This window comes from Bradyrhizobium sp. USDA 4011 (assembly GCF_054063415.1).
The window spans coordinates 3,962,549-4,018,862 of sequence record NZ_JBSSGG010000001.1 but is presented as its reverse complement, the minus strand read 5'-3'; the positions used below and the strand labels follow the sequence as shown (position 1 = coordinate 4,018,862).

The following is a 56,314-nucleotide window of genomic DNA, read 5'->3' as shown; positions in this document are numbered from 1 at the left end:
CGGCGCCGTAGAACACGCCGGTGACGCCGGACACGGCGAACAGCCGTTCGGCGAGCGGCGAGCGCGCGGCGGATTCGGGCGAGGAGAATTCCATGGTGCCGCTGTCGAGCACGGCACGGCCCGGGATGAATTTCAGGGTGGCGGGATTGGGGCGTGGCTTCGGTCTGAATGAACATTTGCTGTCTCCGGCGTCGCCGGTTCAAGGCCGGCGCGTTGGGTTCCATTATAGCGTTTTCGAGCGAAACGACACCGGGTCGCGTGAAGAAAACGCGTCAAATCAAGGAGTCAGATGGCAATTAAAAAGCCCGCGATCAAGCTGCAAAACCGCGGTTCCAGGCCCCGATCCATGCTCTGGAGCGGCTTCGAGGCCGATAACGCTAGGACAGCGCGTCGATCTCGGCGTCGGTCAGGCCGCCGGGCACAATGGTTACCGGGATCGGGAATGCCCCCATGGTCTTGGCCATGGTGGTGATGATCGGTCCGGGCCCCTCGGCGCCCGGGTTGGCGGCCAGCACCAGCATCGCGATATCGACGTCCTTGTCGATCACGTCGAGGATCTGCTCGATCGGGTCACCCTCCCGAATCACCCGCTCCGGCGTAATCGCGGCGATGCCGTTGGCGCGGCCGGCGGCGCGATCGAGCGCCTCGTTGGCGGCTTCCTCGGCCTCCGCGCGCATGATGTCGGCGACCCCCAGCCATTGCTGGTTCTGGTCCTCGGTCTCGATCACCCGCAGCATCAGGACGCCGCCGCCGACCCGGATCGCCCACCGGCTGGCGTAATAGACCGCGCGGTCCCATTCCGCGGTGTCGTCAACGATGACGAGGCATTTCGGCTTGTGACCTGTCTCGTAGCTTCGTCGCTGGGCGGTCATGCATGTCCCGGTGCTGAACCAACAAGCATGATCCGGAAAAGTGCGCAGCGGTTTTCCGAAAAGATCATGCTCAAATAAGGCCCATGCTGCCACACTCCCTCCCCGTTGGGGAGAGGGCGCGCGCAGTTCTGCCGGCGATGTCAGCGCGGGCGGATGAAGCCGACGATGTCCTTGGTGAGGCGCATGGTCTCGTCGGCGATGCCGCGGGCGCGGTTGGCGCCGTCGACCAGGATCGAATCGACATGGCCGGGATCGGCGACCAGCTTCTTCATCTCGGAGGCGATCGGCGCCAGTTTTGCGACGCAAACATCGACCAGCGCGTTCTTGAAGCTCGAGAACTGCCCGCCGCCGAACTGCGTCAGCACCTCCTGCTTGGAGACGCCGGCGAGCGCCGCGTAGATGCCGACCAGATTGTCGGCCTCGGGGCGGGTCTCGAGACCCTTTTCCTCCGACGGCAGCGGCTCCGGATCGGTCTTCGCTTTGCGGATCTTCTGCGCGATGGTGTCGGCGTCGTCGGTGAGGTTGATGCGCGAATTGTCCGATGCGTCCGACTTCGACATCTTCTTGGTACCGTCGCGCAGGCTCATCACCCGCGTCGCGGGTCCCGTGATCAGCGGCTCCGGCTGCGGGAAGAACAGGCCGTCGGCAAAGCCATGGCCACGGATCGAATCGCCGAAGTCGTTGTTGAACTTCTGCGCGATGTCGCGGGACAGCTCCAGATGCTGCTTCTGGTCCTCGCCGACCGGCACATGGGTCGCGCGATACAGCAGGATGTCGGCAGCCATCAGCACTGGATAGTCGTAGAGGCCGACCGAGGCGTTCTCGCGGTCCTTGCCGGCCTTCTCCTTGAACTGCGTCATGCGGTTCAGCCAGCCGATGCGCGCGACGCAGTTGAAGATCCAGGTCAGCTCGGCATGGCCGGCGATCTGGCTCTGGTTGAACACGATGTGCTTCTTGGCATCGATGCCGGAGGCGATGAAGGCCGCGGTCACCTCGCGGGTGTTGCGCGCGAGCTCGGTCGGGCCGCCCCAGACCTCGATGCCCTGCGTGATCGCATGCATGTCGACGACGCAATAGATGCAGTTGTGGGTCTGCTGCATCTTCACGAAGTTGACGATGGCGCCGAGGTAGTTGCCGAGGTGCAGATTGCCCGTCGGCTGGACGCCTGAGAAAACCCGTTCAACGAACGCCATGGTCTAATTCCCGGAAATTGCGGCTTTGGCGGCGTCGTTTGCCACTTAAGCCCCGCGTGCGCAAGTCAGGCCGGGCGTCTTTGCCTGACGGCGTTAACCGCCTCGCGCCAGCCTGTGACGCCGAAAAGCTGCAAGAGGAGCCCGTAACCGGCGATCCCGGCCGCGATCAGCACGAGGAGGGAGGCCGCCTGCACGAAACCGTGGCTGCCGGCGGCCGGCAGCGCGCCTGCCGCGAGCCAGAGCAGGGCACCCATCGCGAGCGCCGCGGCCAGGATGCGCGGCAGCCGGCGACGCGCCTCGGCATCGATCGAAAAGCCGAAGGTCGCGGCACCCCTGCGGATCAGCGCCAGCGCATTGCTCCAGGCGCCGAGTGCGATGCCGGCGGCGATTCCGCTCGCGCCGAACATATGGCCGAGCAGGAAGGCCGCCGCGATCGCGACCACGATGGCCTTCAGCGTCGCAAACAGCGGCGTCAGAGTGTCCTCGCGCGCAAAGAACGCCGGCGACAGCGCCTTCACCAGCACATGCGCCGGCAGCGCGAGCGTCAGCCAGATCAGGGCTTGCGCGGTGGCCGCGGTATCTTGCCCGGTGAACGCGCCATGCTCGAACAGCATCCGCACGATCGGCTCACTCAGCACCATCAGGCCGAGCGTCGCCGGCAGCGCCAGCCCGGCCGCGAGTTCGAGGGCGCGCGATTCCGCATGCGCGATCGCAATAGATTCGCCGCTGCGCACCGCGCGCGTCATCTCCGGGATCAGCACGGTGCCCATGGCGACGCCGACGATGCCGAGCGGCAGCTCGAGCAGGCGGTTGGCGAAATAGAGCCAGGATACCGCCGATGGCGAGGTCGATGCGATCACCGCGCCCGCCACCATGAGCCATTGCGGCGCGCTGCTCGCGACCATGCCGGGGACCGCGCGACCGAGAAAGCTGCGCATCTCGGGATCGAAGGAGATGCGGAGCGGCGCGGCGAGCTTTGCGCCGCGCAGCGCCAGCATCGACAATTGCAGGAAGCCGGCGACGCCGATCGTCGCGGCCATGACAAGCGCGGCCTGCACCGGCTCCTGCCGCCGCGCCAGCAGCGCGGCCATCACCGCGATCAGCGCAATGTTGAACAGCAGTGGCGAGAACGCCGTCAGCGCGAAGCGTCCCTGCGCATTGAGCAGCGCCATCATCACGGTGACGGGGCCGGCGAAGGCGAGATAGGGCAACATCAGTCGTGCGTCGTCGACGGCGAATTGCAGCGTGTCGCGGCCGACGAAGCCCGGCGCGATCGCCGCGATCACCAGCGGCATCAGCACGCCGATCACGAGCGCCGCCGCGATGACCGCGGCGCTGACGGTGCCGAGCACGCGGCCGGCAAACGCGGTCGCCGCGGTCATGCCCTCCGCATCGCGCGCCTTCAGCCATGCCGGCACCAGGGCGGCATTCAGTCCGCCCTCGGCGAGCAGCCGCCGCACCACGTTCACAAGCTGGAATGCGGCCAGAAAGGCATCCGCCACCGGCCCCGCGCCGAGCAGCGCCGCGATCACGGAATCGCGCACGAAGCCGAGCAGTCGCGAGGCCAGCGTTCCCGAGGAGACGGTGAGGAAGGAGCGGAACATCGGGCCTGTATAGCAGCCGCTTCCCTTGCTGGCGCTAGGCCTAACGTGATAGGTCGCGGCTCTTGTTGGGTGGCGTTAACACAGGGCAGGTCTATGGCTGACGCAAAATACGACGTTCTCGGGATCGGCAACGCGATCTTCGACGTGCTGGTGCAGACCGACGAGGCATTTCTCGCCCGTCACGGCATGACCAAAGGCTCGATGCAGCTGATCGACGAAGCGCGCGCCACCGCGATCTACGCCGATATGGGGCAGGCGACCGAGATGTCGGGCGGTTCGGCCGCGAACACCATCGTCGGCGTCGGCAATCTCGGCGCCCGTGCCGCCTATGTCGGCAAGGTCAAGGACGACCAGATCGGCAAGCTTTATGTCCACGACATCCGCGCCGCCGGCGTCACCTTCGACACCGCGCCGGCCAAGACCGGCCCGGCCACCGGATGCTCCTACATCCTGGTGACGCCGGATGGCGAGCGCACCATGAACACCTATCTCGGCGCCGCGCAGGACCTGACGCCCGACGACATCGATCCGGCTCAGATCGCGGCCGCCGGCATCATCTATCTCGAGGGCTATCTCTGGGATCCGAAGAACGCCAAGGACGCCTTCGTGAAGGCGGCCGATATCGCGCATGGCGCGGGCCGCCAGGTCGCGCTGACGCTGTCGGATTCGTTCTGCGTCGATCGCTACCGCGACGAATTCCTCGGTCTGATGCGCAAGGGCACGGTGGACCTCGTGTTCGCCAACGAGTCCGAGCTGCACTCGCTGTACCAGACCTCGGATTTCGACACCGCGCTGAAGCAGTTCGGCAAGGATACGAAACTCGGCGTCGTCACCCGCAGCGAGAAGGGCTGCGTGGTGATCTCAGGTGATGGCGTCGTATCGGCGGCCGCCTCTTCGATCGACAGGCTCGTCGATACCACCGGTGCCGGCGATCTGTTCGCCGCAGGCTTCCTGGTCGGTCTGGTGCGCAATGTCGGCCATGGGAACGCCGGCCGCCTCGGCGCGCTCGCCGCCGCCGAAGTGATCCAGCACATCGGCGCCCGGCCGCTGGTCTCGCTGAAGGATCTGGCGAAGCAGAAGGGGTTGCTGGTTTAAGGGCGACGGCTTCTTCACCTCTCCCGCTTGCGGGGGAGGTCGGCGCGTAGCGCCGGGTGGGGGCTCTCTCCACGATGTGACTCGCGGACAGAGCCCCCACCCCGACCCTCCCCCGCAAGCGGGAGAGGGAGAAGCAAATGCCTCACGCCGTCTTCGCGGCCTTCAGCCCCAGCCGCTGCTCGACCGCGTCGCGCATCACGAATTTTTGGATCTTGCCGGTCACCGTCATCGGGAATTCCTCGACGAACTCGACATAGCGCGGGATCTTGTTGTGGGCGATCTGGCCCTGGCAGAAGGCGCGTACCTCGTCTGCCGTGAGGGTCTCGCCGGCCCTGACCCTGACCCAGGCGCAGAGCTCCTCGCCATAGCGCTCATCGGCGACGCCGAAGATCTGCACGTCCTGGATCTTGGGATGGCGATAGAGGAATTCCTCGATCTCTCTCGGATAGAGATTTTCGCCGCCGCGGATCACCAGGTCCTTGATGCGGCCGACGATGTTGCAATAGCCCTCGTCGTCGATCACGGCGAGATCGCCGGTGTGCATCCAGCCGTTGGCGTCGAGCACCTCGCCCGTCTTTTCCTTCTCGTCCCAATAGCCGAGCATCACGCTGTAGCCGCGGGTGCAGAGCTCGCCGCGTTCGCCGCGCGGCACCACGTTGCCGTCGAGATCGACGACCTTGACCTCGACATGCGGGTGGATGCGGCCGACGGTGGAGACGCGGCGCTCCAGCGGATCGTCGGTCGCGCTCTGAAAGCTCACCGGGCTGGTCTCGGTCATGCCGTAGGCGATCGTCACCTCGTGCATGTTCATCTCGGTGTTGACGCGCTTCATCACCTCGATCGGGCAGGGCGCGCCGGCCATGATGCCGGTGCGCAGCGAGGACAGATCGAAGCGCTTGAACTCGGGATGGTCGAGCTCGGCGATGAACATGGTCGGCACGCCGTACAGCGTCGTGCATTTCTCCTGCGCGACCGTCGCAAGCGTCGCCAGCGGGTCGAAGCCTTCGCCTGGATAGACCATGGTGGTGCCGAGCGTGACGGAGGCGAGATTGCCCATCACCATGCCGAAGCAGTGATAGAGCGGCACCGGAATGCAGATGCGGTCCCGCTCGGTCAGGCGCATGGCGCGGCCGGTGAAGTAGCCGTTGTTGAGGATGTTGTGATGCGTCAGCGTCACGCCCTTGGGCGAGCCGGTGGTGCCGCTGGTGAACTGGATGTTGACCGGATCATCGAATTGCAGGCTGTCGCCGAGCGCCGCAAGCTGTTCACGATGGCGCGCCCCGCCCATCTGCGCGACCGCATCGAATGGAATCGTGCCTGGTGCCGTCGGTCCGCCGATCTGGATCACGGCGCGCAGTTGCGGCAGCCGCGCCGAGCCCAAATGGCCGGGCTCGGAGCCCGCAAGCTCGGGCAGCAGCGTGTTCAGCATCTCCATGTAGGCCGAGGTCTTGAACGCGGTCGCGGTCACGATCGCGGCGCAGCCGACCTTGCCGAGTGCGAATTCGAGCTCGCTCAGCCGATAGGCGGGATTGATGGTGACGAGGATCAGGCCGGCCTTCGCGGCGGCGAATTGCGTCAGCGTCCATTCCGGCCGGTTCAGCGACCAGATGCCGATCCGCTCGCCGCGCTGCAGCCCGAGCGCGAGGAAGCCGGCCGCCAGCGCCTCGACGCGCTCGGCGAATTCGTTCCAGGTCCAGCGCACATTGTGGCTCGGCGAGACCAGCGCCTCGCGACCGCCCCAGCGCGCGCGTGCGCGGTCGAGGCTTCGGCCGATGGTTTCACCGAGCAGCGGCGTATCGGAAATGCCGCAGACATAGCTGTATGCCTTGGGTGTGGGTGCCAAGCTGGTCCTCCTTCTGGTCGTGTTTGTGTCGTCACGCTTTTTTGCGCGATCTTAGTCGTTTGGCGCCGACAGGACAGGCCCGACCTATGGCGGGTATGGGGTTTACTTCACCTCGCCCCGCTTGCGGGGAGAGGTCGGATCGCATCGCAGATGCGATCCGGGTGAGGGGGAGTCTCCGCGAGTTCAGCCGTTACAGATGTGTGCGGAAGCAGCCCCTCACCCCAACCCTCTCCCCGTAAGAAACGGGGAGAGGGAGTTGATCGTGCTCGCGTCCTTAAGCCGCCCGCTGCCCGCTGCCGGCGTCGAGGCCGGCATAAATGCCCTTCTCGAAGCCTGCGAAGGCCTCCAGGCTGTGCTTGTCCGCGAACGGCAACAGCTGGGTCAGGATCACGCCGCAGACGTCGCGCGACGGATCGATCCAGTAATAGGTGTTGGCGAGGCCCGCCCAGGCGAGGCTGCCGGCGCTGCGGCCTTCCGGCGTCTTGGCGGTGTTGATCAGGAAGCTCAGTCCCCACTTCTTGACGATGTCGGGCCAGAGATCGACGTCGTTGGTGTACATCGGCGCCGCCGTCGTCATCTTGCCGACGGTGAGCTCGCCGATGTGGTTCTGTCCCATCAAAGCGACGGTCTCGGCCTTCAGCACCTGGTTGCCGTTGCCTTTGCCCTTGTTGAGGATCATCTGGCAGAACTTGATGTAGTCGGCCGCAGTCGAATAAAGGCCGCCGCCACCCATGTGGAATTCAGGGTTCTGCTCGAGCTCGAACGGGATCGCGGCCAGCGTGCCGTCCGCGCCGCGGGCGTGCATGCCGACCAGCCGCTTGCGCATGTCGTCGGAGATCTTGAAGGCGGTGTCGCTCATGCCGAGCGGCGCGAAAATGTGGTCGCGCAAGTACGCATCGAGCTTCTTGCCGGATGCTGCCTCCACAGCCTTGCCGACGAAGTCGATATTGATACCGTATTCCCAGCGCGTGCCGGGATCGCTCGCCAGCGGCGTCTTCAGTGCGGCATTCGAGCAGGAGATGATCCCGGGCGTACCGGTCTTCTCCATATATTTCCCCATGTCGGCGTTCCACAGGTCGTAGCAGAAGCCGGCAGTGTGGGTCATGAGCTTGCGCAGTGTGATCGGCCCCTTGGCAGGCCGCAGCTTCGGCTCGCCTTTGGCATCGAAGCCGTCGAGCACCTGCACGGCGGCGAGATCGGGCAACAGCTTGCCGATCGGCTCATCGAGCGAGAGCTTGCCCTGCTCGACGAGCTGCATCGCGCCCGCGGAGGTCACCGCCTTGGTCATCGAGGCGATCCAGAACACGCTATCGGCGGTCATCGGATCGCTCTTGGAGAGGTCGCGCTTGCCGAACGCGCCTTCGTAGATCACGTCCTTGCCGGTGGCCGCGATGGCGACCACGCCGGGAATCTCCTTTGCCTCGCTCTTCTGCCGCAATAACTGGTCGATCTGAGCCTTGCTCTGCATTGGGGGCGTCCTCCGGTGGGGTTTATTGTTTTGAAGTGGCGGGATCATCCTCCCGCTTTTCCGCTCCCGCAAGGCAGGCGCGATGCGATGATGTCGCGATGTCGTGAAAGCCGGGTAGCAGGAACGGGCTCGCTTAGCGGGCGTTCACCACGCGCCCAGATTTTGCGGTGGGCTTTGGGCAAGTCCGGGTGACCGGCAGGGAGGGCCACGGTAACGTGATCGACAGACTGATTTTCGGACCTGTTTTTTTGCAATAACGCATTCAGATCGCTGCACAATCGGTGCGGCACAAACGGATGATTTGACGAAAACCATCGTCATATTTGGGGTTGCGGGGACGCAGCAATGATTTCGACATGGAGTGAATGGAAGCGCTATCCGCGGCCGGGCCGCGGCGAGAACATCGAGGCGCCGATCAGCCCGGGTCTCTACGAAGTTCGCTACGCGGGTACCGGCGCCCTGCATTCATTCGAGGCGGTCGATAACGTCGCTCAGGCGCTGGCGCTGCTGCAGACGGGCACAAAATCCTGGTTCGGCCGCCGCGATGCGCGGGCGCAAGCCGACCTCGAATACCGGACCTGCGCGACCTCGACCAAGGCGGATGCCAAGGCCGCGGCCGAGCGCATGATCGGCCGTCGCGAAACCTATATGTCGGGCGGCGCGCTCTAAGCGCCGGCTTATGTAGGAACTGCGCGCCAGCCCTCGATATTGCTTGAAGCAGGGTCGCGCCCGGCGCCGGTGCATCGCAGCGGCTTTCCGCTTATATAGGCCGCAAATACCCCAAGGAAATTCCAGGAGTAACGCCATGACCCCGCCCGTTGCCGCACGCGCCACGCAATCCGCAGCATCCTCTCTGCAAGGCCGCTTGAAGGACCCGTCGCTGCTGCGCGACCGCTGCTACATCGACGGCGCCTGGGTCGGCACGCCGGAGTTCGCCGTCAACAATCCCGCGACCGGCGTCGAGCTGATCAAGATTCCGCAACTGGGCGCTGACGATACCACCAGGGCTGTCGAGGCCGCCCAGCGCGCGTTTCCGGCCTGGGCCAAGCTGACCGCCAAGCAGCGCTCCAATACCTTACGCAAATGGTTCGACCTGATCATCGCCAACCGCGAGGACCTCGCGCTGATCCTGACCTCCGAGCAGGGCAAGCCGCTGGCGGAGGCGCTCGGCGAGGTCGATATCGGCGCGGCCTATGTCGAGTTCTTCGCGGAGGAAGCGCGCCGCGTCTATGGCGAGACGATCCCGACCCAGCGTCCGGATGCCCGCCTGCTCGCGATCCGGCAGCCGATCGGCGTCTGCGGCGCCATCACGCCGTGGAATTTCCCGAACTCGATGATCACGCGAAAAGTGTCGCCGGCGCTGGCCGCCGGCTGCACCGTCGTGCTGAAGCCCGCCAACGAGACGCCGCTGTCCGCGCTCGCGCTGGCTGTGCTGGCCGAAAAGGCTGGCGTGCCGAAGGGCGTGCTCAACATCGTCACCGGTGATGCGCCGCCGATCGGCAAGGTGCTGTGCGAGCATCCGGCGGTGCGGTTCGTCGGCTTCACGGGGTCGACCAATGTCGGCAAGATCCTGTACCGGCAAGCATCGGTCGGCGTGAAGAAGCTCGGCCTCGAGCTCGGCGGCAATGCGCCGTTCGTGGTGTTCGACGATGCCGACATCGATGCCGCGGTCGAAGGCGCTATCGTCTCCAAGTATCGCAACATGGGCCAGACCTGCGTCTGTGCCAACCGTCTCTACGCGCAGGACAAGATCTACGACCAGTTCGTCGAGAAGCTGTCGAAGAAGGTCGCCGAGATGAAGATCGGCGACGGCACGGAGGCCGGCGTGACCCAGGGACCGCTGATCAACATGAAGGCGATCGAGAAGGTCGAGCGGCACATCGCGGATGCGGTCAAGGGCGGCGCCAAGGTCGTGACCGGCGGCAAGCGCTCGGCGCTGGGCCGCAGCTTCTTCGAGCCGACCGTGCTGTCGGACGTGAGACCCGACGCGCTCGTCGCGCAGGAGGAGACCTTCGGCCCGCTGGCGCCGGTGATCCGCTTCAAGGACGAGGCCGATGTGATCGCGATGTGCAACGCCTCGCCGTTCGGTCTCGCCTCCTACTTCTATTCGCGTGACATCGGCCGCGTCTGGCGTGTCGCCGAGGCGCTGGAGTCGGGCATGGTCGGCGTCAACTCCGGCCTGATCACGACCGAGGTCGCACCGTTCGGCGGCGTCAAGGAAAGCGGCCTCGGCCGCGAAGGTTCGCGTCACGGCATGGATGAGTATGTCGAGATCAAATACGTGATGATGGCCGGCGTCTAGCGGGGCACAGCCGAACTCGCCATCAGTAAATGGTGACCTCCACCGTCATGTGATCACTGACGGTGGTCACGCCGGCCCTGTTTTCGGCTGCAACCCTGATGGCTCGCCGGGCGGTATCCGATTGGGCAAAGCCCCAGAGATCGACGACGCCGTGGCTTGCGGCCACGTTCAGCCTGTGAGCGCGCGCCTGCGATTGCCTGGATGATGTTGGCGCGGGTAACGATGCCGACCAGATCGCCGCCCTCGCTGACGATCGGGACGCGGTTGATGTGGCTCTCTTCGAATATTCCGGCGATATCATGCAAGGGCGTGTCCGGAAACGCCGCGCGTTATGATGTCTTTCACGCTGGTCGCGTGAGATTTGATGTAGTTCTCCGCAATCACGCGTTGGCCGATGGCTAAGGCTTGCCCTTCGGCTGGAACGCCTGGTTCGAAAACGGCTGCTCGGCAGGTGTGCGCAGCACGATGAAGGCGCGGTCCATCGATTGATGACAGCTGTTGCAGCCCTTGGTCAGCTCGCCGAACTCCTTCACGAACCTGTCCGGGTCCTTGCGGTCGATGGCCTCCGAGATAACGGAGATGGTCGAGGCGAGCGTTGTGATGTTGGAGACTGGTATCCCCCTGTAAAGCAGCGCTGCCTCGACGAGGCTTTCCTTGATTTGTTGCAGCTCATAAGCCGCAAGCGGCCAGTTTCGGGCCGTTCCGGCGGACCACAGCTTGAGATGCTGAAGTTGCGCGGCGGTCATGATGTTGGCGAGCTGCGGGACATATCGCTCGGAGTTGCTTGGAGCGGGGGGCGACTCAGCCCAACTGGTCGGGATCGTCGCCGCGACCGACATGGCGAGCAACAGGGCCGCAAATGGCATTGCTTTCATGCGCGTTCCAGACAAAAGGCGGGAGCGATCACGAACGCCCCCACGAACACCTAAAACAAGCATGCGTCAGCCGAGGTGGCCTCGCGTTGATCCAGCGCAAGGGAATCGATTTCGGAACGTTTCGAAATTATCATAACGGGCTCTGGCCGAGGCTGGCCCCATGAAGCTGCCGCGACCGCGGCTACCATGTCCGCGTCGGGCCGGACGCCGAGTGGCCGTCGTCGCTACGGGCCGACCCGAACCGCCGTGCCTGTCAGACGCCCTTGTCGTTCGGATTGGCGACGGCGTCCTTCAGCGGCGCCGTCATCGGGAAACTCAGGTTCACGTTCTTCGGCGGAATCGGCCGCGTGAACCATTTCGCGTAGAGCTCCTGGAATTCGTTGCTCTTCATCATGGCAGCCAGCGTCCGGTCGACCAGCGCCTTGAACTCCGGATCGCCCTTGCGGATGATCAGCCCGTAGGGCTCGGTGCGCAGGCTGTCGTCGATGATGCGCCAGTCGGATGGATTGGGGCTGCCCGCGATCAGGCTCGCGAGCAGGATGTCGTCCATCACGAAGGCGTCGCTGCGCCCGGTGGTCAGCGCGAGGAACGACGCGGCATGATCCGGGGTCAGGATGTTCTTGGTCTGAAAGTTCTTCGCCTGGGCGCGCGCGCTCAACAGGCCGATCGAAGTTGATCCCGAAGTCAGCGAGACCGGCCTGCCGCCGAGGTCCTCGAAGGTCTTGATCGGGGCGTCCTTCTGCACCACCGCGCGGATGCTCGAGACGAAGATCGTGGTGCTGAAGGCGACGACTTTCTGCCGCTCCAGCGTGTTGGTAGCGGGACCGCAGACGATGTCGATGGTGCCGTTCTCGATCAGCGGTATCTGGGTGGAGAGCTGGATCGGCTGCAGTTTGGTCTGCAGCGCCGGCAGCTTGAGCTCGCTCTTCACCGCCTCGACGATCCGGGCACAGAGGTCCATCGCGAAGCCGACCGGCTTCTGGTTGTCGTCGAGATAGGAGAACGGGACCGAGACGTCGCGGTGCCCGAGCCGGATTTCGCCGGCATCGCGGATCTTGGCCAGTGTCCCGCCGGGCGATTGGGCCTGCGCCGGGACGGATCCCATCGCCGCAAGAAAGGCCAGGTAGATCAATCGCTTGAATGTTTTGTTCATCAGGTGCTCGCGGACGCCGGCAGAACTGGATACGATAGCTCAAGATTTTATACATTGAATTGCATAATCGGCAATCTGATTTTATACAATCATGACCAGGTCGGATATCTTGGCTTGGCTCACCAGCAAGAGAGAGAAGCCGGATGGAACCTGCGACCGCCGCCAGCCATCGAGGGGCCGGACGTCACGGTTCCGCGCCGGACGCCGTGCGCGAGGCACTGCGGGCCGCGATCAGTTCCGGCGAGCTCGCGCCCGGACTGCAGCTCCGTCAGGACGAGCTCGCTGCCCGGTTCGGCACCAGCCGCATCCCGGTGCGCGAGGCGCTGCGCCAGCTCGAGGCCGAGGGTTTTGTGACCTTCCTGCCCAACCGCGGCGCTGTCGTCTCCGACCTGTCGATCGATGAGGTGATCGAGCTGCTCGAGATCCGCATCGCACTCGAATGCCACGCGTTGCGATTGGCGATCCCCGCGATGGGCGAGATCGATCTCGAGGCGGCGACGAAAATCCTTCGTGCCTACGACGCCGAGCCTGATCCGGCGCAATGGGGCGCTTTCAACTGGAAATTCCACGCCACGCTCTACGCGCCATGCAATCGTCCGCGGCTGCTCAGCATGATCGAGGCGAATTACGGCCACGTTGGCCGCTTCACGCGGGCGCTGGTGTCGCAGGCGACCGGCAAGGAGCGTCCGCAACGCGAGCACTACCGGCTGCTCGAATTCTGTCGCGACGGCGAGGTCAAGAAGGCCGTCCGCCTGCTGCGTGATCACATCGAGGAAACGCAGAAGACGCTGCGCTCGGCGCAGCGCCAGGCGTTGCGCGATGCGGACCCCGAACGCCCGGTCTGATCGCTGCGACAATTCAAATCATCGCAGGCCCCACTGCGGGCCTTTGGGAGACCACGCGTGAAGACCAATGACGTCGAAATCCTGGTGATCGGTGCGGGCATCGTCGGCATCGCCACGGCGTACTCCCTCGCCGTTCAGCACAAGCGTGCGCGTCTTTTGATCGTCGACGAAGGCCAGCCGATGGCGCTGACCTCGGCGCAGTCGGGCGAGAACTACCGCAACTGGTGGCCGCATCCGACGATGGCCGATTTCACCGATCATTCCACCGACCTGATGGAGGAGATCGCACGCCGCAGCGACAACCGCATCCACATGACGCGACGCGGATATCTGCTGGTCACGCGCGAGGAGAAACCTGAGGAATTGCTGCAGCAGCTCTACGCCGGCTATGGCGCGCAAGCCGCGAAGCTGATCCGTCTGCATGAAGGGGCAGGCCGCGGCTACGTGCCGCCGCATTCGGCGGACTGGCAAAACGCACCCGACGGCGTCGACGTTCTGCTCGGCCGCGATCTGATTGCGGCGCATTACCCGACCTTCGATAAGGCGGTCTCGACCGCGCTACATATCCGCCGGGCAGGCGACATCAGCGGCCAGCAGCTCGGCCAGTACATGCTGGAGACGATGCGGCCGCTGGGAGCGCAATTCCAGCAGGCCAAGGTGGTCGGCATCGCGAAGACCGATCGCTTCGCCGTCGACGTGCTGGCCGATGGCGCGAGGCACATCAAGGCGGACATCATCGTCAACGCCGCGGGCCCGTTCGCCGCGCATGTCGCGGCGATGCATGGCGAAGCGCTTCCGATCGTCAACGTGCTCCAGCAGAAGATCGCGTTCGCCGATCGCAACCGCGCGGTCGATCGCAAAATGCCGTTTGCGATCGATCTCGACGGCCAGACGCTGGCCTGGTCCGACGACGAGCGCGAGGCGCTGTCCGCGGCGCCGGAATTCGCGCGGCTGCTGGCGCCGATGCCGGGCAGCATCCATTGCCGGCCTGACGGCGGCGATCACGGCGAGTGGATCAAGCTCGGCTGGGCCTTCAATGCCGAGCAGACCACGGCGCCGGTGCGCGAGCCGGAGCTCAATCCATATTTCCCCGAAGTCGTGCTGCGCGCGGCGAGCCGGCTGCAGCCGCGCCTCGCGCAATATCTCGGCGCGCTACCGCGCGACCGCGTGCATTACGGCGGCTACTACCCGATGACGAAGGAGAACTGGCCGTTGATCGGCGCGGCGAAGACGCCGGGCGTCTTCCTCGCCACCGCGCTGTCGGGTTACGGCACGATGGGCGCCTGCGCCACCGGCGATCTCTGCGCCCGCGCTGTGGTCGGCGCGCCCGTGCCCGCATTCGCCCGCAGCCTCTCACTCGCGCGGTATCAGGACAAGGCGCTGATGGAGCAACTTGAGGCGACCGCCAGCGGCTTGCTCTAGCCGAGGCTCTCCATGAACGCGCGCAGCCGCGGCGCCCATTTGTGCGCGTCGCGGCCCGATGCCGAATGGCCGTAGTCGCTGTCGAGCAGAAAATAATCGGCGTCGACGCCGGCGGCCTTCAGGGCCGGCATCACCTGCGGTGCAAGCTCCGGCGGGAACAGTCTGTCGGTCCGCGACAGGACATAGAGCACCTTGGCCTTGATCTGTCCGAACTGCGCCGTCACGTCGAAGCGGCGCAGCGCCTTGGCCAGAGTCAGCAGCGAATTGGCGTCGAACCCCCCGGCCCATTCCGCCGCCTCGGCGCGGATCGCGGCCTCAATGTCAGCGGGATCGGTCATCGTGTCGCGCAGCCGCGTCTCGATGCCGTAGCTCTTCAGCGTCGCGGCGCGGATCTGGATCATGCTTTCGAGCACGCCGCCGTGATCGTAATAGTCGCCGCCGTTCCAGTTCGGATCCTGCGACAGCCCCGCCATCAGGCGCGCGACATTGCCTTCGGCGCGTTCGTGCGGCACCAGCGGCGCGGTGACGACAGCGGCGATGCCGCGCATGGCGTCGGGATAGTTCACCGCCCATTGCAGCGCCTGGAAACCGCCATAGGACGGACCGACGATCGCAACGAGCTTGTCGATGCCGAGATCATCGAGCATCGCGCGCTGGGTGGCGACGATGTCGCTGACGGTGATGTCCGGAAAGCGTGGCCCGTAACGCCGGCCGGTCCGCGGATCGATGCTTGCCGCGTTGGTCGAGCCGTAGGACGAGCCCAGCATGTTCGGACAGATCGCGAAGTAGCGGTCGGTGTCGACAGCCTTGCCGGGGCCGACGATCTCGTTCCAGCTGCCTTCGCCGGTCGATTCGCCGGGATCGATCATCTGCGGCCCGCTGGTGTTGCCGTGGGTGATCAGCACGACATTGTCGCGGTTGGGCGCCAGCGTGCCGACGGTGCGGTACGCGACGGTGACTTCGCCCAGCACGCTGCCGTTCTCCAAGCGGAAATCGGATGTCGTGAAGTTCTTCAGCTCGGTTGCGGGCATCGTCTTGCTTTCGGAATGGTGCGACAGCTCAGCACGTCGGCAGCAGGAACGCAAAGGCTGGCGCTGTTGGACTACCCATTGCCGCGCTCATTTCCGAATGCGCCGTGGCGGCCGATACCCGAGGCAAAGCGCGTCGCGCCGGACAGCGTCTCGCCTGAAGCGATGACCTCGAGCCCGCCACGCATTTCGTTCCGGATCGCCTCTTCCTCGTCGAGGTCCCATTGCCGCAACGCCGAGAGCCGGTCGGCGCGCAGGCAATTCTGCGGAAACTTCGCGATGTCCTTGGCGAGCGCAATGGCGTGCGCGCGCGTCTCGCCCTTCGGCACCAGCCGGTTGGCGAGCCCCATGCGGTGCGCCTCGGGGCCGCTGACCGGGCGCCCGGTGAGGATCAGGTCGATCGCCTGGGAATGGCCGATCAGCCGCGGCAGGCGGATGGTGCCGAGGTCGATCAGCGGCACGCCGAAGCGGCGGCAGAACACGCCGAAGGTGGCGTCCTCCGCCACCACGCGCATGTCGGCCCACAGCGCCAGTTCCATGCCGCCGGCGACCGCGAAACCTTCGATCGCGGCGATCACCGGCTTCGACAGCCGCAGCCGACTCGGGCCCATCGGCGCGATCGTGTTGTGTCCGCGAACCTCGCGCCGCTTCTCGGGATCGCCTGATGCCACCGCCTTGAGGTCGGCGCCGGCGCAGAAATAGCCGCCGGTGCCGGTGAACACGGCGACCGATGCACTCGCATCCGCATCGAACGCCAGGAATGCGTCATACAGCTTGCGCGCGGTCGCGCCGTTGACGGCGTTGCGACAATGCGGACGATTGATGGAGATGATGGTGATGTCACCATCGCGCTCGACGAGCACGCTGTCGGCTTCGGTCATGGGCTGACTCCCTTGGGCTTGTTGGTTGGAGCCGAGCCTAACCTTGTTGATCACGCGATGCCATCGCGAACGAAGGCGACGCGGATGGTCGGGTCCCCGATCGCCTCATGCGCATCCTCGAAACGGACGCGGCGGGTGATGACATGTTCTGGGTGGTAATGTCCTGCCGCCACATGGGCGACGCAGTCGGGCAGTTCGGCGCGCACATTGACGCGGCTGACCTTCAGCGTGATCCCGACACCGTACATATGGCGCAGCGGCACCGGCGTGGTCTCGGCGAAGTCGCCATACATGCGCTGGCAGATGCCGTTGGGTTCCGTCGCGCGGAATGCCAGCAGGATGCTGGCGTCGGTCGCGGCCGCATCGATCACGATCGGAAACAGGCCGGGCGGCTCCATCGACAGGCCGCTAGGGGCTTCGATGACGTCGGCACCGAGCGACTTCGCCTTGGCGAGGCGCGGCGCGTAGTCATCGAGATAGACGACGCGGCCCGCGCCGCGCGCCACCGCCGCCTGCACCGCGAACAACGCGAGCGATTGCGCGAAGCCGCCGATCACGAGCACATCGGCGCCGGGCCGTTGCGCAAGCCAGCGCGCCACCGCGCTGAACCCGTCGGTCGCACCGTCGGCCAGTCCTGCGGTTTGCGACAGCGCATGGCCGTCGGGCTGGCGCACCAGCATGTGATCGGCGAACGGCACGCGGATGAGGTCGGACAGGCCGCCGCCGTACTCCACGCCGCACACCGGCTTCAGCCCGTAGGACGAGCGAAACGGCACCGCGGTGCAGGCATTGGTGTGGCCGCGCCGGCAGCGGTCGCAAGTGCCGCAACTGATCTGGAACGGAACGATGACGAGATCGCCGGGCGCGAAATTCTTCACCGCGCCGCCGATGTCGACGATGCGGCCCGCGGTCTCATGTCCGAGTGCAAATGGGCCCGCGAGGCCCGATCGGCCATGCACGATCGCAAGATCGAGATCGCAGCGCGTCACCGCGAGCGGCTGCACCAGCGCGTCGCGGTCATCCTGTAGCCTTGGCGCCGGAACATCCCACCATTCAACCTTGTTGCCGCCGATATAAGTCAATTGCCGCATCGTGCACTCTCCGCTTTGCGCCGAGAGTGCAGCGCGGCGGATGTGCCGACAAAAGGTATGTCTTCAACAGGGGTGAATTGGATTCACCTGGCCTAACGGGATCGTACGATCAGTCGATGGCAGGCGCAGCGCGTTCTCTCCCCGTCATCCTGAGGTGCGAGCGCAGCGAGCCTCGAAGGATGTACGGCCACCAGCCGGGCCGTCGACCCTTCGAGACGGCCGCGTTGCGGCCTCCTCAGGGTGACGGCGATAGAGCGAACGCGCCGCCGCTAGACCGTCAGCTCGCTGCCTGTCACGCGGCGATACGCTTCGAGATACCGCTTGCTGGTCGCATCCACCACGCTCGCCGGCAGCGGCGGGGGCGGGGCGTCGCCGTTCCAGCGGCCGGCGTGGCGTTCGACGTCGAGATAGTCGCGCAGCGGCTGCTTGTCGAAGCTCGGCTGCGGCTGGCCGGGCTTGTAGGTATCGACCGCCCAGAACCGCGACGAATCCGGCGTCATCACCTCGTCGATCAGGATGATGCGGCCGTCTTTGTCGCGGCCGAACTCGAACTTGGTGTCGGCGATGATGATGCCGCGGGCGCGGCTGGTCTGTTCGCCGTAAGCGTAGACGTCGCGCGCCATCTTCTCCAGCGTCGCGGCAACGTCACTGCCTACGATCTTGCGCACCCGCTCAACCGTGATGTTCTCGTCATGGCCGGCCTCGGCCTTGGTCGCCGGGCTGAAGATCGCGGGCTCGAGCTTCTGGCTTTCGACCAGGCCCGGCGCCAGCTTCTCGCCGGCGAGGGTGCCCTCGGCCGCGTATTCCTTCCAGGCCGAGCCGGAGATGTAGCCGCGGATCACGCATTCGATCGGGAACACGGTGGTGCGCTTGCACAGCATCGCGCGTCCGAGGATGTCGGCGCGATGATCCTTCAATGCAGGCACTGCGCGGATGATCTCGTCGGCATCGGCGCTGATCATGTGGTGCGGCACGGTGCCTTCGAGCTGCCGGAACCACCAGGCGCTGATCTGGGTCAGCACCGCGCCCTTCATCGGAATGGTTTCCGCCATCACCACGTCGAATGCCGAGATGCGGTCGGTGGTGAGCAGCAGCACACGATCGTCGCCGACGGCGTAGATATCGCGCACCTTGCCGCGGCCGATCCGGGGCAGGGGCAAATCGCTGGATAGCATTGCGGTCATGGGCGGGGTCTTTCCGGGTGGCTTTGCAAACACGAGCGCCCGCACACGAGGCGTGCGGGCGTGAGAGATTATCACAGGAAATAGCTCACTCCGGCAGCGGAATGAACTCGTGTTCGTGCGGAACCTGCGCGAAGCGCCCGGTTTTCCAGTCCTGTTTGGCCTGCTCGATCCGTTCCTTCGAGGAGGAGACGAAATTCCACCAGATGTGGCGGGGCCCTTCCAGGGCGTCGCCGCCTAGGAACATCATGCGGGTCGGCCGCAGCGTCTTCACGGTGATGCGGTCGCCGGGGCGGAAGATCAGGAGCCGCGGTCCTTCGTGGCGATCGCCGGCGATCTCGACCTCGCCGTCGACGAGATAGATCGCGCGCTCCTCGTGATCGGGGTCGAGCGGCACCGCGGTGCCGGCCTGCGCAGTCACCTCGGTGTAGAACCAGGGCGAGACCATGCTGACCGGCGAGCTGATGCCGAACGCTGAACCTGCGATGACGCGCGCGGTAAAATCGCGCTCCGAGATCATCGGTAAGTCGCCTGCGCCGTAATGCTGGAACGAAGGCGCGATCTCCTCCTTGCCCGCCGGCAGCGCGATCCAGCTTTGCAGACCGAGCATTTTCTGGCCGTCGCGGCGCTGCACCTCGGGGGTGCGCTCGGAATGCGCGATGCCGCGCCCCGCGGTCATCAAATTCATCGCGCCGGGCTGGATCTCCTGGATGTTGCCCTCGCTGTCGCGGTGCATGATGCTGCCGTCGAACAGATAGGTGACGGTGGCGAGCCCGATATGCGGATGCGGCCGCACATCCATGCCCTTGCCGGCGAGGTACTGCACCGGGCCGAAATGGTCGAAGAAGATGAAGGGCCCGACCATCTGCCGCTTGCCATGCGGCAGCGCGCGGCGCACCGCAAAACCGTCGCCGAGATCGCGGGTGCGCGGCACGATGATCAGGTCCAGCGCGTCGCAGGTCTTGGGATCGCCGAGTTCGGGATCGGTCGAGGGCTGCCAGCTCATGTCGGACTCCTTAACAGCGGTGTAGCGATCATACTCCAATCGTCGTCCCGGCCAAGCGAAGCGCGAGCCGGGACCCATAACCACCGATGCTTATGTTACGAAGGCTGGGGCCCCAGCTTTCGCTGGCAACACACATCCGTGGTTATAGGTCCCTGCTTTCGCAGGGACGACGAATTACTTGTGGCTTGCACCTGCTCTCGATGGCAGCAAGTACAAACTTGGAAACTGGAGGACGTCATGGTTTCTCTGACCAAGCCGGGCGCAAAGCTGTTGCAAGTCGATGGGCCCGTGATCGAGACGTCGCGTCTCATCCTGCGGCCGTGGCGCGCGTCCGACATCGCGGACAATACGCGGATGCTGTCCGATCCCGAGACGGCGCGCTTCATCACGCCGGATCATCAGCCTGTCACATCGGAGCTGAAGGGCTGGCGCAATGCGGCGGTCATCTCCGGCCATTGGGCGCTGCACGGCTTCGGTATGTTCGCGGTCGAGGAGAAATCCTCCAGTCGCTATATCGGCCGCGTCGGGCCGTATTATCCGCCGGAATGGCCCGGCTTCGAGGTCGGCTGGGGCATCGCCAGGGAGTATCGCGGCAAGGGTTATGCGGTGGAAGCGGCGCGTGCCGCGATCGACTTTGTGTTCGCCAATTTCACGGTTGACCGCATCATCCATTGCATCGATCCCGCCAACGTCGCCTCGCAGGCCGTGGCGCGGCGGCTGGGTGCGGTGAATGAGGGCCCGGGCAAGCTCGAGGGCGATGTCGTCGATATCTGGGTCACGCAGCGCAGCCGCTGGCCGCGCGATGGTTCTTGAAAAATCTCGCCCGACGGACGATTCTTCGCTGACCTTGGAGATCGCATCGACCGATGACCTTTGCCGCGACCGAACTGTGCCTGCGCGCTGCCACCGTGACGCTGCTGATGGTGTTTGCGGCCTCGATGTTCGCAGATTTCCGCAAGGTGCTGGCCGGGCGGCTCGCGATCGCCTTCGCGCTCGGCTCGGCCGCGCATGCGGTGACCGCGTCGATGGGGGCTGGGCCGCCGGTCTCGGACTGGCATGCGCCACTGATCGCGCTCTCGACCGGCGATATCGTGGTGTTCTGGCTGTTCACGCGCGCGCTGTTCGATGACGCGTTTCAACTGCGCTGGTGGCACGGCCTGATCTGGGCTGCGGTCGTGGCCTACAGCTTCGTCAATTGCATGTGGATCGCACCCGCCGGTCACGCGCGGATCGCGATCATCATGGTCAATTCGCTCACGCTCGTCTTCATTGCGCTCGCGGTGGCGCAAACCATCGGATCGTGGTCGGCGGATCTGGTCGAGCGCCGCCGCCGTGTCCGCGTCTTCATCGTCGCCGCATCTGCGCTGTACGGCGGCATGAACGCGCTGCTTCAGATCGCCTACGCCGGCAGCCGCGTGACCGTGGAATGGGCCAATTTGCTGAACGCGGCCGTGCTCACCGCCATCGTGGCCGCGATCACCTGGGCGATGATGCGCGTCGACGGCGCCGACCTGTTCGCGGTGCCGGCGGAGGCCGTCGTGCTGACGAAGCCCGCCGCCGCGGTCGAGGAGGCGGCGGACCAGAGACTGGTCGATGCCCTGATGCGGCTGATGGCGGACGAGCGCATCTATCGCCACGACAACGTCACGATCGGCATGCTGGCAACCCGGCTGAAGATCCCCGAATATCGTCTCCGGCGGCTGATCAACCAGCGGCTCGGCTACCGCAATTTCAACGTCTTCCTCAACAACCACCGGATCGAGGAGGCCAAGGCCGCGCTCGCCGATCCGGCCCAGTCCGCAGTTCCCGTTATCACCATCGCGATGGACGCCGGCTTCCAATCACTCGGCCCCTTCAACCGCGCCTTCAAGGCAACGACCGGTGTGACGCCAACGGAGTACCGGAAGCTGAAGGCCAGCGCGGTATGACTCTTCTCCCTCCCCCGCAAGCAGGAGAGGCGACATGAGCCCGCGGTTGGACCCTTTGTAATCATTGTATAATTCCAGAATCGGTGAGCCGCACCGAGTCCTCGGCCAGCCCGATTTCCAAATCCGGCGAGCACTCCCGCGGCCGCTCCGGCCTGATCCCGGCCACGCGCCCCATGCGCCATGCCGGAGGATCCTGTGACCCGTCGAAAGCTCGCCTTCATTCTCATTGCCACCACCGCCTGCGGCGCGCTGGCGCTGTCTGCCGCCCGGGCCCGCGATGTGCCCAAGGTCGCGACCGGCTTTGTCGCCAACGTCGTCTGCTCGGAGACCTTCGTCAGCGGGCTCGACCCGAAGCGAAACCTGGCCGAGACCACCGACGCGATGCCGGGGGCCGGCCTGATCACCTGGGCGATGGACACCGAGGTCGACCTTGATCGCAAGGACGTCACCGTGACGCTGTTCGGGCTTGGCCGCAGCCATGCAGTCTATCGCGACGGGCTCGGCTGCACGCTCGATCATGACGAGACGCTGGCCGATACCGCGCCTCCGCCCTCGAGGCCGCAAGCTGCATCGCTGCCCGAGATCGCAGGTCCTGCGCTCGTCGCGCCACAAAGCCCGCAGCTTGGGGCCGCGCTCGACCGCGCCTTTGCCGAGCCGGCGGAGCCGCCGTCCCGTCACACCCGCGCCATCGTCGTGATGAAGGACGGTCGCATCGTCGCCGAGCGCTACGCCGACGGCATCGGCATCGAGACGCCGCTGCTCGGCTTCTCCATGAGCAAGTCGGCGATCTCGGCCCTGATCGGAATCCTCGTCCGCGAGGGCAGGCTGACGCGCGACCAGCCGGTCCCGATCGCGGCCTGGCGGAATCCCGACGATCCGCGCCACGCGATCACGGTCGACGAGCTGCTGCGCCACACCGCAGGGCTTGCGCTCGGCAGCTCGCTGCAGGCGTCGCTGGCATCCGTGCTCGAGCCGGTCAACCGCATGAAGTACATGGAATCGGATATGGCCGCCTTCGCCGAGAGCGCTCCACTGGAGAGCGCGCCCGGCCGGATCTGGAACTATCATGACGGCAACTACCTGATCCTCTCGCATCTGATCCGCAACGCCGCCGGCGGGCACGCGGCGGACGTCATCCGCTTCGCGCGCGAAAGGCTCTTCGGTCCGCTCGGCATGCGCAATGTCGTGATGCAGTTCGATGCTGCGGGCACGCCGGAAGGATCGGGTGCGATGATGGCGAGCGCGCGCGACTGGGCGCGTCTCGGCCAGCTCTACCTCAATGACGGGATGGCCGGCGACAAGCGCCTTCTGCCGGAGGGCTGGGCGGCCTATTCGGCTTCGGCCACGCCGAATGCCTGGGTCGGCTACGGCGCGGGCTTCTGGACCAATCTCGGCGACAGCTTCGGCGCCAACTATCGTATCGCGCATGGCTGGCCGCGCGATGCGTATTTCGCCAAGGGCACGATCGGGCAATATGTGATCATCGTGCCCTCGCAGCATCTCGTCGTCGTCCGCCTCGGCCGCTCGCCGAACATGCCGCCCGCGGCGGACGGCGTGTTCGACCTGGTTCGCGATGTGGTGACGGCCACTTCCACAAGCGCGCGGCTCGCTGGCGGCAATTGACGGAGACGTCACACAACGCCCGCGCGATCGTGACTTGAATCTCGGCCTCCGGAATTTTCCGATGCTGTGGCGCATCTCAAAGGAGATGCGCCACAGTTCTTCAAGATCGCCTCAGCCGGAGATCATCATGCCGAAAGCCTACCGGATCGTGCACGTCACGGTGCACGACGAAGCCCGCTATCCCGAATATCTCGCCGCCGCGATGCCGGTATTCGTCAGATACGGCGCCAATTTCATCGTACGCAACGGCCCGTATGAGGTGATGGACGACGCGACGCGCCAGCGCAACTTCGTCCTTGAGTTCAGGGATCGCGCCACCGCGATGGAATGCTACACCTGCCCCGACTATCAGGCCGCCAAGGCGATCCGGCAGAAATACTCGGACGGGGATTTCGTGATCATCGATGGAGCCGAGTAGGCTTTCCGTCATTCCGGGGCATGCGAAGCACATGCGCGGGTGATGACACCGGGTGGTGTGACGCCTTGAATCGAGAACCATCCTCATCGTCGTCCCGGCGAAGGCCGGACCCATTACCCCGAATGCGCATTGTTGCGCGAACCTGGGGCCACAGCTCAATCTCACAACGCAACCGTGTGGTTATGGGGCCGTCCCTGCTTTCGCAGGGACGACAGCTGTGGTGTGGCGTGCAGCCGGCGATCGACGACGGCCGCCCTTACTGCCGCCCCAACTGCGTCGCCTTCTCCACACGGTCGAACCGCTCCAGCGTCAGGATCGCGTCCGCGAGCTCATCTGCGCGCTTGTCGAGCACCGGGCGGGCCAGCGTCAAGAACTTCTGCTGCATCGCCTTTGCATCCGGGAACGAGGTCGGCTCGCCGGATGGATCGGCATAGAGGCGCTCATGGGTGCCGTCGTCGGTGGTGATCGAGACGCGGGCGCCGAACGGATGGGTGCGGCCGACCTCGAGGCGGTCGTCCTGCACCACGTCGAATTTGTCGGCGAGCGCGTCGATCGCCGCATCACCCAGCCGGTCGTAATCGTCCCAGCCGAAATGGCCCTGGTCGAGCGCGATCGCGCCGGTGAAGAACATCGAGAACTGGCCGCCGACCACCGAGGTCGGGTGGCGCTTGGTGGCGGCGTCACCGGTCAGCGTGATGCCATTGCGGTGCAGGCCGATCTCGACCTTCCTGATCTGGTCCGGCGTCAGATTATGCTCGCGCCGCATCGCGATCAGCGCGTCGATCGCGGCATGGGTATAGCGGCAGCTCGGATACGGCTTCACGCCGATCTTCAGGGTCTCGTAGGTGTGGCCCAAGTCCGCCACCGCCTTGTCCGGATGCGCGTCATCGGTATAGCCGACCAGTAGGCCGTGCTTGCCCTCGACCGATTCGCTCGAACCGATGAAGTCGTTGCGTGCGAGCGTCGCTGCGATCACGCCGTTCATCGCAGCGGCGCCGACCTGGTAGCGCTTGTTCCAGGCGCCGTTGACCAGGAATTGCAGTGAGCCGGCAGCCTGGCTGCCGGAGACGCCGAACGCGGAGACGATTTGCTGCTTCGACAGGGCGAACAGCTTGGCCGCCGCGGCCGCGGCGCCATAGGTGCCGGCCGTCGCGGTCGGGTGGAAGCCGCGGGCGTAATGCGAGGTCGGATCGAGCGCGTTGCCGAGCCGGCAGCACACTTCATAACCGGCGACGATCGCGGTCAGCACGTCGCGGCCGGAGGCGCCGACCATCTCGCCGACCGCAAAGGCGGCGGGCACCACGGGTGCGCTCGGATGCAGCGAGGAATCGGCGTGGGTGTCGTCGAAGTCGAGCGAATGGCCGAGCGCGCCGTTGAGCAGTGCCGCCACCGCCGGCGTCCAGGTCTTGGTGTCGCCGAACACCGTGGCCTCGCCCTTGCCGTCCAGCGCCAGCGCCTCCAGCATCTTCATCAGCGAGGGCGTCGATTCCGCATCGCGGCGGGCGCGGATGGTACTGCCCAGGAAATCCAGCGTCAAAACCTTGGCGCGCTCCAGCACCTCCGGCGGGATGTCGGAATATTTCAGGTCGGCGACATAGGCGGCGAGCGTTGCGGTTTCGTGGGCCATCGTGTTTCCTCAATTTTGCGGCGCAGGGTAGGCGGGCGGGTTTGGCCTTTCAAGCCACCTTGCCGCCGCGGGCAGCAGCCATGCTCGACGTCCTTTAACATAGGCCTTTCCATTGATTGCGGATCAGGGTGCATGAGGACCTTCGCAAAACGCATGTTCGAGCAGCTCTGGACCCGCAAGACGCAGCTGGCGCTCGCGGTCCGGATCGCGTCCGCCGGCGTGGCGGCCTATGCCATCGCGCTGGCGCTGCACCTCATGTTGCCGCTGTGGGCGGTGCTGACCTCGCTGATCGTGACCCAGATGAGCGTCGGCCGCTCGCTGAAGGCGACCCGCGACTACATGCTCGGCACCATCGGCGGCGCCGTCTATGGCGGCGCGATCGCGGTGCTGATCCCGCATTCCGGCGAGGGCAGCCTGCTGGCGCTGCTGGTCTTGGCGATCGTGCCGCTGGCGTTCATCGCCGCGCTCAATCCCAGCCTGAACTCGGCGACGGTAACGGCGGTGATCGTGCTGCTGCTGCCGACGATGCATCATTCCAATCCGCTGGACTCCGCGATCGATCGCGTCCTCGAGGTCACGGTCGGCGCGCTCACCGGGCTTGTGATCTCGTTCCTGGTATTGCCGTCGCGCGCGGTCAGCCAGATCAGGGTCAATGCGTCGAAGCTGCTGGAGCTGCTCTCGGCGGCGTTCGCCGAATTGCTCGCCGGCCTGACGCGCGGGCTCGACAACGACGCATTGCACCGGATCCAGGATGGCATCGGCAGCGCGGTGACCAATCTGCACGCAACCGGCCTCGAGGCCGAGCGTGAACGCACCATGCATCTGTCATCCGGGCCGGACACCGGTCCGCTGCTGCGGACCATCCAGCGGCTGCGGCACGACGTCGTGATGATCGGGCGCGCCTGCGTGGTGCCGCTGCCGGCCGATATCCAGGCGAGGCTGGCGCGGCCATTGGCCGACGTCAGCAATGCCATCGTGACCTATATGGTGGCGGTCGCTACCGCCCTGCGCGCCGGCAGCGGCCCGGCCGACATGGCGCCGGTCGATGCCGCGCTGCATGCCTATAGCGAGGAGGTTGCCGCGGTGCGCAGCGAGGGCCTGACCCGGGGCCTTCCGGTCGATGCCATGGAGCGGTTCTTCGCGCTCGGATTCTCGCTCGACCAGATGCGGCAGAACCTGAACGATCTCAAGCGCTGCCACGGCAATTGGTGCACGAACGAAGATGGTTCCCAGAAGATCGTTGCGGAAACTTCGCAGAAGAGCGCGGCATGACCTTTGGCTATGCCGTGCGGCGCGTCAGGCCCTTGCTCTCCATGCGCCAGATCAGGAGGTCGATACGGTCCTGACCGAAGAACGGTTCGCCCTCGAACACGAAGGTCGGTACGCCCCAATGACCGGAGGCCGCATGCGCCTCCTCGTTGCCCTTGATGACCGCTTCATAGCGATCGGGGTCGGCGGCGATCGCCGCATCCATCGCAGCGAGATCGAATCCGGCGGCATCGGCTGCTCGTGCCAGATGATCGCCCTCGTTCCAGCCCTTCACCGAGCCGTCCCACAGCACGCGGCTGATCGCGGAGGTGAAGGCAAGCGACTGCCCCTCAAGCTGGGCGGCAGCGCCGAGCCGGGTCAGGCGGTGGATGTACGGCTGATGTTCGGCGACGTCGAGCGTCGTCATGTCCTGCACGATCGGGTCCGGGCGCGGAAAGCGGAACGGGATGTTCTCGTGCTTGGCGACGCGGCTGGAATCGAGCACGACATAGCGGGCGAATTGCGGATTGGTCTTCTTGAAGAAGCCGGGCACGCGCACCGCGAGCGGATAGACCGGCCGCAAATTCACCGCGACATCGTAGTCGGCGACCATTTTCAGCGTCTTCGGCAGCGCCAGATAGCTGTACGGACTGCGGAACGAGAAGAACAGGTCGACCGACAAGGTCATGGACTAGCCTCCGTTCGGTGCGACCTCGTCGACCTTCATCCTACCAGTCTGCGTGCCAGCAGGCGGAAACGCAAGATCAGGAGGGTGGCATAGACTGCCGTGCCGAGCGATAGCCCGATCCAGACGCCGGGCGCCTTGAGCCCGACACAGAAGGCGAGCGCGTAGGCGGACGCGAATCCGATCAGCCAGTAGCTGATGGTCGCAAACAGCAGCGGCACCTGGGTGTCGTGCATGCCGCGTAGCGCGCCGGCGGTGGTGGTCTGCACGCCATCGGCGATGAAGAACGTCGCGCCGATCAGGAGCAGCATCGCGGTAAGCTGCGCAGTGGCGTCGGAAGCTTCACCGAGGAACAGGGCCGCGATCTCGAAGCGCGCCTGGATCACCGCGAGCGTCATGATGCTCATGAACACGCCGGAGAGCGCGACCGCGACGAAGCCGGCACGCTGCACCGCGTCGGTGTCACGGCGGCCGACCGCTTGGCCGACCCGCACGGTGGCGGCCATGCTGACGCCGAACGGCACCATGAACAGGATCGCCGCGATCTGCAGCGCGATCTGGTGCGCCGCCAGCGCCGTGGTGCTGATCAGCCCCATCAGCAGGCCGGCCGCGCCGAACAGGCCGTATTCCAGCAGGAAGGCGATCGAGATCGGCGCGCCGATGGCGACAAGCCTGCCCAACAACGGCCAGTCGATGCGCCAGACGCGGCTGAAGACATGGTACTTGCGGAACGGGCGGCGCCGCGCCGCGAACCACACCCCGGCGAGGAAAGTGCCGAGATTGACGATCGTGGTCGCAAGCCCGGCGCCGAACATGCCGAGTTCGGGCATGCCCCATTTGCCGTAGAGCAACAGGTAGACCATCAGCGCATTGGCCGGGATCGCCGCGAGCGTGATCCACAGCACCGGCTCCGGCCGGTTCACCGCGCTCATGAAGCCGCGGATCGCAATGAACCACAGCGCCGGCAGGATCCCCCAGGCGAGCCCGAACAGATATTGCTGCGCCAGATGCGCGGTGGCCTGGGTCTGGCCGAGCGCGAGCAGGATGCGCTCGCCCTGGAACGGCAGCGCCATCAGCGGCAGCACCATGAAGAAGGCCGCCCACAACCCGACGCGCAGCGAACGCCGCATCACGCGTGGGTCGCGGGCGCCGAACGCCTGCGCGGCCAACGGCGAGACCGCCGCCATCATGCCCATGCCGATGGTGAAGCTGACGAAATACACGGTATGCGCCAGCGCCGCCGCAGCCACGTTCTCGCTGCCGAGCCGTCCGATGAAGGCGAGATCGGTCGTCATCATCGCGATCTGCCCGAGCTGCGTCAGCGCAAGCGGCACCGCGAGCTTCAGCGTTTCCGCGAGCTCGGCCGTGAGCAGCTTGCGAGAGGGGACGACGGCCGCGCGCGACGCGGCCGGGTCGATCTTGTCGATGCAGGTCATGACGGCACGCTTAGCACGGCAAACCGGCCGGAAGGATGGCCAAACTGCCCAAACGCGACGATCTCACGCAGAGATCATCGTCTCCCAAATTGTCGTTTGAGCATGCTCCGACCGGAGCAAAGCTTCACGTTCTTCCGGATCATGCCCGGATCACGATCGCGCTGGTATCCGCTTGATCCTGGCGCCGAGCGCGTTGAGCCGTTCGTCGATCCGCTCATAGCCGCGCTCGATCTGGTCGGCATTGTTGATGGTGGAGGTGCCGTTGGCGCACACCGCGGCCAGCAGCATCGCCATACCGGCGCGGATGTCGGGCGAGTTCATCGGCGCGCCGCGCAGCCGGCTCGGACCGGCCACGATCGCGCGGTGCGGGTCGCACAGCACGATCCGGCCACCCATCGCGATCAGGTTGTCGACGAAGAACATCCGCGATTCGAACATCTTCTCGTGCATCAGGATGACGCCGTCGCACTGCGTCGCGGTGACGATCGCGATCGACATCAGGTCCGCCGGGAAGGCGGGCCAGGGCTGGTCCTCCAGCTTCGGCACGTGGCCGCCGAAATCGTCCTGGATCTTCATGGTCTGGTTCGACGGCACGACAAGGTCGTCGCCTTCGATGCCGCAGACGATGCCCAGCCGTTCAAAGCCCATCCGGATCGAGCGCAGATGCTCGACGCCGGCGCGCGCGATGCGCAGCGGGGAGCGGGTCACCGCGGCAAGGCCGATCAGCGATCCGACCTCGATGTGGTCGGGCTGGATCGCGTAGCTCGTGCCGCCGAGCGGCGCCTGGCCGTGCACGGTGATGGTGTTGGTACCGATGCCTTCGATCTTTGCGCCAAGCGCGACCAGGAAATTGGCGAGGTCCTGCACATGCGGCTCGGAGGCCGCGTTGCGCAGATAGGTGGTGCCGCGGGCGGCGACGGCGGCGACCAGCGCGTTCTCCGTCGCGGTGACGCTGGGCTCGTCGAGGAACACATCGGCGCCCTTCAGGCGCGCGGCGCGGAATTCCAGCCGGTGCGTCGCGGTGACCGTGGCGCCGAGCTGCTCGAAGGCCAGAAAATGCGTGTCGAGCCGGCGGCGGCCGATCACGTCGCCGCCGGGCGGCGGCAACGCGACCTCGCCGCAGCGGGCGAGCAGCGGACCTGCCAGCAGGATCGAGGCGCGGATGCGCGCGCACAGAGCCGGATCGAGATCGGCGGCGCGGATCTCCTTGGCATGGATCTGCAGCGTGTTGCGCTTGGTCCATTCGGCGCTGGCGCCGACCGAGCGGCATAGCTCGACCAGCGTTTCGGTGTCGCGAATGCGCGGCACGTTGGTCAGCGTGACCGGATGCTCGGTGAGCAGGGCAGCTGCGATGATCGGCAGCGCGGAGTTCTTGTTGCCCGACGGCTCGATGGTGCCCGAAAGGCGGCGGCCGCCTTCGACGATGTATTGGATCGGCGGCACGCGGAATGTCCCCTAACGCATCATCCAGACTTGGATTCGAATTGGGCCACGCGAAATTCCGTAACGGAATCAATGGCTGTCCGGCACCGTAACACAACTCCCGGCGCAGCTTCCACACGAAAGGTAGCCGCGCGATGGTACGGAGCGCGCGGTCACAGACACGTCATCTCGGCCGAGCCGTCGCGTCGGAAAGCGCAAGTCCGCCTGGCCGCCGGGAGCAGGTCCCTAGATGTCGATGGTGGCGCTGAGGGAGTTTTCCTGGATGAAGTCGCGGCGCGGTTCGACCACGTCGCCCATCAGCTTGGTGAAGATATCGTCGGCCTCGTCGACCTCCTTGATCTTCACCTGGAGCAGCGAGCGCGCCTCGGTGTCCAGCGTGGTCTCCCACAGCTGCTCCGGGTTCATCTCGCCGAGACCTTTGTAGCGCTGCAGCGAGACTCCCTTGCGAGCGGCATCGGTCACGGCCTCGAACAGGTCGATCGGGCCGTGAATGGTCTGCTCGGCATCCTTGCGTCGGAGCTTGCCCGCCCGCACGTAGATCTCCTGCAGTCTGGTCGCATACTCGTCGAGCTTGCGTGCATCGGCCGAGCCGAGAAACGCGTCGTCGATCACGGCCACTTCCTTGACGCCGCGTACGGTGCGCTCGAACTGGAAGCCCTGGCCTTCAGTGAAGGTGCCGATCCAGCCGCGCTCCACTTCGTCGGCAACCGCGTCCAGCCGCTTGGCGATGTAATCAGCCGCGGAGTTGGCGGTCGCGATATCGCTGGTGATTCTCGGGGTCAGCACGCCGGCGATCGCGGCCTGCTCGATCACCGCGCGATTGTAGCGGCTGTGCAGGTTTCGCAGCACGGAGCGGATCGTCCGGGCGTCTTCGACCAGCGACAGCAGGTCACGGCCCGAGCGGTCTTCGCCGGAGGCCGGCTTGAAGACGCATTCGTCGAGCCCGGTCGAGATCAGGTAATCCTCGAGCGCGCGCTCGTCCTTCAGATATTGCTCGGACTTGCCGCGCGAGACCTTATAGAGCGGCGGCTGGGCGATATAGAGAAAGCCGCCGTCGATGATCGGGCGCATCTGGCGATAGAAGAAGGTCAGCAGCAGCGTGCGGATATGGGCGCCGTCGACGTCGGCGTCGGTCATCACGATGATCTTGTGATAGCGCAGCTTGTCGACCGAGAAATCGTCGCTGATGCCGGTGCCGAGCGCGGTGATCAGCGTGCCGATCTGCTCCGACGACAGCATCTTGTCGGGGCGCACGCGCTCGACATTGAGGATCTTGCCGCGCAGCGGCAGCACCGCCTGGAATTCGCGGTTGCGGCCCTGCTTGGCGCTGCCGCCTGCCGAGTCGCCCTCGACGATGAACAGTTCGGACTTCGCCGGATCCTTCTCCTGGCAGTCGGCGAGCTTGCCGGGCAGCGAAGAGACGCTGAGCGGATTCTTGCGGGTCAGCTCGCGGGCCTTGCGCGCAGCCTCGCGGGCTGCGGCGGCCTGGATCACCTTGCCGACGATTTCCTTGGCTTCCTTCGGATTCTCCTCGAACCAGGCCGCCAGCGCCTCGTTCAGGACGTTCTCGACCACCGGTCGAACCTCCGAGGACACCAGCTTGTCCTTGGTCTGCGACGAGAATTTCGGATCGGGCACCTTCACCGACAGCACCGCGGTGAGGCCTTCGCGGCAATCGTCGCCGGTCAGCGCGATCTTTTCCTTCTTCGCATTGGCCTCGGCGTAGCCGTTGACCTGGCGCGTCAGCGCGCCGCGGAAGCCGGCCAGATGGGTGCCGCCGTCGCGCTGCGGGATGTTGTTGGTGAAGCACAGCACGTTCTCGTGGTAGCTGTCGTTCCACCACAGCGCGGCTTCGACGCCGATGCCGTTGGCTTCCGCGCGCACCATGATCGGCGCCGGCACGATCGCCTTCTTGTTGCGGTCGAGATATTTGACGAATTCCTCGACGCCGCCGGAATAGTGCATCTCCTCGCGTTTCTCGACCGCATGCCGCATGTCGGACAGCACGATGTGGACGCCGGAATTGAGGAAGGCGAGCTCGCGCAGCCGGTGCTCGAGCGTCGCGAAATCGTATTCGATGTTCTTGAAGGTCTCGGTCGAGGCGAGGAAGGTGACCTCGGTGCCGCGTTTGCCCGGGGCATCGCCGACCACCTTGAGCGGCGCGACGGCATCGCCGTGCGCGAATTCGATGTAGTGCTCCTTGTCGTCGCGCCAGATCCGCAAGCCCAGCTTGCTGGACAGCGCGTTGACGACGGAGACGCCGACGCCGTGCAGACCGCCGGAGACCTTGTAGGAGTTCTGGTCGAACTTTCCGCCGGCGTGCAGCTGGGTCATGATGACCTCGGCCGCCGAGACGCCTTCGCCCTTGTGGATGCCGACCGGAATGCCGCGGCCGTCGTCGTACACGGTGACGGAATTGTCCGCGTTGAGGGTGACCAGGACGCGGCTTGCATGGCCCGCCAGCGCCTCGTCGATCGCGTTGTCGACGACCTCGTAGACCATGTGATGCAGGCCGGAACCGTCGTCGGTGTCGCCGATATACATGCCGGGCCGCTTGCGGACGGCGTCGAGGCCCTTCAGCACCCGGATCGATTCCGCACCATATTCGGCCGGAATGGGATGCTCAGATTCGGCAGGGGTCTGCCGGGCAGGTTCAGTCATGTGAGGCCTTCGAGGATGTCCCGAATCAGCTGCACAAAATGAGGCGCTGATTCCACTATTTGTGCCATGAAAGAGCAGTTGCGCCTAGCGCAAAGTCTCCGTCTACAAACTATTGAATAGATAGGGTTTTTTCGGCCTGTTTCAAGACTCTCAAAGGCCGATTCCGGAGGCTCTGAAAAGCCCGATTCGAAGGCAGATTCGAGCTCCTCTCGGAGCCGATTTCGCGCGCTTAGCCGCGCCGTGTGGCGCGGCCGGATTCGACGTCGAAAATCTCTCCCGTCGGGCCGATATCGACGAAGGCGGCAGGGTCGGCGCCGGTCATCCAGACCTGTGCGCCGAGCTTGGCGAGCTCGTCGAACAGCGCCTTGCGCCTATTGGGATCGAGATGGGCGACGACCTCGTCGAGCAGCAGCAGCGGCACGATGCCGGTCATCTCCGCGACCATCGTGGCATGCGCCAGCACCAGCCCGATCAAGAGCGCTTTCTGCTCGCCGGTCGAGGCATCGCGCGCCGGCATGTTCTTCGGCGCGTAGACCACCTGCAGATCGGTCAGATGCGGGCCGTCGAGCGTGCGCCCGGCGGCGGCGTCGCGCGGGCGGCTGGCGCGCAGGATCTCGCGGTAGCGGTCCTCCACCGCGGTCGCAGGCTCCTGCAGCAGCGCGTTCTCCATCCAGCCGTCGAGCATGATCTCGGCGGACGGGAAGGCCGAGGCGGCACCGCGCTCGCGCAGCATCGCGGCGAGCTTGGCGGCCGTCTGGCCGCGCGATGCGGCGACCGCGACCGCAAGCTCCGCGGTCTCGCGCTCGATCGCATCACACCAATGGTCGTCGTAGTTGCGCACCTCGAGCAGCCGGTTGCGCGAGCGCAGCGAGCGCTCCAGCGCCGAGACCCGGCTGGAGTGCTCGGAATCGATCGCCAGCACCAGGCGGTCGAAGAAGCGCCGCCGCTCGGAGGCGGCGCCCATGAACAGGCCGTCCATCGCCGGCGTCAGCCACACGATGCGCAGGTGGTCGCCGAACGCGGTCGCGGAACCCACCGGTTCGCGATCGATGCGGCAGCGCCGGCTGTTGCTCGCCTCGCCGGTCGGGGGATCGATGCCGGTGCCGAGCGTGGCGAGGCCGAGCGCGCCCTCGACTTCGGCCGAGACCGCCCAGGAGCCGTCGCCCTGATTATCGGCGATGTCCTCCAAGGTCGCGCGGCGCAGCCCGCGGCCCGGCGACAGGAACGAGACCGCTTCCATGCAATTGGTCTTGCCGGCGCCGTTCGGCCCGACCAGCACCACCATGTCGCCCGCGACCTGCAGCGTCGCCGTCCGGTAATTGCGGAAATGCGTCAGCGACAGGCGATGAATGCGGGATGGGGTCATGTTACCTTGTCATTGCCGGGCTTGACCCGGCAATCCGTCGTCCGCGCTAGCGGACAATTTCATCATATAAGTCCCGCCAGCCGGGATTGCCGGCAACGATCAGATCAATCTTCCACTCACGCGACCAGTGCTTGATGTTTTTCTCGCGCTGAAGCGCCGCGGCGATTGTCTCATGCGCCTTAATGTAGGCGAGGGTCTTGATGCCGTACCGCTTGGTAAAGCCTTCGGGGAGGCCATCGCGATGCTCGTAAGCTCGCCGGACCGGATTATTGGTCACGCCAACGTAGAGAGTTCCACCGGGCTTGCTCGCGAGGATGTACACCCAATAGATCATCTCTTGTTCGATGGATGGCCGGGTCAAGCCCGGCCATGACGAGAGGAGGTCACACTCGCATCGGCATCAGCACGTAGAGCGCGCCCTTGCTGTCGCGGTCCTGCACCAGGGTCGGCGAGCCGGGATCGGCGAGCTTCAGCACCGCGACCTCGCCCTCGATCTGGGCGGCGATGTCGAGCAGATAGCGCGAGTTGAAACCGATATCGAGCGCATCGGAGGCGTACTCGACCTCGAGCTCTTCGGTGGCGCTGCCGGAATCCGGGTTGGTGACCGAGAGCACCAGCTTGCCGGGGGACAAAGCCAGCTTCACCGCGCGGCCGCGTTCGCTGGAAATGGTCGAGACGCGATCGACGGCGGCCTCGAAATCCTTCTTGTCGACCACCAGTTCCTTGTCGTTGTTCTGCGGAATGACGCGGCCATAGTCCGGGAAGGTGCCGTCGATCAGCTTCGAGGTCAGCACCACATTGCCGAGCGTGAAGCGGATCTTGCCATCCGACAGCTCGATCGAGATCTCGGCGTCGTCGCCCTCGATCAGCCGCTGCACCTCACCGACCGTCTTGCGCGGGACGATCACGCCGGGCATGCCGGTCGCGCCCTTGGGCAGCGGGAGGTCGATCTGGGCCAGGCGGTGGCCGTCGGTAGCAACCCCGCGCAGGGTCGCGGCCTTGGCGGTACCGGCCGCATGCAGATAGATGCCGTTGAGGTAGTAGCGGGTCTCTTCGGTCGAGATCGCAAACTGGGTGCGGTCGATCAGCCGCTTGATGTCGGACGCTGGCAGCGAGAACGAATGCGTCATGTCGCCGGCGGCAAGGCCCGGGAAATCGCTTTCGGGCAGCGTCTGCAGCGTGAAGCGCGAGCGGCCGGCGCGCACCGCGAGCACCGAGCGGTCGCCATCGGCCTCCAGCACGATCTGCGAGCCGTCGGGCAGCTTGCGGACGATGTCATAAAACATATGCGCCGGCACCGTGGTCGAGCCGGCGGTTCCGGTCTCGGCGGCCAAGGTCTCCGTCACCTCGAGATCGAGGTCGGTTGCCTTCAGCGACAGTTTGGCGCCCTCGGCGCGGATCAACACGTTGCCGAGGATCGGGATGGTGTTGCGGCGCTCGACCACGCGGTGAACGTGGCCCAGCGATTTCAGGAGTTGCGCGCGCTCGACGGTGACCTTCATTGCAATACCCGCCAGATCCCTCAGATGGAAAAGCCGGGCGGCCGTTCAGGGCAGCACCGCGGCATTGGAAACCCGATAAGCCGGATCAATACCGGATTTGATCAAACCCACGGGGGGACCGCAAGGTGGCGCGGATGGGCGGCCGGTGCAAGGGATACGGGCGCGAAACGGGCCCCGTTCCCCACGTTTTGGGCCGGAAAAAAGTTTAGCCCTCCCCTCTTGATAAAGGGGAGGGCTATGGAACGCGCCAGCCAAAATGAGGCGGCCTTATTCCTGCAGTCTTATTCCTGCAATTGACGCTTCAGCGATTCGACTTCCTCCGACAGCGTCGTGTCCTTGGCGACCAGTGCCTCAATCTTGCGCACCGCGTGCAACACGGTGGTGTGGTCGCGGCCGCCGAAGCGCCGGCCGATCTCCGGCAGCGAACGCAGGGTCAGCGTCTTGGCCAGATACATCGCAACCTGGCGCGGGCGCACCACGTTGGCGGTGCGGCGGGACGACAGAAGGTCGGAGCGGCTGACATTGTACTGCCGGGCGACCACGCGCTGGATGTCCTCGATCTTGATCCGCTTCGGCTCCTGCGGGCGGATCAGGTCGCGCACCTCGCGCTCGGCCATCTCCAGCGTCACCGGCTGGTTGTTGAGCTTGGAGTGCGCCAAGAGGCGGTTGATCGCGCCTTCGAGGTCGCGGCCGTTGTGGGTGATGGTGCGCGCCAGATAGTCGAGCACTTCCTCCGGCACATCGAAGGTCGCATGGTGGGCGCGGGCCGCGGCGACGCGCGACTTGAGGATGCCAAGCCGCAGTTCCTCGCCGAGCGAACCCATCTCGACCACCAGGCCACCGGCGAGCCGCGAGCGCACGCGGTCGTCGAGGCTTTCGAGGTCGGACGGCGGACGATCGGCGGCGATCACGACCTGACGACCGGCGTCGATCAGCGCGTTCAGCGTGTGGCAGAACTCGGCCTGCGTCGACTTGCCCTGCAGGAACTGCAGATCGTCGATGACCAGCACGTCGATGCCGCGCAGCGCCTCCTTGAACGCCAGCGCCGTCTGCGTCTTCAGCGCCGCGACGAAGCCGTACATGAACTTTTCGGCGGTGAGATACAGCACCTTGCGCTCGCCGCCGGAATTGCCGGCCCAGGTCACGGCCTGCAGCAGGTGCGTCTTGCCGAGGCCGACGCCGGCATGGATGTAGAGCGGGTTGAACATCACGGGATCGCCGCGGCGACCTTCCGCGACCTGGCGCGCGGCCGCATGGGCCAGCGTGTTCGAACGGCCGACGACGAAGCTCGCAAAGGTCAGGCGCGGATCGAGCGGCGAGCCGCCAAGCGCGTCATGGCTGGCGGACACCGGCCGGCGCCGTCGCGAACGAGCGCAGCTCAGGTGCAGGACGGCCGTCATTGCGCTCGACACGGCGCGCCTCGACCGGCGCAGCCGCTTCCTTCACAGGGGCCATCGCGCGGATCGCCGAGCGCACGGTGAGGTCGATGCGATGTACTTCGGGCATCTCGGCCTGCCAGCAGGACAGCACGCGTTCGGCGTAATGCGCCTGGATCCAGCTCTTGAGGAACCGGGTCGGAACCGACAGGTGCACGCTCTCATCGTGCACGCTCTCGAGATCCATCCGCGCGAACCAGCTCGTGTAGACGTCCTCGCCAACGCTCGTCCGCAAACGTCCCTTTACCCGCGACCAGCGATCCTGTTCCGTGTTCGTCATTGCCTTCGTACTTTTCCAAAACTGAGAGATGATGATTGCGAAAGCGCCGCGCAGGGGTCCTGCCACGACGCGACCTCTAGCGGGCGCGGTCTGCTCCGGACAAAGCTCTCCCGTGTGGCGGCCATGCGCCACGCGACAGGTCAGCTGTTTGGAGAGGATGCGTCCCGCGAGGTCAGCGCGTACTCGACGGTCTCTGCGGGGAAGAGCCAGCGTCCGAGGGGATGATTACGGCACCACAGGAAATTTGCACTTCGGCCGTCGTTGGTTCGACTGCAGTGATGATACCGTAAGGCATAAGTCCTCCCCCTCCCGCCGCGACGTATCGCGGCAAGTTGCCAGCTTGCTCGTGTCTTCAAAATCGGACTGCCGCTACCGAACACCGAGATGTTCGGCGCTTCGCCGCCGCGTGTCGTCGTCAACCCGTTCGCTTGCGCCGCGTTCCCGTTGCCAGATTCCGACTGACGTCCTGGTCTCTCTTGTTCGATCCCCCAAATTGTCGGGGGCACCGCCGGAGATATTTTGACACAGGTCGACCGTCCTCATATCGCTATGAGCCGTCAATCTAGCTTCGCTTGGAAAGCGTCGCTAACGCGCACACCGCCGCCGATTTGCACGTCCGCCCTTGGGTCTCAAACCGCGCTGATCTGGAGATCCGTGGGCGTCGCGAACAAGAAATAAATACACCAAGCGCATTTCCTGACAATCCGTGGATTCGACGGGGGTCGAGACTCTTGGCGACTGTTGCGGTGTTGCCGACGCTGAGTTGCGAAAGCAAGGTTTTGAATCACCGCACAGATTCACGCGTGTCACAAACGACGGTGCAATACCAAAAATTTTTCATAGAAAATTTACATTTGGTCTCGCGCCGGTCATTTTTCCAATCGCTGTTCGGCGCTATGTGCATAAGTAATTCGCGAGACGTCATTTTTCGCGATTGCTTTTGCAGGGTAACCCCGCTGCGCAATTTTCAACGCGAGATATTCGCGCGCTATTCCATCTATCCAGCTTAGTGCAGAACAATCTGTGCGCGAGTGCGGCGCGTTAAGCATAATGAGCCGGTAGAACTACGGACGCGACGAAACATGACACGCAGTTCGTTGCGCGGCAACGCCGACTCTTCTCGCGCCATGAAACTTCCACGACAAAATGCGAGACCAAAACAAAAAGCCCGGCGCGAGCCGGGCTTCGTGACAAATGTGTTCTTCGGTCAGCTCACGCGGCGAGCTGTACTCGCTGAGCTTACTTGGCGAGCTTGGCGATGCTCTGCGTGAGGCGCGACACCTTACGGCTCGCGTGGTTCTTGTGAATGATGTTGCGCTGCGCTGCCTTCATCAGTTCGGGCTCGGCGTGGCTCATCGCCTTAAGTGCCGCCTCGCGGTCGCCGCTCTTGATTGCTTCCTCGACGGTGCGCACGGCGCCACGCATCTGCGTGCGGCGCGACTTGTTGACGATGGTGCGGCGGGCAATCTTGCGGGTCGCCTTCTTGGCGGAGGTGGTGTTGGCCATGGTTCTCTAACTGTCCTTCGGCGGTGATCGCTCGGTGGTCGGGCTTGCGCGCACCGGCCGGTTCAAATCTCAACTCTGATGTATTTGTCCAAGGTGGTTTTCTCGGGTGTCCTTGAGGCGGCCATGCCAAGGCGCATAATGCTGCCCCCGCATGCGGCACTGTCCAAAGAACAGCGGCGGCAGGATTGCGCCCGCCGCCATCGGCCGGTCTTATAGATGGCGCAGGCTTAACCGTCAACGCTTTCGGGACCCGAAAAAGGGCCCGAAATCGGCCTCGCGAGGTCCGGATAAGCCGCTGAAGAGGTTGAATTTCCGGGGGGCGCCCGGTAAGGCCTGTCGACGTGTGGGGCGCGACAGGGAGTTAGGGTGACGCATGATCCGCGGCTTTTTCCGCCTGATCGGCCTTTTGCTGCTGGCCGGCAGTTTCATCTTCATGGTCTATGACGGGGCCCGCTACGTCGCCGACCAGAGCCTGCGGTTCACCCAATTCGGCCAGTTCTGGAACGATATCCATCAGTCGAGCCAGCAGGCGTTCCATGCCTGGGTGGATCGCTTCGCGCCCTGGCTCTGGAACGGCGTGATCCGCGTGCTTCTGGAGCAGCCGGTGTTCGCGGTGCTCGGCATTGCCGGCATCCTGCTGATGATCCTGTTCCGGCCGCGCAAGCCGCTGATCGGCTACGCACGCGACTGAGTTGGCTGCATCTCTCTTGGCCGCGGCCGTCAGTAACGGGGCTGCCATCGTCCGCGTAAGGACATATATAGGTGACAGCCGGCCCGCAGGCCGTTGCCGCGTCGGCCGATGTCCCGCCCGGAGGTATCCATGTTGTTCATGCGCAAGACCACCGCGTTGCCAAGCGCCGCCGAGGCGCTGCCAGGCCGCACCACGCCGATCCCGACCGCGACCACGCATTTCGTCAACGGCAGCAAATTGACGCCGCCATATCCGCAAGGCCTCGAGCAGGCCGTGTTCGGGCTCGGCTGCTTCTGGGGCGCGGAGCGGAAGTTCTGGGAACTCGGCGACGGGATCTACACCACCGCGGTCGGCTATGCCGGCGGCCACACGCCGAACCCGACCTATGAAGAGGTGTGCTCGGGGCGCACCGGCCACACCGAAGTCGTGCTGGTGGTGTTCGACCCGAAGAAGATCTCCTACGAGAAGCTGCTGAAGACGTTCTGGGAGAACCACAACCCGACGCAGGGCATGCGCCAGGGTAACGACATCGGCACGCAGTATCGTTCCGCGATCTACACGTTCAGCGACGAGCAGCACAAAGCCGCCGATGCGTCGCAGGCGATGTATCAGAAGGCGCTCGCCGCCAAGGGCCTCGGCGCGATCACGACGGAAGTGGCGCCGGCCGGCGAGTTCTACTTCGCCGAGGACTACCATCAGCAATATCTCGCCAAGAATCCGGCGGGCTATTGCGGGCTTGGCGGCACCGGCGTGTCCTGCCCGATCGGTGTCGGCGTCACCGCCTGATCGCAGCTTCTGTTGAGCATGATCTCCGCGCAAACGCTCTCGCGTTTGTCGCGAGGGAAAACCGGTTCCCACCTTTCCGGATCATGCTCTAGATCGAGGGGGGTCGGCTTTCCGGCTCCCCGTTCGGTTCTCGAAAACCTTTTATTAACCATAAGTGGTGCAAGACTGGGCTTGTCTCGCCGTCGAGGGATAGGTCCGGTGCCGGTTGCACGCGCGTTACGATTGCCGATCACTGCCGTTGTGGCTGCGCTCGCGCTGTCTGGCTGCATGAGCACGTCCGGTCCGGTTGCTGTCGGCCCGCAAGGTGTCGATGCCGTCACCTATGGACCGGCTTACGCATCCGGCCCGGTTGCCGATGCCGGCGGTGGTGGTGGTGCGATCAGCGCACTGCGTTCCGCCTTTGCCAGCACTTCTCCTGGTTATGGCTATGCCGCGCCGGGTGCCGCTCCGGTGGTTTATGCCGCCGCACCGGGTGGGCCCGCCGGTTACGACAACTCCTATCATCTCGGCCCGGGCGACAAGCTCCGCGTCGTGGTCTACGGCCAGGAAGGCCTGACCAACTCCTACGCGATCGACGCCGCCGGCTCGATCACCATGCCGCTGATCGGCTCGGTGCCGGCGCGCGGCCGCACGCCGGCCGGCCTCGCCGGTGAAATCTCGGCTCGGCTGCGCAACGGCTTCATCCGCGATCCTTCGGTGGCTGTCGAGATCGAATCCTACCGGCCGTTCTTCATCCTCGGCGAGGTCCAGGCTCCCGGCCAGTATCCCTACGTGCCGAACATGACCGTCGAGAGCGCGGTCGCGATCGCCGGCGGATTCTCGCCGCGTGCCAAGCGCGACCAGGTCACCCTCACCCACACCGATGCATCCGGCTCCGGCCGCTTCGTGGTGCCGCTGGGCACGCCGATGAGCCCGGGCGATACGGTGTTCGTCGGCGAGCGCTGGTTTTAAAGCAACGTCTCTCCATCAGTCATTCCGGGGCGCGCGAAGCGCGAACCCGGAATCCATCACTCCGCGCGTCTTGCGGCGAAATGGATTCCGGGCCTGCGCCTTGCGGCGCATCTCGGAATGACGAGATGGAAAGAGCTATCGCCGCAAATACTTCGCGAAAAATTCCATGCTGCGCGGCCAGGCGATGTCGGCGCTCGCCTTGTCGTAGCTTGCGCGTTCGTCGCAATGGAAGCCGTGCTGCGCGCCGGGATAGATGAAGACCTCGACCTCGGGCCGCTTCGACTTGATGGTCTCGACATCGCTCAAGGGAATGCCCGCATCCTTCTCGCCGAAATGCAGTTGCGTCGGCACGGTCGGCTTGTCGTCCGCGAAGCGGATCACGGCGCCGCCGTAGTAGCCGATCGCGGCCGAGAGCCCGGTCAGCTTGGTGGCGGCCGCATAGGCGATGCTGCCGCCGAGGCAGAAGCCGATGATGCCGACCGGCCCGACCGACTCCACCGCGTCGATCGCTGCCTGGCTGTCGCGCAGCATCGCGGCAAAGTCCGGATTGGCGACGAACTTGCGCGCTTCGGCCACCTCATCGGGGGAGTAGCCGCTCTGGAAGTTCGGCGTGATGCGGTCGAAGATCGACGGCGCAACCGCGACATAGCCTTCCTTCGCCAGCCGGTCGCAAACCGAGCGGATGTGGTGGTTGACGCCAAAGATCTCCTGGATCACCACGATCGCGCCCTTCGGCGCGCCAGCGGGATCGGCGCGATAGGCGCCGAGCTCAAATCCATCCGAAGCCTTCAGCTTGATGTCTTGTCCCATGGTCCATCCTTGTCATGTTGGGGGTTGCATGAAGCTTTCGATGATGAGGTTTAGCGCCACATCCAGTTCTCGCCCCAGTCGGCCTTCCAGCCGGCGAGCCGGCCTTTGCGGAACTGCAGAAAGAGACGATCATGGTGCGGAAACAGCCCGCTGCCGCCGAGGTCGCGGAAGGTCAGGAATATCTCGTTGCCGGGCCGTCCGCTGACATGGGTGAAGGGGGTGCCCAGCACACGCTGCGCGGCCGCGACGTCCATGCCGAACACCAGCGGTGTGTTGTTCGACAGCGTCGCGGTGAAGGTTGGCGTGGCCGGGTCGGCGAACGGCCGTAGCTTCTGGGCGTTCGCTCCTGTCGCGGCCGCCGTCAGCAACAAGGCGACGACAATCGTCTTCATGAGGCGGCCTTTCCCGGCGCGCCGGCTTCAAGGCTATCGAGGAACGGCAGCACGGCGGCGATAAAGGCCTGCGGCTGGTCGATGTTGACGGCGTGGCCGGCGTTCGGAATCACCGCCTTCTGCGCGCCCGGGATCTTCGTCGCCATGTAGTCGGACGCCGCCAGGAACGGCGTGTCGTTGGCCCCGACCACGACCAGTGACGGGACCTTGATCCCGGGCAATGACTCGATCACCCGGGCATCGCGTTGCGCCAGCATGCCGCGCGCGGCATGCGCCAGGCCCCTGGCGTTGCGATGCGTGACCGACGCGCGCTCGGCACTCAGCGACTTCAGCACCTCGAGCCCTTCACGATCGAAGCGGTCGCCAGTGTCGCGGGCGCGCGTGTTCCAGACCTCACGGGCGTCGTCCTTCTTGAATCCCGGGCCGGTGTCGATGATCAATAGCGCGCGCACCCGCTCCGGATGGGCGCGATGAAAGGCGAGCGACATGTAGCCGCCGAGCGACAGGCCGCCGACGATCGCCTTGTCGGCGCCGGCAACATCGAGCAGGGCGGCGATGTCGCCGACCGTCGCCGCTTCACTGTAAGCATCCGGATTGTCGGGATAGTCGGACTGGCCGTGCCCGCGCATGTCCCAGAGAATGAGCTTGTGCCGCTTCGACAGCGCCTCGATCTGGCCGTGCCACATCGCAGACGTCGACGAATAGCCGTGGGTGAGGATCAGGGGCGGGCCGCTGCCGTGAATCTCGTAATAGATATCGACGCCGCTGCGGTTGAGCTTGGCCATTGACGGGCTCCTTCTGTTGTCGACGTCAGGTCCGGCAGCGCTACCGACCTTGGTAGGAGTGATCGATACGACATCAATACTGGCATTTCAAAAACTTCATGCTGTTGCCGCATCGCACAACAGGGAGTTTTCCGAAATTTATTCCTTTCGAGCAATTCCAAATTGGATTGCCTCCAGCCAGGAACCGGATCATTGTTTCGGCAACTGTCGCTTACCCGGTGGGCGCCAGCCATGACCCAACAGTGAGTTGCCGCCGTAAGCGGCTTCCGACACCGGAAGGGGAGAGAGATGCCAAATCTCAACATCAACGGACGGAATATGTCCGTCGAGGCGGCCAATGACACGCCGCTGCTTTGGGTCATCCGCGAGCAATTGCAGATGACGGGCACCAAATTCGGTTGCGGCGCCGGTCTTTGTGGCGCCTGCACAGTTCACGTCAATGGCGAAGCGGTGCGGTCCTGCCAGACCTCGCTCGCCGACGCCGTCGGCAAGAAGATCACCACCATCGAAGGCCTCTCCGCCAAGGGCGAGCATCCCTTGCAGAAGGCCTGGGTCGCCGAGCAGGTGCCGCAATGCGGCTACTGCCAGTCCGGCCAGATCATGCAGGCAGCCGCGCTGCTGTCGAAGAACACCAATCCGACGAAGGAAGAAGTGGTCGCGCATATGGACGGCAATCTGTGCCGTTGCATGACCTATTCACGAATCCAGAAGGCGATCATGCGCGCTGCGTCCGACATGCGCACCGCATCGGCCACCGGATCCGAGCGGAGGGCCACATGAACAAGCACGTGAAAAACCTCGCTCCCGAGACGACCGATCTCAGCCGCCGTTCCTTCCTGGTCGGCACCGCTGCAACCGGTCTCGTGCTCGGCTACGCCGCGTCCGGCATCGATGAGGCGCTTGCGGCGCCCGCACCCGCCAACTTCGAGCCGAGCGTCTGGTATTCGATCGCGCCCGATGGTCTCGTCACCGTGACCTGCGGCAAGGCCGACATGGGCCAGCACGTCGCCTCGACGATGGCGCAGATCGTGGCCGAAGAGCTCGGCGCGAACTGGAAGGACATGCGGGTCCAGCTCGCCTCCAACGATCCGAAGTTCAACGATCCCGTGCTGGGCGCGCAGATCACCGGCGGCAGCTGGTCGACGATGATGAACTTCGACGCCATGAGCCGCGCCGGCGCTGCCGGCCGCATCGCATTGACCGAGGCGGCGGCGGCCGCCATGGGCGTGCCGGCCAGCGAGCTGGTGGTGCGCGCGTCGACGATCAGCCATCCGAAGTCGAAGAAGTCGATGTCGTTTGCCGAGGTGGTGAAGAGCGGCAAGGCGACCAAGACCTTCACGGCGGACGATCTCAAGGCGATCAAGCTGAAGTCGCCCGAGCAGTACACCATGATCGGCGTCTCGGTGCCGCAGCTCGACATTCCGCTGAAGGTCAACGGCGCGGCCAAGTACGGCATCGACGTGATGCTGCCGGGCATGGTCCACGGCGCGCTGGTCACCCCGCCGATCCGCTACGGCGCCACCGTGAAGTCGGTGGACGATAGCGCGGCCAAGAAGGTGCCGGGCTTCATCAAGGCCGTCACCCTCGACGACAAGACCACAACCACGACCGGCTGGGTCGTCGCGGTCGCCAACACCTATGCGCAGGCGAAGAAGGCCGCCGAGGCGCTGAAGATCAGCTATGACGGCGGCCCGAACGCCAAACTGTCGAGCGAATCGCTGTTCGCCGAGGCCAAGCGGCTGCAGGGGCTCAGCGATTCCGGTGAGTTCTTCGTCAAGGACGGCGATCCGAACGCAGCCTTCGGCACGGCGGCCAAGGTGCTCGAGGCGGAATACACCACCAACATCAATATCCACGCGCCGATGGAGCCGATGAACGCCACCGCGGAGTTCAAGGGCGACATCCTGCACATCTATTCCGGCAACCAGTTCGCGACGCGCTCCGGCGCGATCGCGGCCGGCGCCGCCGGGATCGATCCGAAGTTCGTGGTGATGCACCAGATGTGGCTGGGCGGCGGCTTCGGCCGGCGTCTCGACGCCGACATGATGGTGCCCGCGGTGCAGGCGGCCAAGGCCGTCGGCAAGCCGGTCAAGGTCATCTACACGCGCGAGAACGACATGACGATGGATTTCTCGCGTCCGCTGACCTACCAAAAAGTAAAGGCTGGCGTGGACGGCGACGGCAAACTCGTCGCGTTGAGCCACGATGTCGTCTCGGCCTGGCCGACCCAGCGTTGGGGCATCCCCGACTTCCTGTCGCCCTCGGTCGACAAGAAGGGACCGCTCGATGCCTTCACGGTGAACGGTTCGGACTTCTTCTACACCGTCCCCAACCACTATGTGCGGGCGATCAAGAACGAGATGGCGCACAACGCCACCCCGTCCGGTCAGCTCCGTTCAGTGGCGCCGGGCTGGACGTTCTGGGCGGTCGAAAGCATGGTCGACGAGATCGCGCATGCGACCGGCAAGGATCCGGCCCTGCTTCGCGTCGAGCTGCTGGACGGCAAGGGCAAGAACGACGGCGGCGCGCAGCGTCTGCGTAACACCTTGCTCGCGGCGATGGGTCTCGCCGGCTATGGCACCAAGAAGCTGCCCAAGGGCGAAGGCATGGGCGTTGCCTGCGTGTCGTCGCAGGAGCGCGCCACGGCGAGCTGGACCGCTTGTGTCGCCCACGTCGCAGTCGCCCCCTCGGGCGAGGTGACGGTGAAGAAGCTGACGGTTGCGACCGACGTTGGTACGCAAGTGAATCCCGACGGCATCCGGGCCCAGGTCGAGGGCGCGGCGCTGTGGGGCATGTCGCTGGCGCTGTTCGAGAAGGCGACGTTGAAGGACGGCGGCATCGAGCAGACCAATTTCGACACCTACACGCCGCTTCGGATGAGCCAGCTGCCGGAAGTCGCGGTCAACGTCATCGCCAATGGCGAGAAGGCGACCGGCGTCGGCGAGCCCGCAGTGACGGTGGTGGCGCCGGCGATCGGCAACGCCGTCTTCAACGCGGTCGGCGCCCGCGTCCGCGGCCTGCCGATCACCGCGGAGGCCGTCAAGGCTGCGATGAAGGCGTAACGGCCTGAACCAATGAAGGCGCCGGAGAGCTTAGCCGCTCCCCGGCGTTTTTCTTTGCTCCAAGCGTCGGCCGGATGGTGGCGGCAGCGACGTCTTTGGCACCGCGAAAATTCACGATTCGTCGGCGCTGCGGCTGCCCGCCATCATTTTCTGCCGGTCTGATTCTGCTGGTGGATTCCGCGGTTCCTCAAATTGTATCCATTGCGCTTAACCGCCGTTCAGCATCCCCATTAAGCCGGAGGGAACGCATCGTCAGGTAGCGTCGCGGCGTCGGTCGTTACCGCGACGGGGATTCCATGACAGCCTTAGCCAACAACAAGACTTCGAAGCGCCGCCTGCTGCTGGCGTCAGATCGAAGCGATCAGAGCAATGAACTCGCCAGCATCCTGCGCTCGGTGGGCGAGGTCGATACCGTTCCGACCTCGGACATTCCCGAGCAGCCGGCCCGCGATCTCTCCGGCATTGTGGTCGACATCAATCTGCGCTCGCCCGAAGCCGTGCAAATGGTCCGCGCCAAGCTGCAGGCCGACGCCTATCGCGAGATGCCGCGGCTGTTCGTGCTGGCGGATGCGCTGCACCACGCCTCGATGCAGGCCTGGGCGCTCGGCGCCACCGACACGATCTCGCGGCCGTTCGACGCGCGCGGCATCCTGCAGCGCATTCGCGCCGCGTTTCCCGATGACAGCGGCTACGACGAGACCGACCGCGGCAAGGCGCTCAACCGCGGCGTCGAGGCCGCGCACGGCGTGATGGTCAAGATGTTCGAGCGGATGCGCGCCGGCGAGCCGCTGAAGTTCGAGGACATCGTCGCCGCCGAAAACAAGATCCTCAAGGCGATCAAGCACAACTCGCTGCGTGAATGGCTGACCACGGTCGGCTGCCATCACCAGGAGACCTATCGCCACTGTCTGTTCGTGACCGGCTTTGCGGTCGCGTTCGCGCAGCATCTCGGTATGCGCGATGACGACCAGCGTCGGCTCGCCCGCGCTGCGCTGCTGCACGATGTCGGCAAGGCTTTCGTTCCGGTCGCGCTGCTCGACAAGCCCGGCGCATTCACGGTCGAGGAAATGGCCGAGATGCGCGAACATCCGCGCCGCGGCTACGAGGCGCTGTCGGCGCAGGGCGGCTTTCCGCCGGAAATGCTCGACGTGATCCTGCACCATCACGAATTCCTCGACGGCACCGGCTATCCGAACGGTCTCAGCGGCAACCAGATCAGCGACATCGTCCGCGTCACCACGATCGTCGATGTCTATGCCGCTTTGGTCGAGAAGCGCGCCTACCGGCTGCAATTCACCCACGCCAAGGCGTTCTCCATGATGGAGGAGATGGGCGGCAAGCTCGACCAGCAATTGCTGCAGGCGTTCCGCCCGGTGGCGTTCGGGCATTATTGAGCCCGCCGTCATTGCTCCGCCACGCCGCGCAATAGCGCGTGCGGCGCGACGCATAGCCAATCAACGCAAGTCGTCCTCCTTGCCTCCGCCTAGATTTCGGCGATCATCGGCGCGACCGATGCTTGGGCAGGTGAGGACGATCATGGACACGACAGCGACCGGGGATCTCGATATCCCCGCCGACATCGCGGAAACCCTCGTCGATCCCGTCGCCTATGCCGACGACCGCGTCCACGACAGCTATCGCTGGCTGCGCGCCAACAACCCGCTCGGCATCGCGCGGCCCGACCGCTTCGATCCGTTCTGGGTGGTGACCAAGCACGCGCATATCCAGGCGATCAGCCGGCAGAACGACCTGTTCCACAACGCCGACCGTCCGACCACGCTGACGACGCAGGCGCTCGAGGAGCGGGTGCGCAAGATCACCGGCGGGCCCAATCTGGTGCGCTCGCTGGTGCAGATGGATGCGCCCGACCATCCGAAATACCGCGCGCTGACACAGGGCTGGTTCATGCCGGCCAATCTCGGCAAGTTCGAGGGCCGCGTCCGCGAGATCGCGCGTGCCACGGTGCAGCGCATGCTCGAGCGGGGCGGTGCCTGCGATTTCGTCGAGGACGTCGCGCTCGGCTATCCGCTGCACGTCATCATGGAGATCCTCGGCGTGCCCGAGGCGGACGAACCGCGCATGCTCAAGCTGACGCAGGAGCTGTTCGGCCCGCAGGATCCCGACACCGCACGCGTCCGCGAGGCATTGAGCGCGGAACAGGTCTCGGCGATGTTGCAGGCGATCATCGCCGACTTCTCCGCGTACTTCCGCAAGATCACCGAGGATCGCCGCCGGAACCCGCGCGACGATCTCGCCACCGTCATCGCCAATGCGAAGATCGGCGGCGACTACATGCCGGAGCACGATCAAACCAGCTATTACATGATCGTCGCGACCGCGGGCCATGACACCACCTCATCCTCGACCGCGGGCGCGATCTGGGCGCTGGCCAGGGACCCCGCGGAGTTCGCCAAGGTGAAGGCCAACCCGGAACTGATCCCGGGCCTGGTCGACGAGGCGATCCGCTGGATGACGCCGGTCAAGCATTTCATGCGTTCGGCCACCGCGGATACCGAACTCGGTGGCCGCAAAATCGCCAAGGGCGACTGGCTGATGCTGTGCTACGCCTCGGGCAATCGCGACGAGGACGTGTTCGAGGATCCCGATCGCTTCCGCAGCGACCGCAAGCCGAACCGCCATGTCGCGTTCGGCTATGGCGCGCATCTCTGCCTCGGGCAGTACCTGGCCAAGCTCGAGATGCGCATCCTGTTCGAGGAACTGCTGCCGCACCTGAAATCACTCAGCCTCGCCGGCGAGGTGAGGATGACGCAAGCCTATTTTGTGAATGGCCCGAAGAAGCTGCCCATCCGGTTCGAGGTGAATTGAGAACTTCGCGCCATTGCGAGGAGCGAAGCGACGAAGCAATCCATACCTCAGCCTATGCTGAGCGGTGGATTGCTTCGTCGTTGCTCGCAATGACGGCGAGGCAAGGGGCCGTTCCTATTCCAGCATCTTCCTCAACTCCGCCTTCGCAACCTTCTCCAGCGTCGAGCGCGGCATCTCGTCGACGAAGCGGATTTCCCGCGGCACCTTGAAGTCGGCCAGCGCGGAGCGGCAGGCGGTCATGACCTTGTCGTGCAGGTCGGCGGGCAGCGCCGCGACGCCGGTTTGCGGGATGATGAAGACGACCGGCACCTCGTCCAGCATCGGATGCTTCTTCGCCACGACGGCGGCCTCGCGCACGCCCGGCACCACCGCGATCACCTGCTCGATCTCGGAGGCCGCGACATTCTCGCCGCCAACCTTGAGCATGTCCTTGGAGCGATCGCCGAACCTGATATAGCCGCGCTCCAGCATCGTGACGCGGTCGCCGGTGATGAAATAGCCGTGCTCGTCAAAGCTCTCGCGCGTCGCCTTCTCGTTGTGCAGATATTCGGCGAACAGCGACAGGCCGGGAATGCCCTTGATCAGGAGATTGCCGGTCTCACCGACGCCGGTCGGCGTACCATCATCGTTGGTGATGCGGATTTCATACTCGGGCGCGGCGCGGCCGATCGACATCGGCGGGTTCGGCTGGTCGACCTCGCCGATGATGCCGTGGGTGATGGTCTCGGTCATGCCCCACCAGCCGATGATCTTGATGCCGAACACGGCGAATGCCGGCGGCTCGTTCACGGCCGTGCCCCAGAGCCTGAATTTGTGGTTCTTCGGAACCTCGTGCTCCAGCAGCGCCTTGATGCAGAACGGGATTGTCGAGGTCCAGGTCGAGCCGTGCTCGAGCGCCACCGGCCAGAACCGGCTCGCCGAGAAGCGCGGCTGGATCACGCAGGTGGCGCCGACCCACAGGCTTGCCAGCATCGAATAGGCCAGCGCGTTGGTGTGGAACAGCGGCAGATAGGTCTGGTGCACGTCGGTCGCGTGCAGGTCCTGATGCGCGGCGTTGATCTTGGCGCCCCACAGCGCGTTGGCATGCGTCCACAGCACCGCTTTCGGCCGCGACGTGGTCCCCGAGGTGTATTGCACGCTGCACGGTGCGAGCGGATCGATCGGGCGCTTCGGTCGGTCGGCGCTGTCGGCGAACAGCGCGTCAAAGCTGTCGCCGCGCGCGGGCGCCTGTGCCGGCGGCTGGCCCGCATCATGCGAAGTCACCGCGATCCAGCGCAACTCCTTGCAGTTGGCCGATAGCAATTCGGCATAGGCCGGCTGGGTGATCGCGGCGACCGCGCCGCAATGGCCGGCAAAGTAGTCGATCTCGGCCGCAGCCGAGCGGGTGTTGGTGGTGACGGCAATGGCGCCAAGCTCGACACAGGCGAACCACGACATGATCGCCTCGACGCAGTTGTCGAGATGGATCAGGACATAGTCGCCCTGCTTGATGCCGCGCCTGGCGAGGCCCGCCGCGAGGGCGCCGACGCGCTCATGGAATTCGCCGTAGCTCCAGCGCAGCGCCGGCGCATCGAACGGCGCCCAGATCAGGAACGGATGATCGCGGCGCACCTCGGCGCGCATCCTGAGCAGCCATGGCACGTCGAGCCCCGCAAGCGGTCCGACGATGCCCGGCACTGGCTGTGAAGTCGTCATATGTCCTCCCGCGCAGCCTTGCCGGCCGCCATTGATCTTGGTTGGGACCAGTTCTGCCATCGGCGTGCGCCGAGAGCAAATCGGCATTTGCAAAGTCATCTTGCGCTGGCGCGACGAAGCAATTCCGTTCCGCCGCACGGAACGGATGGATCTATTCGCGCGGCCTGTCGTCGGGCGCGCACTCGCGCGAATGGTTCGCCGGCAAATGACGAACGATAGCTAGCCCGGATCCCTCTCATACGAAGAGATCTCGATCAGGCTGCCATCGGGGTCGCGGCAATAGACCGAGCGCAGCGTGCCGCGCGCGCCCTGCTTGGCCACCGGGCCTTCCTCGATCTTGACGCCATGGGCCTTCAGATGTGCGACCACCGCCTCGGGTGTGCTCGAGGTGAGAAAGCAGAGATCGTCGCTGCCGGCCGCTTCATGATCGGCGGTAAACCACTCCACCTTGTCGGCGTCGCGCGGCCGCACATTGATCTTCTGGTTGCCGAACACCAGCGAGGTGCGCGGTGCCTTGCCGTTGCCGGGGTCGAACACCTTCACCTCCATGCCAAGGATCCTGCTGTACCAGGCAACCGAGCGCACCACATCGGTGACGTTGATCACGAGATGGTCGAGCCCATTCACCTTGACGGACATGATCGATCCTCTTCGGTCCAGAGTCTCAAACAAGAATTCAACGCTTCGGTCTGATGCAGAGCCGAGGCTTAGCCTTTCGTCGCGGTCGGTGTCGCACGTGTCGCACTGGCCGCTTCGGACATTGTTTGTTAAAACCGCGCCGCACGCAACGCAACAGAAACGGGCAGGGGTCAAACTCTGCGGGATTGGGAGAGACTTCATGATTTCACGCCGCGCCGCGCTGGGCCTGATCGGGTCGGGGATTTCGACATTCGCGATCGGCCGCGCTTCGGCTGCCGACTATCCGGCGCGACCGGTGCGCTGGATCGTGGGCTATCCGCCGGGCGGCGCCACCGACATCATCGCGCGCCTGATCGGGCAGCGGCTGTCGGAGAAGCTCGGCCAGCAGTTCGTGATCGAGAACAAGCCGGGCGCCGGCAACAATATCGCCACCGAAGCTGCGATCAATGCCGAGCCGGACGGCTACACCGTGCTGCTGGTCAATCCGGCGAACTACATCAACGCCTCGCTCTACGCCAATCTGAAGTTCAATTTCGTGCGCGATGTCGCGCCGGTGGCTTCCTTCAACCGCGTGCCGAACGTGATGACCGTCAACAAGGACGTGCCGGCGAAGACCGTCACCGAGTTCATCGAGTATGTGAAGGCCAATCCCGGCAAGGTGAACATGGCCTCTTCCGGCAACGGCACCTCGGTGCACCTCTCCGGCGAGATGTTCATGTCGATGACCGGTTGCAAGATGCAGCACGTGCCGTATCGCGGCGCGGCGCCCGCGATCACCGACATGCTCGGTGGCCAGGTGCAGGTGATCTTCGACAACATGCCCTCGATCATCCAGCACATCCGCTCCGGTTCGCTGCGCGCGCTCGGCGTGACCACGACGCAGCGCTCCGCGCAATTGCCGGACGTGCCGGCGATCACCGAGACCGTGAAGGGCTATGAAGCAAGCGCGCTGTTCGGCATGGGCGCGCCGAGGAACACGCCGAAGGAGCTGATCGCCAAGCTCAACACCGAGATCAACGCCGTTCTCGCCGAACCCGATATGCGGAAGCGCCTGGTCGAGCTCGGCGGCGACGCGCTGATCCAGACGCCGGACGCCTTTGGCAACGACATCAAGGCCGAGACCGACAAGTGGAAGAAGGTGGTCGAGTTCGCCGGCCTCAAGGTCGAGTAGTCTCACACTGAACGGGCGGGACGAGTCCGGCCGCGAGCGCGGACTTGTCCTGCACCCGGCTGCAAAGTTGACCGGCCTTGATGCGGAATAAAGTGGCCTTCAGGAACCATACCGGTTATGCCGCGCCTGATTGACTGCGGCCTCTTGAGAACCGGAACGGGTGAGATTATGCGCGTATCACGATTGGCAGTGCTGGTGTTGGTAACGATGACGGTTGCCGGTGCGGCCAGCATCGATCGCGCGTCCGCCGATCCCTATGATTACCCGTGGTGCGCACAGGGCCCGAGCCTCGGCTATCCCGGCGAATGCGCCTACCAGACCTACGATCAGTGCCTTGCGAGCGTGTCCGGACGTTTTCTTGCTTGCGGAGAAAATCCGCGCGTCCTGTTTCGCGAGCAGCTCCAGCCGGAGCAGCCTCGGCCGCACCGTCATCGGCATCGGCACCATCGGCAGTAGCCGCCGGCTGGGAGGGCGCTTCTGCTCTCCGCCCGCGATCGTCCCAACTATCCGGCGTCGTGGCGCCCCGGCATTGACGTGATCGTGAAGCCGGGCGCTTGACGTCCTGCCGATTACGCCTATACCAAACCGTATGGTTAAGTATCAAGACGAGACGCTGGACCGCACCTTTGCTGCGCTTTCCGACCCCACCCGCCGCGCGCTTCTGGCGCGGCTCGGCGAGCGGGAAAGCCTGTCGGTGAGCGAGCTGGCGCAGCCATTCTCGATGTCGTTGCCGGCGATCATGAAGCATCTCGACGTGCTCACGGATGCCGGCCTAGTCGCCCGCGAAAAGACCGGCCGCACGGTGGCATGCCGGCTCACCGCGCGGCCGATGGAGCAGGCGATGAACTGGCTCAATCGCTATGCGCAATTCTGGTCCGACAATCTCGACCGCCTTGCCGCTTTTGTGGAGGAAGACCCATGGCAGTTAAATCCGCAGTCGCAGCCGACGCCGGCCTTGCCGCGCGTCCAAGCCTCACCCTCACGCGGCGCCTCCGTGCCCGGCCGGAAAAAGTCTACGCCGCGTGGACCGAGTCGGAAAACCTAGTGCAGTGGTTCGGCCCGGGCCAAGTCAAGCCCGGCACGACGCAGGCCGAGCTCGATGTCCGTGTCGGCGGCCGCTACCGGATCAAGTTCACCGGCACGAACGGCGAATATCACGAGGTCGGCGGCGTCTATCGCGAGGTGGTGCCGAACGAGAGACTGGTGTTCAGCTGGGCCTGGCATTCGACGCCGGAACGCGAGTCCGAGGTGACCGTGTCGATCAAGCCCGACGCCGGCGGCACGTTGCTCACATTCCATCACGCGCAGTTCGTCGACGAGACCGCGCGCGACAACCACCAGCGCGGCTGGGCCGAATTCCTCGGCAATCTGGCACAGTACGTCGACGCCTGAACCGCAAAGGAGCATCTCATGCAACAGCACAAGGTCGTCTCGCGCGATGAATGGATCGCAGCCCGCAAGGCATTGATGGCCCGTGAGAAGGAGCTGACTCAGGCCCGCGAGGCGCTGAGCCGGCAGCGCCGTGAACTGCCCTGGGTGAAGGTCGACAAGGACTATGTGTTCGACGGGCCTGGCGGCAAGGTGACGCTCGGCGATCTCTTCAAGGGCAGGCCGCAGCTCGTGGTGCAACACGTGATGTTTGCGCCGGAATGGGATGCAGCCTGCAAGAGCTGCTCGTTCTGGGTCGACGGCTTCGAGCGCATGGTTCCGCATCTCGCCGCGCGCGACACCACGATGGTCGCGGTCTCGCGGGCGCCGCTGGCCAAGCTCGAGGCCTTCAAGCAGCGGATGGGCTGGACCTTCGACTGGGTGTCCTCGGGCGCCAATGACTTCAATTACGACTACGGTGTGTCGTTCACCCAAGGGCAGATCGATGCGGGGGAGGCGAAATACAATTATGGAACGACACCGCTCTATGGTCCCGAATTGCCCGGCATCAGCGTGTTCTTCCGCGACGACAAGGGGAGCGTGTTCCACACTTACTCGACCTTCGCGCGCGGCCTCGACATGATGAATGCGGCCTATCACTACCTCGACCTGACGCCGCTCGGCCGTCACGAGGAGGGCTTGCCCTATCCGATGGATTGGGTGCGGCTACGTGACCAGTACCAACCGGCGCCGGTTCAGGCATCCTGCTGTCACTCCTGATCGTCATTGCGAGCGAAGCGAAGCAATCCATCGCGCCGCAAGCGTCGAGATGGATTGCTTCGTCGCTCTGCTCCTCGCAATGACGGCGAAACCAAACAACAGGAGACGCCAATGCCTTACGTCGATGGTTTCGTCGTCGCCGTGCCGAAGAAGAAGCTCAAGGCCTATGCGCAGCTCTCGAAAAAGGCCGGCAAGGTCTGGCGCGAGCATGGCGCGCTGGATTATCGCGAATGGGTCGCCGACGACGTCAAGCCGGGCAAGCTGACCTCGTTTCCGCAGAGCGTGAAACTGAAGGCCGGCGAAACCGTCGTGTTCGCCTGGATCACCTACAAGTCGCGCGCCCAGCGCGACAGGATCAACGCCAAGGTGATGGCCGATCCTCGGCTGGCGTCGATGGGCACGGGCGACGTGCCGTTCGACGTCAAGCGGATGATCTATGGCGGCTTTGCGAGTCTGGTGAAGGTCTGAGGCGGCACGGTTTCGCCGCAATCCGCGCGGCGACCGGCCGTTAAACATCACGCTCGGCACGCCGCGCGATGCCGCTTGCGTTTACTTGGCGATCCCGTATACTTTGCATTACAAAGTGCGGGCAAAACATGCGCGACCTCGACAAGGCGTTGGCCGATATTCTCGCGATCCGCAGCCAGATTGCGGCCGGAACCGCGTTCCGCGGCTACGGTCCGGCGACGGTCGCCGCCACCAGCGGCATCGCGCTGGTCACGGCGCTTGCGCAATATCTCTGGCTCGATGATCCGACTCATCATCCGATCGTGTTCCTCGCGGGCTGGGCCGCTGCCGCGTTGCTCTCTGCGGTCTTGATCTGGATCGAGATGCAGGCGCGCTCGCGGCGGCATCATTCGGGCCTTGCGGATGCGATGGTTCAGCAGGCGATCGAGCAGTTCGTTCCCGCTGTGATCGCCGGCGTGCTGCTCGCGATCCTGCAATGGAAATTCGCGCCCGAGACGCTGTGGATGCTGCCCGGCCTGTGGCAGGTGCTGGTCAGCCTCGGGGTGTTCGCCTCGGTCCGGCTGCTGCCGCGCACGATCGCGCTCGGCGGCGCCTGGTATTTTCTGTCGGGCTTCACGGTGCTGCTGATCGCAAGCCAGAGCCACGCACTGTCGCCCTGGACCATGGGCCTGCCATTCGCGATCGGCCAGTTGCTGCTCGCAGCACTGTTGTATTTCGCTTCCGGAGGCAATGATGCCGAAGACTGACATGACCACCGCGCCATTCGCCTATGATGGCCTCGACCGCGTCATCCACGAGAAGGCGCGGCTCGGCCTTTTGACCTCGCTGATGGCGCATCCGAAGGGGCTCGCCTTCGCCGATCTCAAGCAGCT

Annotated in this window: 52 protein-coding genes and 3 pseudogenes (2 of these 55 cut by a window edge); 25 read left to right on the top strand and 30 right to left on the bottom strand. The window is 65.0% G+C overall.

Translation table 11 applies throughout. The annotated features are described in order from the left end of the window. The 4 genes and pseudogenes from ACVW1C_RS18775 to murJ form a co-directional block, all read right to left on the bottom strand. A pseudogene (locus ACVW1C_RS18775) lies at nt 1–176 on the bottom strand (NifU family protein) (it extends 395 nt beyond the left edge of the window). Nucleotides 177–377: 201 nt separating this feature from the next. Further along, nucleotides 378–872, bottom strand: coding sequence for a universal stress protein (locus tag ACVW1C_RS18770; protein WP_456759703.1), 495 nt, complete (start codon nt 870–872; stop codon nt 378–380). 140 nt (nt 873–1,012) lie between these two features. Beyond that, nucleotides 1,013–2,065: a tryptophan--tRNA ligase gene (trpS, locus tag ACVW1C_RS18765; protein ID WP_456759702.1), complete on the bottom strand. Its 1,053-nt coding sequence runs from the start codon at nt 2,063–2,065 to the stop codon at nt 1,013–1,015. 65 nt (nt 2,066–2,130) lie between these two features. Further along, on the bottom strand, nt 2,131–3,669 hold the full coding sequence (murJ, locus tag ACVW1C_RS18760) for a murein biosynthesis integral membrane protein MurJ (RefSeq protein WP_456759701.1): 1,539 nt from the start codon (nt 3,667–3,669) through the stop codon (nt 2,131–2,133). A 93-nt stretch (nt 3,670–3,762) separates the two neighbouring features. On the opposite strand from murJ, the gene ACVW1C_RS18755 reads away from it, so the two are divergent. Next, complete coding sequence (locus ACVW1C_RS18755) at nt 3,763–4,764, top strand: adenosine kinase (protein WP_456759700.1); 1,002 nt, start codon at nt 3,763–3,765, stop codon at nt 4,762–4,764. A 142-nt stretch (nt 4,765–4,906) separates the two neighbouring features. Here the strand turns inward: ACVW1C_RS18755 and ACVW1C_RS18750 are convergent, their stop codons facing one another. Then, complete coding sequence (locus tag ACVW1C_RS18750) at nt 4,907–6,607, bottom strand: AMP-binding protein (protein WP_456759699.1); 1,701 nt, start codon at nt 6,605–6,607, stop codon at nt 4,907–4,909. Between the two features lie 274 nt (nt 6,608–6,881). Then, nucleotides 6,882–8,075, bottom strand: coding sequence for a serine hydrolase domain-containing protein (locus tag ACVW1C_RS18745; protein WP_456759698.1), 1,194 nt, complete (start codon nt 8,073–8,075; stop codon nt 6,882–6,884). A 345-nt stretch (nt 8,076–8,420) separates the two neighbouring features. On the opposite strand from ACVW1C_RS18745, the gene ACVW1C_RS18740 reads away from it, so the two are divergent. After that, a complete protein-coding gene (locus ACVW1C_RS18740; protein ID WP_173639697.1) occupies nt 8,421–8,744 on the top strand; it encodes a hypothetical protein in 324 nt (107 codons plus the stop codon). A 136-nt stretch (nt 8,745–8,880) separates the two neighbouring features. After that, on the top strand, nt 8,881–10,377 hold the full coding sequence (locus ACVW1C_RS18735) for an NAD-dependent succinate-semialdehyde dehydrogenase (protein ID WP_456759697.1): 1,497 nt from the start codon (nt 8,881–8,883) through the stop codon (nt 10,375–10,377). Nucleotides 10,378–10,399: 22 nt separating this feature from the next. Here the strand turns inward: ACVW1C_RS18735 and ACVW1C_RS18730 are convergent, their stop codons facing one another. The 4 genes and pseudogenes from ACVW1C_RS18730 to ACVW1C_RS18715 all read right to left on the bottom strand — a co-directional run bounded on the left by ACVW1C_RS18730 (nt 10,400) and on the right by ACVW1C_RS18715 (nt 12,405). Continuing rightward, nucleotides 10,400–10,543, bottom strand: coding sequence for a BON domain-containing protein (locus ACVW1C_RS18730; RefSeq protein ID WP_456759696.1), 144 nt, complete (start codon nt 10,541–10,543; stop codon nt 10,400–10,402). 82 nt (nt 10,544–10,625) lie between these two features. Beyond that, a pseudogene (locus tag ACVW1C_RS18725) lies at nt 10,626–10,682 on the bottom strand (hypothetical protein); the annotation flags it as partial. Between the two features lie 93 nt (nt 10,683–10,775). Further along, a complete protein-coding gene (locus ACVW1C_RS18720) occupies nt 10,776–11,252 on the bottom strand; it encodes a hypothetical protein (protein WP_456759695.1) in 477 nt (158 codons plus the stop codon). Between the two features lie 253 nt (nt 11,253–11,505). Continuing rightward, complete coding sequence (locus ACVW1C_RS18715; RefSeq protein WP_456759694.1) at nt 11,506–12,405, bottom strand: amino acid ABC transporter substrate-binding protein; 900 nt, start codon at nt 12,403–12,405, stop codon at nt 11,506–11,508. Nucleotides 12,406–12,548: 143 nt separating this feature from the next. Between ACVW1C_RS18715 and ACVW1C_RS18710 the strand changes: the two genes are divergently transcribed. Both ACVW1C_RS18710 and ACVW1C_RS18705 read left to right on the top strand, forming a co-directional pair. Then, nucleotides 12,549–13,250, top strand: coding sequence for a GntR family transcriptional regulator (locus ACVW1C_RS18710; RefSeq protein WP_456759693.1), 702 nt, complete (start codon nt 12,549–12,551; stop codon nt 13,248–13,250). Between the two features lie 57 nt (nt 13,251–13,307). Further along, on the top strand, nt 13,308–14,672 hold the full coding sequence (locus ACVW1C_RS18705; RefSeq protein ID WP_456759692.1) for an NAD(P)/FAD-dependent oxidoreductase: 1,365 nt from the start codon (nt 13,308–13,310) through the stop codon (nt 14,670–14,672). On the opposite strand, the gene ACVW1C_RS18700 is transcribed toward ACVW1C_RS18705, so the two are convergent. From ACVW1C_RS18700 to ACVW1C_RS18680, 5 genes are all read right to left on the bottom strand, one after another. Then, on the bottom strand, nt 14,669–15,703 hold the full coding sequence (locus tag ACVW1C_RS18700) for an alpha/beta fold hydrolase (RefSeq protein ID WP_456759691.1): 1,035 nt from the start codon (nt 15,701–15,703) through the stop codon (nt 14,669–14,671). The genes ACVW1C_RS18705 and ACVW1C_RS18700 overlap by 4 nt on opposite strands. 71 nt (nt 15,704–15,774) lie before the next feature. Next, on the bottom strand, nt 15,775–16,581 hold the full coding sequence (locus ACVW1C_RS18695; protein ID WP_456759690.1) for a crotonase/enoyl-CoA hydratase family protein: 807 nt from the start codon (nt 16,579–16,581) through the stop codon (nt 15,775–15,777). 50 nt (nt 16,582–16,631) lie between these two features. Next, nucleotides 16,632–17,672 carry a zinc-dependent alcohol dehydrogenase gene (locus ACVW1C_RS18690; RefSeq protein WP_456759689.1) on the bottom strand — a complete coding sequence of 347 codons (1,041 nt, stop codon included), beginning with the start codon at nt 17,670–17,672 and terminating at the stop codon, nt 16,632–16,634. 269 nt (nt 17,673–17,941) lie between these two features. After that, nucleotides 17,942–18,856: a phosphoribosylaminoimidazolesuccinocarboxamide synthase gene (locus tag ACVW1C_RS18685; protein ID WP_456759688.1), complete on the bottom strand. Its 915-nt coding sequence runs from the start codon at nt 18,854–18,856 to the stop codon at nt 17,942–17,944. Between the two features lie 85 nt (nt 18,857–18,941). Next, nucleotides 18,942–19,859, bottom strand: a complete 918-nt coding sequence (locus ACVW1C_RS18680; RefSeq protein WP_456759687.1) for a pirin family protein — start codon at nt 19,857–19,859, stop codon at nt 18,942–18,944. Between the two features lie 237 nt (nt 19,860–20,096). Between ACVW1C_RS18680 and ACVW1C_RS18675 the strand changes: the two genes are divergently transcribed. The 4 genes from ACVW1C_RS18675 to ACVW1C_RS18660 all read left to right on the top strand — a co-directional run bounded on the left by ACVW1C_RS18675 (nt 20,097) and on the right by ACVW1C_RS18660 (nt 23,828). Continuing rightward, complete coding sequence (locus ACVW1C_RS18675; RefSeq protein WP_456759686.1) at nt 20,097–20,672, top strand: GNAT family N-acetyltransferase; 576 nt, start codon at nt 20,097–20,099, stop codon at nt 20,670–20,672. 53 nt (nt 20,673–20,725) lie between these two features. Then, entirely contained in the window at nt 20,726–21,787 is a 1,062-nt protein-coding gene (locus tag ACVW1C_RS18670) for a helix-turn-helix domain-containing protein (RefSeq protein WP_456759685.1), read from the top strand. Nucleotides 21,788–21,982: 195 nt separating this feature from the next. Beyond that, a complete protein-coding gene (locus tag ACVW1C_RS18665) occupies nt 21,983–23,410 on the top strand; it encodes a serine hydrolase domain-containing protein (protein WP_456759684.1) in 1,428 nt (475 codons plus the stop codon). Nucleotides 23,411–23,537: 127 nt separating this feature from the next. Further along, complete coding sequence (locus ACVW1C_RS18660) at nt 23,538–23,828, top strand: DUF1330 domain-containing protein (RefSeq protein WP_456759683.1); 291 nt, start codon at nt 23,538–23,540, stop codon at nt 23,826–23,828. A gap of 256 nt (nt 23,829–24,084) precedes the next feature. Here the strand turns inward: ACVW1C_RS18660 and ACVW1C_RS18655 are convergent, their stop codons facing one another. Then, a complete protein-coding gene (locus tag ACVW1C_RS18655) occupies nt 24,085–25,455 on the bottom strand; it encodes an MmgE/PrpD family protein (protein ID WP_456759682.1) in 1,371 nt (456 codons plus the stop codon). A gap of 132 nt (nt 25,456–25,587) precedes the next feature. Between ACVW1C_RS18655 and ACVW1C_RS18650 the strand changes: the two genes are divergently transcribed. Next, on the top strand, nt 25,588–26,727 hold the full coding sequence (locus ACVW1C_RS18650) for an FUSC family protein (protein WP_456759681.1): 1,140 nt from the start codon (nt 25,588–25,590) through the stop codon (nt 26,725–26,727). A 7-nt stretch (nt 26,728–26,734) separates the two neighbouring features. Here the strand turns inward: ACVW1C_RS18650 and ACVW1C_RS18645 are convergent, their stop codons facing one another. The 9 genes and pseudogenes from ACVW1C_RS18645 to rpsT form a co-directional block, all read right to left on the bottom strand. After that, entirely contained in the window at nt 26,735–27,391 is a 657-nt protein-coding gene (locus ACVW1C_RS18645; protein ID WP_456759680.1) for a DsbA family protein, read from the bottom strand. A gap of 35 nt (nt 27,392–27,426) precedes the next feature. Beyond that, entirely contained in the window at nt 27,427–28,824 is a 1,398-nt protein-coding gene (locus ACVW1C_RS18640; RefSeq protein ID WP_456759679.1) for an MATE family efflux transporter, read from the bottom strand. Between the two features lie 150 nt (nt 28,825–28,974). Continuing rightward, complete coding sequence (murA, locus tag ACVW1C_RS18635; protein ID WP_456759678.1) at nt 28,975–30,267, bottom strand: UDP-N-acetylglucosamine 1-carboxyvinyltransferase; 1,293 nt, start codon at nt 30,265–30,267, stop codon at nt 28,975–28,977. Between the two features lie 225 nt (nt 30,268–30,492). Then, a complete protein-coding gene (gene gyrB / locus ACVW1C_RS18630; protein WP_456759677.1) occupies nt 30,493–32,928 on the bottom strand; it encodes a DNA topoisomerase (ATP-hydrolyzing) subunit B in 2,436 nt (811 codons plus the stop codon). A gap of 229 nt (nt 32,929–33,157) precedes the next feature. Beyond that, on the bottom strand, nt 33,158–34,294 hold the full coding sequence (recF, locus tag ACVW1C_RS18625; protein ID WP_456759676.1) for a DNA replication/repair protein RecF: 1,137 nt from the start codon (nt 34,292–34,294) through the stop codon (nt 33,158–33,160). Nucleotides 34,295–34,340: 46 nt separating this feature from the next. Continuing rightward, on the bottom strand, nt 34,341–34,628 hold the full coding sequence (locus ACVW1C_RS18620) for a GIY-YIG nuclease family protein (RefSeq protein ID WP_456759675.1): 288 nt from the start codon (nt 34,626–34,628) through the stop codon (nt 34,341–34,343). A 49-nt stretch (nt 34,629–34,677) separates the two neighbouring features. Further along, nucleotides 34,678–35,796: a DNA polymerase III subunit beta gene (gene dnaN, locus ACVW1C_RS18615; protein ID WP_456759674.1), complete on the bottom strand. Its 1,119-nt coding sequence runs from the start codon at nt 35,794–35,796 to the stop codon at nt 34,678–34,680. A gap of 281 nt (nt 35,797–36,077) precedes the next feature. Next, nucleotides 36,078–37,512: pseudogene (dnaA, locus tag ACVW1C_RS18610) on the bottom strand (chromosomal replication initiator protein DnaA). A 1,239-nt stretch (nt 37,513–38,751) separates the two neighbouring features. Then, the gene (rpsT, locus tag ACVW1C_RS18605) at nt 38,752–39,018 is read right to left on the bottom strand and encodes a 30S ribosomal protein S20 (protein WP_173639982.1); all 267 of its coding nucleotides are present in this window, start codon (nt 39,016–39,018) and stop codon (nt 38,752–38,754) included. A gap of 373 nt (nt 39,019–39,391) precedes the next feature. On the opposite strand from rpsT, the gene ACVW1C_RS18600 reads away from it, so the two are divergent. The 3 genes from ACVW1C_RS18600 (at nt 39,392) to ACVW1C_RS18590 (ending at nt 41,446) form a co-directional block, all read left to right on the top strand. Next, on the top strand, nt 39,392–39,709 hold the full coding sequence (locus ACVW1C_RS18600; RefSeq protein ID WP_092120555.1) for a hypothetical protein: 318 nt from the start codon (nt 39,392–39,394) through the stop codon (nt 39,707–39,709). 129 nt (nt 39,710–39,838) lie between these two features. Further along, nucleotides 39,839–40,495 carry a peptide-methionine (S)-S-oxide reductase MsrA gene (gene msrA / locus ACVW1C_RS18595; protein ID WP_456759673.1) on the top strand — a complete coding sequence of 219 codons (657 nt, stop codon included), beginning with the start codon at nt 39,839–39,841 and terminating at the stop codon, nt 40,493–40,495. A 198-nt stretch (nt 40,496–40,693) separates the two neighbouring features. Continuing rightward, on the top strand, nt 40,694–41,446 hold the full coding sequence (locus tag ACVW1C_RS18590; protein ID WP_456759672.1) for a polysaccharide biosynthesis/export family protein: 753 nt from the start codon (nt 40,694–40,696) through the stop codon (nt 41,444–41,446). Nucleotides 41,447–41,581: 135 nt separating this feature from the next. Here ACVW1C_RS18590 and ACVW1C_RS18585 read toward each other — a convergent pair whose 3' ends face one another. Genes ACVW1C_RS18585 through ACVW1C_RS18575 form a run of 3 tightly spaced genes read right to left on the bottom strand, consistent with a single transcriptional unit; the run spans nt 41,582 to nt 43,433 of the window. Continuing rightward, nucleotides 41,582–42,256: a dienelactone hydrolase family protein gene (locus ACVW1C_RS18585; RefSeq protein WP_456759671.1), complete on the bottom strand. Its 675-nt coding sequence runs from the start codon at nt 42,254–42,256 to the stop codon at nt 41,582–41,584. A gap of 50 nt (nt 42,257–42,306) precedes the next feature. Then, nucleotides 42,307–42,648, bottom strand: coding sequence for a hypothetical protein (locus ACVW1C_RS18580; protein ID WP_456759670.1), 342 nt, complete (start codon nt 42,646–42,648; stop codon nt 42,307–42,309). Beyond that, nucleotides 42,645–43,433, bottom strand: a complete 789-nt coding sequence (locus ACVW1C_RS18575; RefSeq protein WP_456759669.1) for an alpha/beta fold hydrolase — start codon at nt 43,431–43,433, stop codon at nt 42,645–42,647. Before ACVW1C_RS18575 ends, ACVW1C_RS18580 begins: the two co-directional genes overlap by 4 nt. Nucleotides 43,434–43,721: 288 nt before the next feature. Here ACVW1C_RS18575 and ACVW1C_RS18570 point away from each other — a divergent pair, with 288 nt between their 5' ends. From ACVW1C_RS18570 to ACVW1C_RS18555, 4 genes are all read left to right on the top strand, one after another. Further along, complete coding sequence (locus tag ACVW1C_RS18570) at nt 43,722–44,213, top strand: (2Fe-2S)-binding protein (RefSeq protein WP_176534725.1); 492 nt, start codon at nt 43,722–43,724, stop codon at nt 44,211–44,213. Continuing rightward, nucleotides 44,210–46,495, top strand: a complete 2,286-nt coding sequence (locus ACVW1C_RS18565; RefSeq protein ID WP_456759668.1) for a molybdopterin cofactor-binding domain-containing protein — start codon at nt 44,210–44,212, stop codon at nt 46,493–46,495. The genes ACVW1C_RS18570 and ACVW1C_RS18565 overlap by 4 nt, the downstream gene beginning before the upstream one ends. 296 nt (nt 46,496–46,791) lie before the next feature. Beyond that, nucleotides 46,792–47,889 (top strand): HD-GYP domain-containing protein, encoded by a 1,098-nt coding sequence (locus ACVW1C_RS18560; protein WP_456759667.1) that lies wholly within the window; start codon nt 46,792–46,794, stop codon nt 47,887–47,889. A 142-nt stretch (nt 47,890–48,031) separates the two neighbouring features. Then, nucleotides 48,032–49,321: a cytochrome P450 gene (locus tag ACVW1C_RS18555; RefSeq protein ID WP_456759666.1), complete on the top strand. Its 1,290-nt coding sequence runs from the start codon at nt 48,032–48,034 to the stop codon at nt 49,319–49,321. Between the two features lie 114 nt (nt 49,322–49,435). Here ACVW1C_RS18555 and ACVW1C_RS18550 read toward each other — a convergent pair whose 3' ends face one another. After that, entirely contained in the window at nt 49,436–51,016 is a 1,581-nt protein-coding gene (locus ACVW1C_RS18550; RefSeq protein WP_456759665.1) for an AMP-binding protein, read from the bottom strand. Between the two features lie 219 nt (nt 51,017–51,235). Next, nucleotides 51,236–51,655 carry a VOC family protein gene (locus ACVW1C_RS18545; RefSeq protein ID WP_456759664.1) on the bottom strand — a complete coding sequence of 140 codons (420 nt, stop codon included), beginning with the start codon at nt 51,653–51,655 and terminating at the stop codon, nt 51,236–51,238. 199 nt (nt 51,656–51,854) lie between these two features. Here ACVW1C_RS18545 and ACVW1C_RS18540 point away from each other — a divergent pair, with 199 nt between their 5' ends. The 8 genes from ACVW1C_RS18540 to ACVW1C_RS18505 all read left to right on the top strand — a co-directional run. Further along, nucleotides 51,855–52,826 carry a Bug family tripartite tricarboxylate transporter substrate binding protein gene (locus ACVW1C_RS18540; protein ID WP_456759663.1) on the top strand — a complete coding sequence of 324 codons (972 nt, stop codon included), beginning with the start codon at nt 51,855–51,857 and terminating at the stop codon, nt 52,824–52,826. A gap of 117 nt (nt 52,827–52,943) precedes the next feature. Next, nucleotides 52,944–53,282: a DUF3551 domain-containing protein gene (locus ACVW1C_RS18535; protein WP_456759662.1), complete on the top strand. Its 339-nt coding sequence runs from the start codon at nt 52,944–52,946 to the stop codon at nt 53,280–53,282. A gap of 133 nt (nt 53,283–53,415) precedes the next feature. Continuing rightward, entirely contained in the window at nt 53,416–53,871 is a 456-nt protein-coding gene (locus ACVW1C_RS18530; protein ID WP_456759661.1) for an ArsR/SmtB family transcription factor, read from the top strand. After that, nucleotides 53,871–54,218: an SRPBCC family protein gene (locus ACVW1C_RS18525; RefSeq protein ID WP_456759660.1), complete on the top strand. Its 348-nt coding sequence runs from the start codon at nt 53,871–53,873 to the stop codon at nt 54,216–54,218. Before ACVW1C_RS18530 ends, ACVW1C_RS18525 begins: the two co-directional genes overlap by 1 nt. Nucleotides 54,219–54,236: 18 nt before the next feature. Next, entirely contained in the window at nt 54,237–54,974 is a 738-nt protein-coding gene (locus ACVW1C_RS18520; protein ID WP_456759659.1) for a DUF899 domain-containing protein, read from the top strand. Between the two features lie 111 nt (nt 54,975–55,085). Next, nucleotides 55,086–55,442 (top strand): DUF1428 domain-containing protein, encoded by a 357-nt coding sequence (locus tag ACVW1C_RS18515; protein ID WP_176534735.1) that lies wholly within the window; start codon nt 55,086–55,088, stop codon nt 55,440–55,442. 128 nt (nt 55,443–55,570) lie between these two features. Next, nucleotides 55,571–56,188, top strand: a complete 618-nt coding sequence (locus tag ACVW1C_RS18510; RefSeq protein ID WP_173640000.1) for a hypothetical protein — start codon at nt 55,571–55,573, stop codon at nt 56,186–56,188. Next, nucleotides 56,175–56,314, top strand: partial view of a transcriptional regulator gene (locus ACVW1C_RS18505; protein ID WP_456759658.1) — the 5' end (the start) only. It continues 241 nt past the right edge of the window; only the first 140 of its 381 coding nucleotides appear in the window; the start codon lies at nt 56,175–56,177; the stop codon falls past the right edge of the window. The genes ACVW1C_RS18510 and ACVW1C_RS18505 overlap by 14 nt, the downstream gene beginning before the upstream one ends.

Coding starts and splice junctions, on each gene's coding strand:
- ACVW1C_RS18770 (WP_456759703.1), bottom strand. CDS start 872: ATGACCGCCCAGCGACGAAGCTACGAGACAGGTCACAAGCCGAAATGC.
- trpS (WP_456759702.1), bottom strand. CDS start 2,065: ATGGCGTTCGTTGAACGGGTTTTCTCAGGCGTCCAGCCGACGGGCAAT.
- murJ (WP_456759701.1), bottom strand. CDS start 3,669: ATGTTCCGCTCCTTCCTCACCGTCTCCTCGGGAACGCTGGCCTCGCGA.
- ACVW1C_RS18755 (WP_456759700.1), top strand. CDS start 3,763: ATGGCTGACGCAAAATACGACGTTCTCGGGATCGGCAACGCGATCTTC.
- ACVW1C_RS18745 (WP_456759698.1), bottom strand. CDS start 8,075: ATGCAGAGCAAGGCTCAGATCGACCAGTTATTGCGGCAGAAGAGCGAG.
- ACVW1C_RS18740 (WP_173639697.1), top strand. CDS start 8,421: ATGATTTCGACATGGAGTGAATGGAAGCGCTATCCGCGGCCGGGCCGC.
- ACVW1C_RS18735 (WP_456759697.1), top strand. CDS start 8,881: ATGACCCCGCCCGTTGCCGCACGCGCCACGCAATCCGCAGCATCCTCT.
- ACVW1C_RS18720 (WP_456759695.1), bottom strand. CDS start 11,252: ATGAAAGCAATGCCATTTGCGGCCCTGTTGCTCGCCATGTCGGTCGCG.
- ACVW1C_RS18715 (WP_456759694.1), bottom strand. CDS start 12,405: ATGAACAAAACATTCAAGCGATTGATCTACCTGGCCTTTCTTGCGGCG.
- ACVW1C_RS18710 (WP_456759693.1), top strand. CDS start 12,549: ATGGAACCTGCGACCGCCGCCAGCCATCGAGGGGCCGGACGTCACGGT.
- ACVW1C_RS18700 (WP_456759691.1), bottom strand. CDS start 15,703: ATGCCCGCAACCGAGCTGAAGAACTTCACGACATCCGATTTCCGCTTG.
- ACVW1C_RS18695 (WP_456759690.1), bottom strand. CDS start 16,581: ATGACCGAAGCCGACAGCGTGCTCGTCGAGCGCGATGGTGACATCACC.
- ACVW1C_RS18690 (WP_456759689.1), bottom strand. CDS start 17,672: ATGCGGCAATTGACTTATATCGGCGGCAACAAGGTTGAATGGTGGGAT.
- ACVW1C_RS18685 (WP_456759688.1), bottom strand. CDS start 18,856: ATGACCGCAATGCTATCCAGCGATTTGCCCCTGCCCCGGATCGGCCGC.
- ACVW1C_RS18680 (WP_456759687.1), bottom strand. CDS start 19,859: ATGAGCTGGCAGCCCTCGACCGATCCCGAACTCGGCGATCCCAAGACC.
- ACVW1C_RS18675 (WP_456759686.1), top strand. CDS start 20,097: ATGGTTTCTCTGACCAAGCCGGGCGCAAAGCTGTTGCAAGTCGATGGG.
- ACVW1C_RS18670 (WP_456759685.1), top strand. CDS start 20,726: ATGACCTTTGCCGCGACCGAACTGTGCCTGCGCGCTGCCACCGTGACG.
- ACVW1C_RS18660 (WP_456759683.1), top strand. CDS start 23,538: ATGCCGAAAGCCTACCGGATCGTGCACGTCACGGTGCACGACGAAGCC.
- ACVW1C_RS18655 (WP_456759682.1), bottom strand. CDS start 25,455: ATGGCCCACGAAACCGCAACGCTCGCCGCCTATGTCGCCGACCTGAAA.
- ACVW1C_RS18650 (WP_456759681.1), top strand. CDS start 25,588: ATGAGGACCTTCGCAAAACGCATGTTCGAGCAGCTCTGGACCCGCAAG.
- ACVW1C_RS18645 (WP_456759680.1), bottom strand. CDS start 27,391: ATGACCTTGTCGGTCGACCTGTTCTTCTCGTTCCGCAGTCCGTACAGC.
- ACVW1C_RS18640 (WP_456759679.1), bottom strand. CDS start 28,824: ATGACCTGCATCGACAAGATCGACCCGGCCGCGTCGCGCGCGGCCGTC.
- gyrB (WP_456759677.1), bottom strand. CDS start 32,928: ATGACTGAACCTGCCCGGCAGACCCCTGCCGAATCTGAGCATCCCATT.
- recF (WP_456759676.1), bottom strand. CDS start 34,294: ATGACCCCATCCCGCATTCATCGCCTGTCGCTGACGCATTTCCGCAAT.
- ACVW1C_RS18620 (WP_456759675.1), bottom strand. CDS start 34,628: ATGATCTATTGGGTGTACATCCTCGCGAGCAAGCCCGGTGGAACTCTC.
- dnaN (WP_456759674.1), bottom strand. CDS start 35,796: ATGAAGGTCACCGTCGAGCGCGCGCAACTCCTGAAATCGCTGGGCCAC.
- rpsT (WP_173639982.1), bottom strand. CDS start 39,018: ATGGCCAACACCACCTCCGCCAAGAAGGCGACCCGCAAGATTGCCCGC.
- ACVW1C_RS18600 (WP_092120555.1), top strand. CDS start 39,392: ATGATCCGCGGCTTTTTCCGCCTGATCGGCCTTTTGCTGCTGGCCGGC.
- msrA (WP_456759673.1), top strand. CDS start 39,839: ATGTTGTTCATGCGCAAGACCACCGCGTTGCCAAGCGCCGCCGAGGCG.
- ACVW1C_RS18585 (WP_456759671.1), bottom strand. CDS start 42,256: ATGGGACAAGACATCAAGCTGAAGGCTTCGGATGGATTTGAGCTCGGC.
- ACVW1C_RS18580 (WP_456759670.1), bottom strand. CDS start 42,648: ATGAAGACGATTGTCGTCGCCTTGTTGCTGACGGCGGCCGCGACAGGA.
- ACVW1C_RS18575 (WP_456759669.1), bottom strand. CDS start 43,433: ATGGCCAAGCTCAACCGCAGCGGCGTCGATATCTATTACGAGATTCAC.
- ACVW1C_RS18570 (WP_176534725.1), top strand. CDS start 43,722: ATGCCAAATCTCAACATCAACGGACGGAATATGTCCGTCGAGGCGGCC.
- ACVW1C_RS18565 (WP_456759668.1), top strand. CDS start 44,210: ATGAACAAGCACGTGAAAAACCTCGCTCCCGAGACGACCGATCTCAGC.
- ACVW1C_RS18560 (WP_456759667.1), top strand. CDS start 46,792: ATGACAGCCTTAGCCAACAACAAGACTTCGAAGCGCCGCCTGCTGCTG.
- ACVW1C_RS18555 (WP_456759666.1), top strand. CDS start 48,032: ATGGACACGACAGCGACCGGGGATCTCGATATCCCCGCCGACATCGCG.
- ACVW1C_RS18550 (WP_456759665.1), bottom strand. CDS start 51,016: ATGACGACTTCACAGCCAGTGCCGGGCATCGTCGGACCGCTTGCGGGG.
- ACVW1C_RS18545 (WP_456759664.1), bottom strand. CDS start 51,655: ATGTCCGTCAAGGTGAATGGGCTCGACCATCTCGTGATCAACGTCACC.
- ACVW1C_RS18540 (WP_456759663.1), top strand. CDS start 51,855: ATGATTTCACGCCGCGCCGCGCTGGGCCTGATCGGGTCGGGGATTTCG.
- ACVW1C_RS18535 (WP_456759662.1), top strand. CDS start 52,944: ATGCCGCGCCTGATTGACTGCGGCCTCTTGAGAACCGGAACGGGTGAG.
- ACVW1C_RS18530 (WP_456759661.1), top strand. CDS start 53,416: ATGGTTAAGTATCAAGACGAGACGCTGGACCGCACCTTTGCTGCGCTT.
- ACVW1C_RS18520 (WP_456759659.1), top strand. CDS start 54,237: ATGCAACAGCACAAGGTCGTCTCGCGCGATGAATGGATCGCAGCCCGC.
- ACVW1C_RS18515 (WP_176534735.1), top strand. CDS start 55,086: ATGCCTTACGTCGATGGTTTCGTCGTCGCCGTGCCGAAGAAGAAGCTC.
- ACVW1C_RS18510 (WP_173640000.1), top strand. CDS start 55,571: ATGCGCGACCTCGACAAGGCGTTGGCCGATATTCTCGCGATCCGCAGC.